Genomic DNA, 57,671 nt, shown 5'->3' on the forward strand with positions numbered 1-57,671 from the left:
GAAGCATGGATTTTGGCGGAAGCGCTTTGAACAAATTCTACAATAGCGATAACATTCCCAACAAAGGCTCTAAAAGAATGACTTCAGATGTGTTTGCTTTAGCCACTTCAGTGCTTTTTCAGAGCGGCGTGCAGCATTTTGCTTTGGCGCCTAATAATTTATATGATGCTCCAGACTGGGCCATAAAATTTATGAAGGAAGTGCCGACAGTCTGGGATGAAGTCCGCTTTTTGGAAGGATATCCAGGCAAATATGTTGTGCTGGCCAGACGAAAGGGGGCAAAGTGGTATATCGCCGGAATTAATGCGCAGAAAGAACCTTTGGAACTAAAATTAAAGCTGCCCATGATCTCGGAGGGCACCACTCTTAGATGTTATCAGGATGACGAATTATTAAATGGAAAAATTATGGACATTAAATACAGATCAAAGATTGGAGTGCCCATAAAAGTTCCCTGTAATGGCGGTGTTCTGTTAACCAATTAAAATCTTTAGGGCTCATTATGGATTTATTCAGAATTGAAGCAATAAATAGCGAATATATTTTAGCATAATCTTACTAATTAAAATAACTTAAACCAAATGAAATTTATTTATCGATTAATTTTCCCGCTGTTTTTCTGTGCGGCCGGCTACGCCCAGAAATATGAGAAAAACAATCTGGGAATCAAGACGCAAGCAGATGGAAATACAATAGAAATTCAGTTTTACACTCCTTCCATTGTAAGAGTTGTAAAATATCCAACAGCGGGAGTCTATTCCAAAGAAAGCCTTTCAGTAAACGTGAAACCGTCGGCAACTCTTTTTACAGTAAAAAGCCAAAACAGCCAATTGGTTTTAAAATCCGAAAGTTTGAATGTTACGGTGCAGTTTCCAACTGGAGAAATCTCATTTGCAAGTTCAGACCGGATTTTGCTTCGTGAGAAAAAACAGGGAACAAAATTTAAACCCGTAAAAGATACCGATACCGATTCTTATACCGTTTATCAGGCATTTGATTTGGAGAAAGAAGAACCTATATATGGTTTAGGACAGCACCAGAGGGGAGATTTAAACCAAAGAAATCAAAATTATCGTTTGGAACAGGGAAATACAGAAGATGCTGTGACTTTTTTTCAGTCGGTAAAAGGGTATGGCCTTTTTTGGGATAATTATGCTCCGACAGAATTTAAAGACAATGCCAATGGGACATCTTTTGAATCTCTTGTGGGCGATGGGGTAGATTACTACTTTATGTATGGTAAAAATGCCGATGGAGTGATCTCGCAAATGAGAAAGCTAACCGGAACAGTGCCTATGTTCCCGCTTTGGACCTATGGTTTCTGGCAGAGCAAAGAACGCTATAAGAGCCAGAATGAATTAGTAGGTGTAGTAAAAAAATACCGTGAACTGGGAGTGCCTTTGGACGGAATAATTCAAGACTGGCAGTATTGGGGGAATAATTATCTGTGGAATGCGATGGAGTTTCTTAATCCTGAATTTTCCGAGCCTCAAAAGATGGTGGATGAAATTCACGGTCTGAATGCCCATATGATTATTTCGATCTGGTCTTCATTTGGACCCAAAACAAAGCCTTATAATGAGCTGAATAGCAACGGAATGCTGTTTGATTTCCTAACTTGGCCAGAATCGGGCAGCGAAATTTTTCCACCAAAAAAAGATTATCCTTCGGGAGTGCGCGTTTATGACGCTTACAACCCAAAGGCAAGAGACATTTATTGGAAATATGCAAGTGAAGGCCTTTTTGCAAAAGGAATTGACGGCTGGTGGATGGATTCCACAGAGCCGGATCATCTTTGGGTAAAGCCGGAAGATTATGATACCAAAACATATTTTGGAACTTTCAGAAAAGTGCGAAATGCTTATCCCCTTATGGCTGTGGGCGGGGTTTACGATCATCAGCGAAAAGAGACTTCAGATAAGCGGGTTTTCATTCTAACAAGATCTGCTTTCGCTGGCCAGCAGCGTTATGGTGCCAATACATGGACAGGAGACGTAGAGTCTAGTTGGGAAAACCTACGTGCACAGATTCCGGCGGGACTTAATTTTACCCTTACAGGCATGCCACATTGGAATTCAGATATTGGAGGTTTTTTTGCTGGTGCTTATAACCAAAAAGGAGAAGTTTCAGGAGCGGATAGCCCTTTGTTTCGCGAGCTTTATGTTCGTTGGCTGCAATTTGGAGCTTTTAACCCGATGATGCGTTCTCATGGTACAGATATACCTCGCGAGATCTATAATTTTGGTCAGAAAGGCGAACCGGTATATGATGCGATTGAGAAATTTATAAATCTGCGTTATTCCCTGTTGCCTTACATTTATTCGGTATCATGGGAAGTAACCCATAAAGATTCCAGTTTTATGAGGGCATTATTTATGGATTTTGCCGCCGATTCTAAGAGTTGGGATGTTAAAGATGAGTTTATGTTCGGAAAATCTATTTTGGTTGCACCGGTGGTTCAGGCCCAATATACACCCGAAAAAATAAAAGAAAGCCAGAATCAAAAGCAGAGTATAGATTTTACAGCAGAAAAATCAAGAATCGTTTATCTTCCTGTTGGAAGCGGCTGGTACGATTTCTGGACAAATGAAAAACTGCAGGGCGGTAAGGAAATTACCAGAAAAACAAAGCTGGATATGATACCGCTGTTTGTTAAGGAAGGCGCTATTATTCCAATGGGACCTCAAGTGCAGTTTGCTGAGGAAAAAAAATGGGACAATCTTCAAATAAAAGTATATCCGGGAAAGGATGGTTTCTTTACCCTTTATGAAGATGAATTTGATAATTACAATTATGAAAAAGGTGCCTATACAGAAATTGATTTTACATATAATGATAAGCTGAAAAAATTAACGCTTTCAAATAGAAGAGGACAGTATAAAGGGATGCTATCTGAAAGGACTTTTAGCATTGTGCTGCCAGATGGCACTAAAAAAGTTTTGGTTTATAAAGGAAAAAAAATAGAATGTAAACTTTAAGCAAGGAAGATATGCAGTTAAAAAGGACATGTTATGCCTGCGATCTGATTGATGATCCGGAACTTATAGAAGAATATAAAAAGTATCATCTTGCAGAAAATGCACGCCCTGAAATCACGAAAAGCATTAAAGATGCTGGAGTAGTGTCTATGGAAATTTACCTCTTAGGCAATAGATTATTTATGATTATGGAGGTGGATGAAACTTTTACTCCCGAGAGGAAACAGCTGATGGATATTGCAAATCCTGATGTTCAGAAGTGGGAGCAGCTAATGTGGAAATTTCAGCAGGCGCCTCCTTTAGCAAAACAGGGAGAAAAGTGGCTGAAGATGGAGCAGATTTATAGCTTGCCGTAACGCTTATTTTGCTGATAAAAATTAAAATTGAGGACTTTGAGGTTCTTGTAAAACTAAACCATTCTGCATTTTAAATGCAGAGTCGTTTAGTTTTTTTGATTGTAAACCTCAAAACATTAACTTGTTTTGGAGGTTCTGTCGAATCTAAGCTAAGTTTTATCTTTGTCTTTTTAAACTCTTAAACTCATGAATACTAAGACCATTGCTATCCAAAGTCTATTATTTTGGCATGCCGTATATTTTATTATGTTTACATTAAGCTATCGGCATGTTGAAGAGATCATGAATATGCGATGAGTTCTGTTGATCATGACGTTATTCAGCGCTGGGTTTATAAATTTACGCTTTTGGTTGAGTCAGAGATGAAGAGGAGAAGGGAGAATGGGGAGAGTTGGAGATCGGAGGGAACCTATATCAATGTAAAAGGTGTTTGGTGTTAATATTATTTTTAGATTTAATATTTTTTTTGGAGCTTTTTCCGCTATATGTTCCACCCGAGCGCTAGAGAACTGGCGAAGCAATCTTTTGTGCGTAGCCTCGGCACAAAAGGATTTCCACTGCTATTGAGGTCTAGGGCTGCTTAGGAGCTCGGCTGTTAGATAAATAAATAAGCAGGATTATAAAAAAATGGCGCCAATTGTCTTCAATTGGCGCCATTTGGCAGTGTGGTGACCCTTACTGAACAATTTACAAACCATTTTATGAATGATTTAAAGAAATTGGCTTATTTTCAAGTGAATTTATAAGATAATTATTTTGTTTTTTAATTCAATAGTAGTTTGTATGTCCTGTAGAGGTTAAATGTTAAAAAGTGTTAAAACAAAGGGGGGTTTTAATTTATTTAAGCAGTAATAATTTTTATAAATTCTTGCAAAAGATAATTTAGAATTGCCTAAAGGAAACAAGTTGGTTTTTAGTAAAATTATGCAATAAATAAATCGAAGATCATTCAGATTAAAATTTGGTGAGGATATTAGAGTTTCCATTGAGGCTAAAAATTAACTTATTTATTGGTTTTGTACTTGGAAAATTTGTGAATAAGGGAAAAATCTCGCATCTTTAATTTCAAAACTCGTTTAGCGCCAGAACGTTATCTCTAATTTGAATCAACACCATCTTAAATTTAATCATTAAAAAAATATGAAAATTTTTAGCTACTTGATTTTGTTAATTTTCACCGCAAATATAACTAACGCTCAAAATCCAATTTCTTATCCCAAAGACACTGCTATTTCAAAACCGGAATTAAACTTTGAAGTGTTATGGCATACTTTCGAAGACAACTATGCCTTCTTTAAGTTAAGGAATATTGACTGGCATGCCACATATCAAAAATATAGACCACTGATAAACGCTAATACTTCTGATGATTCTTTATATACAGTTTTTTCTCAGATGCTGGCTCCTTTTAACGACAATCATATCAATGTTATCGTTCCGGGAATAAAACAATTCAAATCCGTGAAACCTTCGCAGTTCGTAAAAGAGTTCCCAACGGATAGTTTGCGTAATGAGTTTTGGCAAATGGTAAATTCTTCCTTATCGCAAAAACATTTTACAGCATTGCAATACGCAGGTCCTGAATTTAATCATGTACCTCTGTTTGCTTATTCGACTTCAAATGGTATAGGATACCTGCGTTTCAACAGATGCTTCGTTGATCAAGATTCTGATAATGTGCCTGATGCAGTAGTTGCAGGTAAACTATTGGATACACTGTTTGCAAGTTTTAAAGATGTAAAATCAATTATCGTAGATGTGAGAGATAATATTGGGGGAAATGATGAATTTGCTTATGAAGTTGCTGGCAGATTTACAGCTAATAAAGTAATTGGGATGCATAAAAAAACAAGAATAAGAAAGGGGGGATATGAAGATTTTGGGCAACTTGAAACATGGTACACTGAGCCTAAAGGTGTTTTTCAATTTACAAAACCTGTAGTAGTCCTAACGAATGACAAAACAGTAAGCGCAGGAGATTTATTTGCTTCTATAATGAGAGAACTGCCCAATGTAAAAATTGTTGGATCAAACACACGCGGCATTTACTCAAATATGTATGGTTTTACGCTTCCTAATGGTTGGCTTATTTCCCTCTCTAATGAGCGATACTACGACAACAAAATGATTTGTTATGAAGGAATCGGCGCACCTGTTGACATTCATGTTCTAAATACCCAAAATGATTTGCTAAACATGAATGACCCTGTATTAGATATGGCTATCAAAGAACTATTAAAACAGAAATAAATCAATTTTCAACCGCAATTGAACAATAATATTTAGTAAAAAAATTACGATAAACCAAAAGAGAAAAAAAATCCTATATCCTTAACGGGATTTCGAACCATCGTTCAGCTTCGATTAAATCTCTGATAGCGCCACTTTACGACTTTTTATTTCAAACAGACTAAGAATTTCCTATGGAAAAATCTAACCATAGAATGTTAAGTCGTATAGGCTTGAAAAATCTACACATTAGGGTATAAAAAAAAGAGACAACTATTAATTAGTTGTCTCTTTTTGTGACAGGGACAGGACAAATTTCAACATCTTTTTTGGATGATTTAAAGAAATTGGCTTACTATATTTGGTGTCTGTCTTTCATTGTCTTTGTAAATTTGGTTTAGATGTCCTTTCGGGTATTGATTGAAAATATATTTGATTTCCCAAATAATATTTTAATAATTATTGTTTTCAAATAAGCATTAGTTAAATAGGTAACTTTACCTGTTTTTTTATTCTTTTCAGATTTTATCAATACAATTCTGGATGTATCTACCGCCAAAAGAAATAAATCAAAGGTTTTCTTTTTTCTAATGCCGTATCCCGGAGAACTTTTCCAGCTGTCCGGGATCTAACATCAAAGGATGATAATGGAATTTTTTTTGACTCTCGTTAAGACTGCACCTGATTTGAAGTTTCAGGCAAGTCTTCTCTTTTGCCTGATGGCTTATCTGTATTTGATATTGATGCTTATTATATCAGAAGCCAGGTCATTGGATCTATTGTAATGGCCGTAGCGTATCTCCAGTGTATTCCAGTGTTTCAGTCCAAAAATACCGTCAGGCGGGGTAAATTTTAACCCCATTCCCACAAAACTGCTGTTGAATTTCGATAAGTCATAGTTGCTAGTGTAATACTCATCTGCGGCAGTATGTTCGCCGTATGGTTTGAAATACTTAGCCGCACTCTGAGAGTAATACCTGTAGAACGGGCTGAGCGAAAAAGCCTGGGTCAGTTTTACAGGAATTTCAAGATCAGCAGTATGCGCTTTTAGATTCCAGTCATCGGTATAATAGCGGTAATAGGCCCTTATGATGATGTTGTCCCCCATAAAATAGCTGGCCCTGATTCCGAGAGGAATTTTAAAACGCGTATCGGGCATTTTTTCCTGATGCACTGAGCCATCTGCAAAATAAACCCTGTGGAAGGGAAGGCTTAAATACCCATTCTGGCTGATTACATCCCCGACAAGCATTACCTGAAGCCTTTGATTGATAACCTGTGAGTAGCTCAAGGTTCCGGCAAAGGTGTTTCTGTTGGCACTGCCATAACCTTCACTGCCAGGATCTCTAAGCTCTATAGGCTCAATAAGCTTCAGCTGGTCGATAAAAGTTTGGAAGCGTGCCGTAAACTCTCCGTTCCTGTCTTTTGTTTTCTGAGAAAAACTGATGTTTCCCCCAAAGGACTGGTAGTCAAACTCAGTGGAAGAAGAAACGCCAATACCAATAGTGCGGCCTTTCTGTTCGTTCTCTCTAAGATAGGTCAGCGATGGATAAAACCTGTTATCTGATGAAGAGGCTGAAGAGTTGGCACTCAGGTCGATCATATCAGAAGAGGCAGAGGTATAGTGGTCAATTCCCGCTTCGATGTCAAAGGTATGCTTGATGCCTGTCTGCCCATATTTGATCAGTCTGACATCAATGGTGTTGGCAATATCGGTAAGCTTCTGGGTTCCGATGCCTCCAGTTACGGCGGAATGATCGCCATTCTGGCTGTAATAGCTCGATACGAGATTTACCTCTTCAACTTTAAGCTTTCTGCTTTTATAGCCTGTAGAATCAACTGGGATATCCTGCGCTCTTGACTGGAACAATGCCAGCAACGCTGCTCCTGTAAGAAATACTCTTTTCATCTTTAATAAGGCATAAAATTAATTGCATCCGCAGCCTCCGCCGCTTTTTCCTCCATTTGCCCCGGAAGCTCCTTCTCGGTAGGATTGGAAACTGAGTTCCGTTTTTTCGATTTTCCTGTTCGAAAGCACCATTTCAGAATCGTTGAGTTTTCCTTTCTGGTATTCCTTTACACTGGTACAGGAACCAAGCAGCAGGCCCGCAAGAGCGGCACTGCATAACAATGCGAGATTTTTTTGCGTTGGCTTTTTCATTTCAGATTAATGTTTTTGGATGTGTAGATCTTATTGCTCTCGTCAATTATAATACAATATAAATCAGGAATCTGATCTATTAGGAATAATCCAGCCCTGATGCCCATAACAGCTATGGGTGTAGCCATGGCATCTGCAAATTCCGCGTTTGAGGCGATAATAGTGACGCTTTTTATTCCTCTTATCGGAAGGCCTGTTTTTGGGTCAATTGTATGCGAATATTTTTTGCCGTCTATAGTTATGTACTTTTCATAGTTTCCCGAAGTGGCCACCGCTTTGTCGGATATCTCCATGTAGGAGAATGCGGCATTGGGAGAGTCCGGATCTGCCACTCCGATTGTCCACTTCCGGCCGTCGGGTTGCAGCCCCCAGACAGAAAGGTCTCCGCTGGCATTAATGATGCCGCTTTGCACGCCCCGCTTAAGCAAGACCTGTTTGGCCATTTCGGCGGCATATCCTTTTCCGATTCCTCCAAAGCCTATCCTCATCCCTTTTTCCCTTAGAAAGACTGTCGTGTTTTCCCTGTCAAGGATGATTTTTCGGTAATCGATCAGATGCACCATCTTTTTTGCAGTCTGCACATCGGGCAATTTGGTCATGGCCCTGTCAAAATTCCAAAGGCTTTTGTCTATGCTTCCATAGGAAATGTCAAAGGCGCCCTGGGTGATCTTTGAAATGCCGATGGACCTTTCGATGAGGTTGAAGACTTCCAGATCGACTTCAACTGGCCTGATTCCCGCATTCTCATTTATGAGATTGGTCTGGCTGTCTTCTTTGTAAGTAGTCAGAAGTTTTTCAATCCGCCTGATTTCTTCAATAGCCAGGCTGATATTCTCATTTCCTGTTTTCTCATTATGTGCGACAACCGTAATGGTAAAGCTGTTGCCCATGAGTTTTAGGGACTGGGAATATTTTTTATTTTCAGATATGTTATTTTCGGCTCTCACAGATCGCTTTTATTTCGGCTGTCCACTCATCAGGAGTCGTTTCCGGTTTTCCATGCCAGGTTTTGATTACCTTGCCATCTGCGTCCAGAAGAAGCGTAAGAGGAAAACTTCCTTCCTTATTATAAATTTCGGCTAAATCCTCGTTTCGCTTTACCTGCTCTGGAGTTCCAATATTTTTCTTTTTTCTTGGAAAATCAGCATTGACAAGTACTAAGTTTTCATTTGCCATAGCAGTAAAAACTGCGCTTTCTAGATAGTTCTTGCGCGTCACGATACAAGGTCCGCACCAGTCAGAACCCGAGAAATTCAAGAGGATTAATTTGTGTTTTTCTTTTGCAGTTTTTTTTGCATTATTAAAGTCAGGTTCCCAGTTTATGGAAAGCGTCATTGTCAGTGCAAGGAATATAGTTATCAGTTTCATTTTTTTTTTTTTTTTGTATATACGAAATAACGAAAAGCATGGTTTGTTATTTTTGCGGCTCGCTTAAGATTGGATTAATATTTTTAAGTGGTTACAAGCCCTGTTTTCTTGTTTCAGGCAGTCTGGACTCCAAAAATATATCCGACCAGGGCTGAGGCAGCCATAGCAAAAGTACCCCAGATGCAGATCCGAAGGACTGATTTAAGGATATTTGAGCCTCCAGCCTTAGCGGCAAGAATCCCTGAGAAAGCCAGAAAAAGAATTGAAAAGGCATATTGGCAGAAAATCATGTCTTTAATGGGGGCAAAAATTGCTACCAGCAGGGGAAGAAAACCTCCAATAATAAAAGATACCGCCGATGCAAATGCAGCTGCTAGAGGATTGGCCTGCGTGATTTCGTTGATCCCCAATTCATCCCTTGCATGTGCTTCAAGGGCGTCATGAGCCATCAATTCAGAGGCCACCTGCCTAGCCAGTTCTTCATTCAGCCCCCTTCGTATATAAATCTCCGCTAATTCTTCAAGTTCCTCTTGCGGCATATTCTGCAGTGCCAATTTTTCCCTTTCGAGATCAGCTGATTCAACATCTGATTGCGAACTGACCGATACATATTCCCCGGCAGCCATGGACAGCGCGCCTGCAACCAGTCCAGCAACTGCAGCAAGCAGAACAGGCTCTCTGGCTGTGCTTGCCGCTGCGACGCCAATCGTAAGACTGGTGGTTGAAAGTATCCCATCATTGGCTCCAAGTACTGCCGCCCGGAGCCAGCCGCTTCTGTTAATATAATGAACCTCAGATTCCATAATTTTTATTTAGCAGTTTTACCCAGTCACGGTCTTCAGAGGTTTTTTCTGTGCCTCCAAAATTGTTTTTACACTGTTTATTTTTTTATCTATGCCTGTAAGGGCTCTCTGCACATGGTCTTTATCAGCAATGCTCATTTTAGCCGGCTTGAAATTCATAATAAAATTAACTTAAATCCTTTTTGGATATGAGAATAATACCATTAGAATGATTCTAAATTTAATAGGAAATTATATTTATATTGTATATCGTTCTTTGTTAGCCCAAAATTAAAAGGAAGATTCCTACTGCCGTGTGAGATTTATGCAAAAAAAAGAATGTCTTATGAAGTGCTCTTTCAATTATACCCGGCTTGCCTTTTTTGCCTGCCTGTCTTCCTGCCTGCGTGAAAATGCTGGCTGGCACTAGATGGAACAGGATTGAGGCGCAGGATAAACATGCGGTCTGTTTTACGCAGACCGAAATGGAGCAGTTCAGGGCTTTTATGGAGATTTATCGACTAAATTTCCCTGGACTGCATTATTTTTGAAAAAGCCTGCAGATAAAATCATTTTTCAAATAATCCATCCTTTTCCATTGCTTGACTATATCTATAGTTTCCTGGGGCATTCTTGGGCCTCCTTTAGGCATCAGCACACTATTGCCGTTTTCCAGGGAAATTCGGATAATGAGGCTTCGTTTTAAAACAGCATCTTTGACTTGGGCATATGTGACAAGAGATATAGGGGCACCGTTTGTAGGAACCGCCGCATGGCAGACAATGCAGTTATTGTCAATAATTGTTTTTACATCCTTGTCATATGTTACTGATCCGGCAGGCGCGCTGGTGTTCATTGGAGCGGAGGAATCATCATTTGAGCAGCCTGCAAGGATTATGGCGGCTAATAAAACGGCACATGCTTTTTGTAGTTTCATAACGTGTTTTTTTAGTTTACAAAGCAGACTTGATTTTCATCTCAAGGAATGCTTTTCACCTATATACGTCAAAATTTATTTTACAGATTTTAAGAAGTACTTTTTTTATCCATTCAAATTCAGATTAAGACTTTTACGGGCTGTATAAAAAATAGAGCGTGAGGGATGCTGTTTTTATCGTATCTGATGCTGGGGAAAAGATTCAAACTATTTAAAATAATTCTAAACTAAAGTTTTCTTTTTACTTGTTAAAACCATCCTAAAAAAGTTTCCGTATATGACCTTAAATCTAACCGCTATAAAAATCACATATGAAAATCAACAAGTACATCAAAAAAGCACTTTGGATCGCAATGGGAATTACGGTCCTATTTTCGGCAATTCTTCTTTTCCATATCATTACTGCCAAGCCTGCGGTTTATGAAACTCCAAACCTGCAGGTGAGCCGGATTGATTTCAAGGAAGCTATCGATTCTGCGCAGGCCATACAGATTTGCGCTGATCTGAGATCCATTAAAGGGCTGACCTCAGATTCCATCATTATCAAGAGAAACGTGGTGGTTTATTTCCATAATAACAGAATCACCAATTCGAAAAAGATCTATGCGCAGCTGATGGCCAAAAGGCATTATGATGCCCAGCCTTATATACTGCCTGAAAATCTGGCTTCCAAAGAAGTTTGTCCTATGGACCAAAACAGTCTGGGCTATAAGTTGTCCCAGAAGATCAATCATTTTTTTAATTAACCCTTTAAATATAATTGTTGTGAAAAATTATTCTAAAATTGCCTTAAGCGTGTTATTCCTTTCAGCAGCTGTTTTTACATCCTGCAGCAATGATGATGAGACTCCGGCTCCTGTAAAAGCATCCATATATGAGCGATTGGGAGGCACTAAAATGGTCGCAGATCCTGATAATTCAGGACAGATGATCGAGCAGGGGCGCTTGAGCTTCCGTAAAGTGGTCAATTCAACCATCGGATTGATAGTTGCCGATATTCAGTCCAATGCATCAGGAAACCTGCAGGCTCATTTTGCACCCCTTTTGGCCGAAACCGGAACAACCCAAGCTACAAATATTGCAAAATTATCCGATAACCTGACTGATTTCTTTTCATTCAACACCGGAGGCACCAATGCAGTAAATACGTATTCGGGCCTGAGCATGGCGGCGGCGCACAACCCTGCGACAAATCCTAGAATGGGAACAAAATCCAGCAGTGCGGACTATACAAAATTCGAAGGTTATGTGGGAGCGGCGGCCAATGCGAACGGCGTTGCCTCAAACACAGAACTCTATACGGATATTGTGGCAGTTTTGGAATCATTGAGAACGCCTATCGTCCAAAAATAAGTAATCTTTCCAAAAAAACGCCGCCTTTTTCTGCGGGTGGCGTTTTTGTTTTAAACATTTTTTTATTCCAAAATGAGCATGCCTGCCTAAAGAAACCCCTTTTCAGTATAAATTTCTTTTATGCCATCTTTGGCCATATCATGATACATGGATTGAAATGATTGCCACGGGCTTTGCCTTGGAGCCGTTTATCGGCATACCTGCAAAAACATCATTGCGAATTGATGTTATAACGCAGACTTCCCTAAATTGTCGAATCTTAAATTAAAGTTATCCCATGGAAAATTTTAAGCTGTCCCAAAACACGACCTTTTACGCCTTAGGATTAAGCTATAAAAAAGCAGATGCCCTGATCAGGGGAAAATTCAGCCTGGACCCTAAAGCACAGACTGAACTGCTGGCGCAGGCTAAAGATGAAGGAATAGAGTCATTACTTGTGATTTCCACCTGCAACAGGACTGAAATCTATGGCTGGGCTTCTCATCCCTATGAATTGATAAAACTGCTTTGCAGCCATACAAAAGGCAGCGTGGAGGAATTTCAGCAGTCTGGCTACATCTATAAAAATAACGAAGCCGTGAGCCACATGTTCCGGGTAGGGACAGGCTTAGACAGCCAGATCCTGGGTGATTTTGAAATCATCAGCCAGATTAAGACTGCTTTTAACCACAGCAAAGAGAAAGGTTTGGCAAACACATTTCTGGAACGTTTGGTAAATACTGTAATCCAGGCAAGCAAAAAAGTTAAGACAGAGACAAAAATTTCTTCCGGCGCTGCATCGGTTTCTTTTGCATCGGTGCAGTATATAATCCAAAATGTCGCAGATGCCGGGAATAAAAATATTTTGCTGTTCGGAACAGGAAAAATAGGCAGGAATACCTGCGTAAATTTATTAAAGCATACTAAAAACAGACATATTGCCCTTATAAACAGAACAAAACACAAAGCTGAATTACTGGCGCGAAGACTGAATGTCATCGTAAAGGATTACTGCAATCTGAAAGAAGAACTGCAGCGGACAGATGTGCTGGTTGTGGCTACAGGAGCACAAAGCCCCACTATTGACAAGACATCGCTTGCCCTGCATAAACCCTTATTAATTCTGGACCTGTCCATTCCGTGCAATGTAGATTCCGATGTGGAAGAGATACCCGGTGTAACTTTAATACATCTGGATCATTTATCTCAAATTGCCGATGACACGCTGGAAAGAAGAAAACAGCATATTCTTGCTGCAGAAGCCATTATTGAGGATATGAAATCAGAACTGAATACATGGGTAAACGGCCGAAAAAGCGCACTGACCATCCATGCATTAAAAACCAAACTGAATGATATTGTGTCGGCTGAGTTTGCTTTTCAAAAGAAGAAAACAATCAATTTTGATGAAGTTCAGATGGATTTGATCAGTTCGAGGATTATCCAAAAATTAATAGGCCATTTTGCAAGCCATTTAAAAGACGAAAATACGTCATTGGACCAGAGCATTGAATTTATTGAAAAAGTATTCCAAATAGGGCAGTTTGCACCAGGTAAATCTTCTTCACCAATTGAAGAAAAATACAAAATCGATCTGTCATAAAAATAAACTGGAATTCAAAGGCCAGGCAGACCAGGCAGACCAGGCAGACCAGGCAGACCAGGCAGAGCCGGGCATATAGGGCATATCTATAAATGATGCGCTTCAGGTGTTTTTTTGAAGCGGAATTCTTATGCTGATTTTTTGTTTTTTTAGGTTTGTTTTTTTGGGAGCTTTTTCCCGCTATTCGCTTCAATCTTCTGCGCCGAACCCCGGCGCAAAAAGGATGTCCGCTGCTATCGGGGCCATTTTGTGCTTTATTTTAGTGAGGAATAAATCAATTTTCAGCTGTAGTCCATCAGCAATTATGTTTAATAAAAAAATGGCGCCAATTGTCTTCAATTGGCGCCATTTGGCGTTGTGACCTCGACAGGACAAATTACAACATCATTTTTGGATGATTTGAAGAAATTGGCTTACTATATTTAGTGTCTGTCTTTCATTGGCTTTGTAAATTTGGTTTAGATGTCCTGTTGGGGATTGATGAAAAAAATTATAAAACTCAATTGGTTCATGTCAGTAAACTAAAATGCAATTCTACAAATATTATGGAGGATTTGAAAAGATTGTTATGTTTAAGTCAAAATTGTCTTTCTTTGGCTGTACGAATTAAAGTCTCAGATCTAAAAAAAAATGCCAGAGTTTAATGGTTAGCTACAAGTATGTAATATTATTTACCGTAGTTTTTTATATGGGCAGGTTATTAAGTCAAAAATAGAAAATGCTTTAGAACGATTGAATATTTTATTGTAGTTAGTCAAGAGATTTGTATAACCGCTTAATCTTAAAGGCAAACAGTTTATAATATTAATTTTATATGTTTCTATTATGAGGTTTGAAGACTGTTTTTGAGATTTTAAAATTTGCATTTTAATTTTTTTCGATTGAATTTTGAATAGTGCTGAAAATTCTTTGGAGCAAACTCCTCTTATTTCCATAAAACTCCAAACTGCCTGGCATGTTGTGTGTGAAATCTATTTTCTTATTATGCGTAGTTTTCAATTTTGGATCTAGCCTGATGTCAATATAGTAAATTGTATCATGGTAGACTTTTGATTTATTTGAAATAATTCCCTTTAAATCACCATATTCCTTGAAGGGAAAATCTCGCAGCTTTATAAAAACAGTGTCATTTTTTTTTATTTTACCATAGCCATTCGCAGACATTACCCCCCTGGCGTATATATCTTCTGTTTTCGGTAGAATAATGAATAAAGGAGATTCTTTTTTTACATACTGGCTTGAATTAAGAAATGGCTGGTAATATTCAAGTTTTCCTGAAATAGGGGCGCTAACTGTAAAATTATGTTCCCAATAATCAATGGCAGTTATTAGCTCAAAGTACGTTTTTTTTACATTAAATAAAACCGAAGCGATCATTTTTTCCCTGTCTTTTTTTAGAAATGAAATTTCATCGCTTAATTCTCCGGTATTATGCGTCAATTCCTGATCATTTTTATCCAAGTATATTGCTTTTTCTTTTAAATCAAGCATCGTTAATTTTGAGTTATCCATTTTATCTCTTACAATTGCGTTTGCATCAAATAGGGACAGGTCTAGTTCGTATGATTTATTAACTATTTCTGACTTATCTGCAAATACTTTTTTAGCTTGCGTTAAAATTTCTTCCCGTTCTGAATTTCTAATTAGTTTTTTCTCGATGTTTTCAATTTTCAGTTTTGCAAGATCGATCTTTAAAGTGTTATTACACTCAATTACAGCCAGCAGGAAATTATAATAGAATTTTTCTATTTCTCCAAGCCGTAATGTCCTATCGAATTCAATATCGATGGAGCTTTCAATTGTATTGATATCAATGCTTTTTAACTGATTTTTTATTTTTATTAGATCACCATAGTCCGTTGTGCTGTTTATTAAAGCCAGAAGAGCGCCTTTTTGGACATAGCAGTTATCTTGGACGAGTAGTTTAATTTCACCACTGTTTGGGGCATAGATATTGTTGGTTTGATTTTTTGATACAATAAAGGCTCTGCCAACAACCTTTTCCGGATATTTTATCATGGCACTGATTATTACACTGATAAGAATAAACGAGATAATAAAATAGAGGACTTTTTTATAGTCACTCACATTTGATGCCAATGATATTTCTTTAAGCTCTTCCGATTGGTATTTTTCTAAGACGTTATTTTTTTTATTCATTAAGCTGCGGTTTAAAAAGATTATAGAAGTAAGCCCTTTTTTCAATTAATTCATCGTATGTTCCAGCTTCTAAAGCAATTCCCCTATCAATGAGTATAATAAAATCTGCGCATTTGACTGTTGATAATTTATGTGAAACCAAAATTATAGTCTGATTCTTCATTTCGGTTTTAAACACATCTAAAATTTTATTTTCACTACGTGAGTCGATTGCGTTTGTCACTTCATCTAGCAATAAAAATTTAGGATGTTTGTAAAAAGCTCTAGCCAGCAGCAGTCTTTGTTTCTGACCTTGGCTTAAACCTTTTCCCCCTTCACTAAGTTTTGTGTTGAGAGCCTCAGGCAGCAGGTAGAGTTCTTCTTTTAGGTTAGCCCAAGGCAATACCTTTTCAACTCTTTCCAGACTATATTCCTGTTCATCTGACAGAACAATGTTGTTTAATATAGTATCATTGTATAGTGTGCTTTCTTGGAAAACCGTTCCTGTATTCTTTCTTATGAAATCATTGTCAAATGATTTTATGTTGTTCTGTCCTATATAGATTTCTCCCGAGTATCCATCATATACTTTGGATAGTAGTTTCAATATAGTGCTTTTTCCCGATCCGCTTAAGCCTACAATGGCTGTAGTTTTATTTTCCGGAATTACAAATGTTAGATTGTGCAGAACTCCACGCGATGCACCTTTATATTTGAAGCTTACATTATTAAATGTGATGTCATTGTTTGAAGAACTGAAAGAATGAATAAGGGATTTGCTTTTAATCTGCTCTTCAGGCATATTATTGATGTCATTTACGCGCAGAAAACTGATAAAAGCGGACTGTCCCATTTTTATAAAAGTTATCAATTCTGAAACTGGAACATTCAGCTGTCCAATGATGAATTGAATAGAAATCAGGGTACCTAAGGACAGATCTCCTTGAATGACCAGATATGCCCCATAAAAGGTCAGGCCTATATCTTTCAGGCCATTAATAAAATCGGCTCCAAGCTGCTGAATGCGGTCAATATTTAGCAGTTTAATTTCGATATTATATAATGACCCTTGTATCTTTTCCCATTTCCATCTTTTGTTTAAGGCATAATTGTTTAATTTAATGTCTTCGAAATTTTTTAAAATTTCTATCCATGAACTTTGGTTTTCTCCTAGCAGCTGATAGTAGCTTAAATCCATTTTTTTTCTGATCTGATAAAAAAACATGATCCAGAAGATATATAGAACAGTCGCACATAAAAAAATCAAAAACAGATTGCCATCAAAAACAAAAAGTATAACTCCGTAAATAACAATAATAAGCATTGACATAAAAACAGATATTGCTGAATTGGAGATGAACTGCTGAATTCTTTCTTGATCCTTTGAGCGCTGCATGATGTCTCCCATTAGCATGCTGTCGATATAATTCACTGGAAGCGAGAAGACTTTAATAAGGTAATCGGTAACAATGGAAATTTTGATTCGGCTTGCAATATGCAGCGAAACGGTTGCTCTGATCCATTCTCCTATACTTCTAAAAAGCAGCAGACAGATATTGGCGATTAATACTATTGTGATGAAATTAAAATCCTGCCCTTCAATGCCCACATCGATGATTGACCGTGTAATAAAAGGAAGAGAGGCGTATATTAATGCAATTACAATCATAACGAGCAGTAGCTGCGAAAGATTTTTTTTGTACGGGCTTAAATGGCGGATCAAAAATTCAATCGCCGCTAAGTAATTCGATCTGCCGTTTTTTAATTCATGAAACTTCTCGGATACTTCCAGAACTATGATTCTTCCAGTGTTACCGGCATCTATCCAGCTGGCAGCAAATTCCTTTAAGTCATAGTCCACAAGTCCTTTTGCAGGGTCAGAGATGAAAAATCTGCCTTTTTTTACTTTGTATAAGACTGCGTAATGATTCTTTTTCCAATGGATTATAATGGGTTTGTCAAATGATTTCAGGTCATCAATAGAGACATTATACGCAGCTGAACGGAAACCAATGGTTTCTGCGGCCTTGCACAGATCATATACAGAGAAACCTTTTGATGTGAGGTTTTTATAGTAAGGAGAGATATCTATTATTTTTTTATAGTGTTTGGCAACAATCTTAATGCAGGTTAGGCCGCATGTAAGAGAGTTCTGTTGCGAATAGTGCGGAAAGGTATTAATCATTTAATTCTAATTTGTTTACAACAAAGGGGATATATGAAATAAGGCGGTTATCGATAAAAAGGATGGAAAAAGTTTTGAAAATGATTTCTCTAAAAAGGCTCCACTGCTTTCTCTGCATTTCACTTAAACCTGAGGGTGTTATGTACGCTTTATAGACAGGGATGTTCTTTATTTCAGGGAATTTGCTGATTTTTTTCAATATGGCTACGACTTCTTTTGGAATCAGGGATTCAGAATTGTAACTGCTTCGCAACTGCAGCTGCTGCCCATGAAATAATGCTTCGAATTTTTCTAAATTTATTTTTTTCTTCTCCAGCAGCACTTCTGTTTTAAAGCTGAGCCCATCATCATATGTAAAGACAAACCAGCACTCAAACAGATATTTTAGGAAAGGCGAAAACATATCTGGACAATCAGCAAACCAAGTGTTTTTGGCTTCTTTCAGCAAATGAACGGCAAATGGAATTTGATGGGACGCATTAAACATTGCTCCTTTTTTTTCTGTAATCAGTTTTGAAATGCGGTAAAATAGCGGAGCCAGTTTGTTATATGTTTTTTTTGTCGAAAAACGGTAAACTGGATCATATTGAAAAGGAAACTGCAGTCTTAAAATATTCTCTTTGCCAGTGATAAAAAAGTTAAGATGTTCTATTAGAAAATCGTTAATAAATTCTTTTTTAGTGTTTATGACCAGATAAATATTCTCTTCCGTTTTATTTTTACTTACAGGTTTGGATGAGAAAAAGTAGCAGTCAATTTCCTTATACTGCTTAATGTTTTCTATGAATTCTCTCAAGACCCTAATGGTATTTTTTAACATCTCCATATTTGAGCTGTTATCAAGTTCGACAACCAGATAATCTTCAGAAACTTTAGAAAGCGTATGAGCCTTGGAATAATAAGGCAATATGCCTCCATGCTGCTCCAAAAGCTCTTTTGTTAAGTTAATGATGTTTTCCTTGTTTTTGTTTCCATATATATCTGCCACTGCTGCAGTTAGCTTTTGGTAAAATTCGGCATCAAGGGCTTTAATGAGCTTCATCCTGTATTTGCCGTCACTGCACCAGCTGCCGTTAGCTTTTAATTTAAACTGTGTCACCAAATCAATTAGATTTATAATAGTATACAAATGCTCATCAATGTCTTCTGCCCCCATGACATCAAACAAAAGGGATGTGATTTTGACCCTTGCCATGTAATTTTCGTAATCAGATAAAGGCTTAACTCCATGTGTTTCCAGCTCCTTTGTATGTGAAATAAGAGATTTTAAAAAATCATCCTGATCGAAAATAATATGGCCTTTAGCAATCATATTTACAAAAGTTCCCTGACCTGTCAGATAATCGATCCAAAGGATTTCCTGAATGTTCTGTACAGGAATAATAATTGTTTGGAGTTTTAAATCTTTGTAAAGAACCATCTCATTGAAAACATTATTTCTGTCTTTGGTGAATATTATAGTATCAACATCTGAGAATTCATTATTGGTGCCTTCAACATAACTTCCAGTTACTAGACTTGCGTACTGGTTTGAATAATATTTCGAAAGAAACTCAATAATTTCATGAGTCGTTTTTTTGTTAATTTTCATACAGAGATACCTACAAAGGCGTTTTTTAAAATTTATGCTGGTTTGTCTTTTTTTATATGTGAATTTTTTTACTTTTGCCAAAAAATGTGCAATAATACATATATTTTGTTCAATTTAAAAAGAAAAAAAGATAGTTTTTCTTATAAATATTTTGAATTGGAAATCATGATTGGAGATTAAAATAAACATTGTAAAATATATAATTAACATAATATTAACATAAATTTAAACTGCATGAAAGACTTAAGTTTTCCAGAAATTTCTAAGGAAGTCCAACAGAGCGTTTTTGGCGCTTGGGGAGGTTCAAATTCACAAAGCCAAGATTATGATTATGATGGAGGATGGCTCGATGAGGTCGTAGTCGGAGGGGGCGGAAGTTCAGGCGGATCAGGCGGATCAGGCGGATCAGGTGGCGGGTTTGACTGGCCAGGAGGAGGTGAAGGTGGTGATCCCGGTTATGATTACGGGGGAGGCGGCGGAGGCGGCGGAGGCTACGATTATGGTGAAAACTTCGTTTCTCCTGATAGTTTTGTAAATGTCGCAGAAGGTGATGCTAGTGCTGAAGAATTTTGGGATGTTGACAGCAAACTAAGGGCAGCAGTTAATGCAGCTGGACTCGGCGCAGGATTTACCGGAACATCAATGGATGCTATAACGGCAATAACAAGAGAGGTAGGCCTAACAGCAAAAACATTTGCTAAAGTAGGTACGGGAATTGGCGCTGCAGGCGTGGTAATCGGCGGAGTTGAAACTGTTATCGCTGTAAAAGAAGTGGTAACAGGCGAGGATCCATGGACAGATACTGACACTCTGAATGCTATAGCTACAGGTTTAGGTGCAGCCGCGCTGGTACCGGGACCGCATTCCCTAGTATTTGGAGGATTATCAATCATGGTTGGCTTGGTAGGAGCAGCCTATTCTAATTAATCAATAAAAAAACATTATTGGCATTTGCTTTTTTTGCGGCAAATGCCAATAATCTAATCAATAAAATTATATTAAAGCATGAAGTCGAAATTGCTTTTTTTTTACGAAAAATTACTGAATAACTATTATTATCATCTTAAATATGATGAAGAGACTTCAAAAAGATATGCCTATGTGGCAATTAGGAATATTCTGGGCATAGCGGTCTTTATGTTTAGCATGCTGTTTTTTGTGGTTATCACCTGTCTTTTCAGCATAAATGTAAATATTAAGGGAAACAGGCTGTCAGCTTACCTTATCATGGCAATTTTACTAGTCTGGTTTATTTATTTCTGTAAAAAGACCCTCAAACCCTTGTTTGATGGCATAGAACTTAAGAGCGAAAAAACGCCAAAGGATAATTTCTTTACGATATTGCTGCTCTCGGTTGGATTATTTGCAGGGGGAATGTTTGTAATTGCCAGGCTCACTGCTATTTATTTGTGCGGATAATAATAGATTATACAACAACTGCATCATTGCAATTCAATTTTAAAAGCAGGGTTCCAGCCATATCCTGTTTTTTTACTATTTTCCTATGTTCAGAATTTTTCTTATAAGTTTGATGTGCCTTTATAGTCGCGATATCTTTTCTCAAAAAGCTCTTGAAATAAATGATTTTATAAATAATGTTGAAAGTTCGTCAGAAATTGCAAGAAGTGCAAAATACACAGAACTCAACAATAAGGAATACAGGCTGTTTAATAAAAGTTTTCTGCCTGACTTTTCATTGAATTTTTCTCTTCCCAGCTACAACAGGTCTATTTCAGAGGTGATGCAGCCAGACGGAAGTTATGCTTTTAGGGAGTCCAACTCGGCCAACTCAAAGGTCAGTTTATCCCTTACGCAAAAAATACCTTTTACGGGAGGAAAAATAACCATATCAAACTCCTTAAACAGATTGGATCTGTTTGGAGACGACCAAAGATCAACTTCATATTCTGCATCCTGGCTCGGGATAAATTTCTCTCAATCATTGACCTTTTTTAATGAAATGAAATGGGAGAATAAGATACAGCAAGCAAAATACAACTACAACAACCTAATTAACCGGCAAAAGCGGATAGATATTAAAAAAGCCGCCGTAAGACATTACTTTGAGCTGGCTAAAATAAAAAAGCAGGCGGTTCTTATCGATGCAGAATGGATTTCAGCCAGCAAATACAAAAAGATTGTAAAAGACCTTATAAGTGCCGGGAGGATAATGGCCTATGATTCCATTGATGTAGAGCTAAGGCTTTTAGATATTCAAAGGAATCAGGTTTTTCTAAAAAAAGGAGAGGCGTTAAAAATAAAGTCAATTAACAGCTTCTTTAACTCAGAAATTATCAGAGACTCAGACCAGCTGCCTGTACCTGGATTGAATTTTGAAGTTCAAAGCCCGGATGCCTACATTGAAAGCTATTTGCTTGTCCATCAGATTGTAGCCGCAAACAGTTTAACCGGGCTGGATAAAAACATCAGGCAGCTGCAAAGCATGAAGTACTACTCAGCAAACTTGTCTCTGGGGGTGGGGTTCAACAACGCTACAGATCAGTATCAGGATATTTTTAAGGATCCAAACCAGAGTCAGAATTTTTCAATCTCTTTAAGTTTGCCGCTGCTGGATTTTGGAAAAAGAAAAACAGAATTTCAAATCAGCAAGACAAAGTATGAAATAGAAGCTTTAAACTTGGAGCTTGATAAGAGAAATACCATAGAGAGGATTAATCTTACAGTGCAGGAAATAAGGGATCTTTATGAGGCGCTCAAGATTGAGAAATCAAGATCGGCGCTTTTGCAGAACAAATTAAAATTAATGGAAAAACTGCTTTTTGCGCAGAAAGTCTTATATGCCGAATATTCTGATGCCGAACGCTTAAGCTATGATGCCAATATAGAGATAATGAATATTACCGAACAGATCTACAATAAGGTAACCGATCTTGAACAGATAACTTTAACCGATATAATCAAATATGAGAATTAGACCAGCTACACATGACGATCTTCCGGCAATACTGCCATTATTTCAAGATTTGGATGCAAAACACCGTAGAAGTAGTAAAGATATCAGAGATGAAATTAAGCCAGAGAGATACGAATTGTTATTCAATAGTACCTTTAAGGAAAATAGCGACCTGATATTGAGTGTTGTTGAGAAAGAACAGGAAGTGATTGGATTTGCTCTGGCTAAAATTACTCAGGTTCAAAAAAATTTTATCCTTAAGGATTCATTGATTGGCGAGGTTCTTTACGTGGCAGTCAGCGAAAGATATAAAAGGGGAGGAATAGGAAGGGAGCTAATGAAGGATATGGAGCAGCGGCTGATTGAAAAAGGGGTAGAAAAATTTCAATTGCGTGTTTTTAGCTTTAATGATGAAACATTTCCTGAAAAAGCGGATTACAGACCTAAATATACCGTTTATGAAAAATATGTATAGGGCATTTCAATTGTATTTAATTAAATTTGTTTACCATTACTAGATGAGATTTTTTACTCCTATTAAATTTGGATTTTTAACATCTGTATTAGCATACATTTTATTGAATTCGATAATTGCTTTTAAGAATTATCAAAATAAAAAAGAACTTTCTGCTTTTGATTTAAATCAAGACGGTCTTTTTTCAAGCAATGAAATATCAGCAGAACAGAAGGCGGCGATGGATAAAGTTTCCAATGATACAGCAAGAAATTTAGCTCACTTTACGTTAATTCCTTTTGCGATAGTCTTAGGATATGGTGCTTATAAACTTAAAAAGAAAATAGATATGAATTTAGTTGCTTAAAGTTATATTTTATCATCAGTTTTCAAAAAATAAAAGGCCAGTTCTATTAAATACTACGGGTCAGGACCTGGAGGAGTTCCATGTTAATGCTTTTGAAATTCTCGAGCTCAAAGGTAATGAAGTGCAGCACATAGCGGCATTTATTGCTGAGGAGCTATTGCGGGCTACAGCGGTCACTGGCTAAACTGGATTTGTTCGGGCGAAAGCCTTGAGATGCCGGCGCAAGCTTTGCGTTTTTTTGCCTGCCGGCTCTGGGTACGCAGCCAATATTGCTTTAGTTTAATATTATTTTGGGATAATATAATTTTTAGGAGCTGTTCCCGCTATCCGCTCCAATCTTCTGCGCCGAACCACGGCCCAGAAGGATTTCTGCTGCTATCGGGTCTATGACGGTGACGGGTGTCCGTCCAGTCTTTGTAGAGCTTCATATTTAGCTTGTTGGTGAATTAATAAATCATTTGGCTAGCTGCCTTATTATAATTGTAATTTTCATGGCAACAAAGATTTTTTGTTCTAAATTTAAAGTATATCGTACCTTTAATTCGACTGAAAACTGATTTTCCGATTGTGCAAGTGATACTTGCACAATTACCTAGGGTCAAACTAATTTAGAGCAAAGCAGTATTTAGTTTTATATATTGGTGGAAAACGAAAAATATGGATAGTTCTCATTTCTAGTTATTTTCCCTTGATAAGGATCAGAGGTGTTAGAAATATGGAATGCCTTCTTTGGACTACCTAATATTTATGGTTAATTTTTGCTTCTCCACAGATTTACGAATTTATCCATTTTTATTCTTATTTTAAAGAACTAAAAATAAAAGCAAAATTGATTTACAGCTATCGTATTTAGTATAAGTAGTAAAAAAAAAGGCGCCAATCGTCTTCAATTGGCGCCATTTGGCTGTGTGGTGACGGGGACAGGACAAATTTCAACATCATTTTTGGATGATTTGAAGAGATTGGCTTTCTATATGTAATGTCTGTCTTTCATTGGCGTTAAAAAATTGGTTCGGATGTCCTGAGTAGGATTGATGCAAAAATTGTAAAAACTCAATTGATCCATCGCATTAAACTGATATATAAATTTACAAAATTTATGCAGGATTTTAAAAGATTGTTTAAGTTAAGGCAGGATTGTCTTTCTTTGGCTGTATGAATTATTTGATTGTTGTTCCACTGGAGCATTTCTATCCTAATTGGTGCTTTTAAATGAGTTTTTCGTAAAAGCAATAAGCCCGAAACAAATCGGGCTTATTGTCTTCAAATTTAATTATAATTCTAAACTTTTGGATGCATCGTAATTAAACTAGTTTTTTGCAAGTTATGCAAGACTTTCTCCTATTCGGAGATGGGTACTGAGAACAACCCTGTTCCAAAGATTGATTGTTATGACGGCCGTTATTATATCTGCTATCTGGCTTTCACTGAAATACTGTAAGGCCTTTGTATAGGTTTCATCCGTTAATCCGTTCTCATGAATTAATGTTATCTCTTCAGTTACCGCGAGCACCACTTTTTCCTCTTCTGTAAAAATGTCCCCAGCTTCTCTCCAAGCACTCAAGAGAAAAATGCGCTGGTTTGACTCGCCGTTTTTAACGGCGTCCTGAGTGTGGATGTTGATGCAGTAGGCACAGCCGTTGATCTGCGAGGCACGTATCTTTATGAGTTCTTTGGCTGTCTTGGATATGGAAATTTTTGAAAGGTAGCTTTCAAGTCCTATCATCGCTTTTAGTGCATCCGGAGCGGCCTGCTTAATGTTAAGTCGTTTTTGCATTGTATTATTCTTTTAAAATTGTTCAATGCAAAATTCAATAATAGGGAAAGGAAAAAACTTAAACTGGTTTAAGAAAGAAGCCTTTTGCGTATTTCGCTCAAGTATTCGGGCGTGAATCCTAGATAGGAAGCGATGAGGTATTGAGGAACACGCTGGATGAATTCGGGGTGGTTTCTGACTGCCTGGAAATAAAACTCTTCCTTAGAGAACGAGAAAAGAAATTTGATGCGTTTCTGTGCGGCTGCATAAGCCCTCTGGTAGACAAAACGGAAATAGCGCTCCATTACCGGAAACTCTTCCAGCAGCTTCTGCTGCTTCTCCAAAGTGATGTAAAGCAATGTTGATTTCTCTACTGCCTGAATATAAAATTCTGTCGCGAGCTGGTTCTCGTAGGCAAAGTTATCGGTAAGCCACCATGTTTCTATGGCAAATTCCGTGGTTTGTTCGGTACCTTTCTCGTTAATATAAAACTTTCTAAGCAGGCCGTCCAAAACAAAATAATGATGACGGCAGATCTGTCCCTCCTTTAGCAGGTTCTCTTTTTTACACGTTTGTTTTATGTCGAAGAATTTTTTGATTTGCTCAAAGTCATTGTCTGATACCTGTGCAAATTTGGCTATATGGTTTTTGAGTATATTGGACATCTGGAGTAAATGACATATTGGTTTTGACTGTTCGGCCAGCTTTTTTAATCGGAATGGCATCGCTGGCAGGCTCTTAAGCAAATATAGCAATAATATACTTAAATACGTTTTGAAATCAGATTTCATTATTTGTCATTAAATAGTAATTGAAAGCAATTTGGAGATTATATAGAGTCAATTTCTATAATATTCTGGGGGTTCGAATCCTGTTAAGTTATCGAATGATAACTTAACTATTTGTATTATTTTTCATCTAAATATACACGCTGAAGCAATTTTTCTATTATTTTAGAGAAAGAAAATAAAAGCAAAAATGACTCAAAGCCACCGTATTTATTAGTGTAAATGAAAAAATGGCGCCAATTGTCTTCAATTGGCGCCATCTGGCTGAGTAACCTCGACAGGACAAATTACAACATCATTTTTGGATGATTTGAAGAGATTGGCTTACTATAAGTAGGGTCTGTCTTCCATTGGCTTTGTATTTTTGGTTTAGATGTCCTGTTGAGAACTGAAAGCAAATGGACCGTAAAAAAAAGAAGTCGTTACCCCTCTTTTTATTAATATGGCCCTAGCTTTTTGTGGAAAAAAGATATCCATTCCAATTTTGTATTTGGAAGATTTGAAAATAGATATTAACTTAGTCCCGAACCCGCTTTAACAGAGTGGGAATGTTATGAATAGATCTGATTTGATACAGCATATAACAGCAGATAATCTTTTGCTCTGGCACTTCTCAAAATCAATATAAGACTTACAGCTGTCTTTTATTTTCAAAAAAATGGAGTTGGAAAACCATTTCAAAAAACAAGGCGAAACCGAAAAGCCAACGAGTAGGATAAAGAAAAAAAATATGGAAAAATTAAAATTAGCAACAGTAATACTGCTTTTTACTGCTTTTGGTATGAATAAAGTGCAGGCACAGGTAGTAGTGGGCATTGCCTACAAGCCTATGTACGGAAACTGCAGTCAGTTTAATCAGGCTGTAGGGTATACCTACGAAGCAGGCAAAGGCGGTAATGAAATGCGGGAAGAAGTAACAAGAAGATTAGAGCAAAATTACAATGTTTCGGGTTCTGCCATTATGATATTTTCATCTTATGACCAGAAAAATGCTGTTATAATCCGCTATAAAAAACAGATAAGCGGATATGACTGCACGAAGCTTGCTTATGCTGCGGGTTTTGGCAATAGCTACGACGATGCTTTCAATAATGCGGTAAAAGAAATGCGCTTGTATTATGCAGGAAGTGATTACCAACAGGAAATATGGATTCATTAATAAAGAAGGGAGGATATATGATAAAAAAACTACTTTTTATTTTCGTGCTAGCAACAAGCTTAGTACCCGCACAGGCACAAACGGTACCCGACCGAAAAACCACTGTAGAGTATATCACAAAACTTTTCAATGATGTGAAAGATTTTGAATATAAATTAAAAGACGGTACTATCTACGCAATAGACGGAAAAACCGTATCAGCCTACAGCGCCATACAATTTATAATATCGATAGGAAATGGAAACTATGAAACTAGCTTAGGTTATTGTTTTGATACAAGAGATTCGAAAAAATTATCTTTTGGCCAGCTGTATATGAAAATAGACTGGGCAAAGATGATAAAAATAGAAGACAGCGAGGCGGCGGATGATTCTGCTGTGAAATTCTTATATATTACGTTTACCCCTAACAGTGTATTGGAAAGGGGATATTATGAGGAATTTAATCCATATGGCAATATATTGCGGTCCAAACCTGATAAAGGAACAAGCAGTATTTACTTTCCCTACAAAAATGAATTAGGTGTTAAAGAAAGGCTCATTAAGGCACTTAATCATTTAAGTAATTTAGACAAAAAAGAGAAATTAAAAAACGACCCTTTTGGCAATTAAGACTTTAAAGCTCGACAGTACAGTCTATTTTTAAAATGAACATTTAGAACATATTTTTTTAGTGCTCTATTTTTTATTTAATGTGATTCTAAAAAGAAAATTAAAGTAAAAAATAGCCCAACTTACTTTATAAAAAAAATAAAAAAAAAGGCGCCAATTGTCTTCAATTGGCGCCATTTGGCTTTGTGACCTCAGCAGGACAAATTACAACATCATTTTTGGATGATTTGAAGAAATTGGTGTACTACATGTAGGGGCTGTCTTTCATTGGCTTTGTAAATTTGGTTTAGATGTCCTGTTGGGGATTGATATAAAAATTATAAGAACTAAATTGTTTTATGGCAGTAAACTAAATATACAATTCTACAATATTTTATGATTTACCAATCATTGCAGTCAGAAGAAGTGTCCCTTGTGTACTTTTTGACATATTATTCATGAATTATTATCTGTTTTCTCAATTAGTCCGCTCATAGCCAAAAAATGAATTTGTGCAAGTGCCACTTGCACAAATTACCTCTAATCATCATATTAGTTTACTCACTAAAGCATTATTTTAAAGAAAGAAAATTAAAAGCAAGAATGATTCAAAGTTATCGTAATTTAGTAGAAGTAGTAAAAAAAGTGGCGCCAATTGTCTTCCATTGGCGCCATATGCTTTTGTGAAAGGCTCAGGACAAATTTCGACATCATTTTTAGATGATTTGAAGATTTTGCCTTGCTATATGTAGTGTCTGTCTTCCATTGGCATTGTATTTTTAGTTAGATCTCCTCTTAGGTACTGATGCAAAAATCTACATGATTTCATAGATAATCTCTAATGAAATTTTTTCCGATAATTATTATTTAAATTATTAATGTTCAATATTTATGGTGAAAAATATCAAGCATAATTATGAATTGAAATGAACGGTTAAAATTGTCTTCAATTAGTCTCATTTGGCAATATTGACTTCTAGATATAAAGCCAAATAAATTTTTCGGCACTTAATTGAATTGGCTGCTTTTGAACTTATTTTCTGAGATAATTATTGTGAACGTTTAATTAAGCTAAAAAAAAAATCCTATACCAACTCATTTAATTTCCAAGACTGATCATAGAGAGTTTTGTTGGTCGTAAATATGATTTATAATCTTGCAGTTTGAAATTTTGAAAATTTGTATCATGGCCTGTTAAAATCATATCTCGATTTTTTTACCTCATTTAATTTTGTAGTTTGTTTCCTATAAATAAATATTTGATATAGCAAATGTTGTTTCAAATTATGATTTGAAACAACATTTTTCTTTTTTTTTGGATAATTTAAAGTTTAGAATCCGAACTTTAGTTTGTAAGAAAAGTAGAACTCTTTTAAACTTTAAAATCATGAAAAAATTAATTGCACAATGGCTTCCAATGAGTGTATTACTGGCGATGATGCCCTTCGGTCTAATTGCTCAGAATGGTTCAGATAAAAATAAAAAGGAAGCAAGTTCGTTTACCAAAAAAAAGCAGGAAGATCTTCTCTCTTATCTTCCCTTTAGTGACAATACATCATATGAAGATGCGAGAAAAGGATTTATTGCAACGCTGCCGGCGGGTGAAATTAAAGATGAAAAAGGAAATGTTGTATACAGCATGAAGCAGTATGATTTTATCAAGGGAAAAGCTCCTGCAACTACTAATCCAAGTTTATGGAGACAGAGTGAAATAAACAGTATACACGGTCTTTTTAAAGTTACAGACGGAATATATCAGATTCGCGGTTTTGATCTGGCCAATATGACACTAATCGAAGGTAAGACCGGCTGGATTATAATAGATCCTCTATTATCGCCTCCTACAGCTAAAGCAGGGCTTGATCTCGCAAATGAGAAACTTGGGAAAAGAAAGGTGTCGGCGGTGATTCATACTCACAGCCATATTGATCATTTTGGTGGTATCCGAGGCGTTGTGGATGAAGCTGATGTGAAAAGTGGAAAAGTGCCCATATATGTGCCGGAAGGATATTTTGATGAAGCAATCAGCGAGAATGTAATGGGAGGAAACACCATGGGAAGAAGAGCTTCATATATGTATGGAAACTTATTGCCGAAAGACGCAAAAGGAACTTTGGGGACAGGACTAGGACAAACCACTTCAACCGGGTTGGCTGGAATTTTGGAAGGCACTGAAATAATTAAGAAATTGGATGGAGAGAAAAAAATAATAGACGGAATAACGGTTGAATTCATTTATACCCCTGAATCTGAAGCACCAGCTGAAATGATGTTTTACTTTCCAGAATTTAAATCTTTCTGCCAAGCGGAAGATATCAGCCACACTCTTCACAATTTATATACCTTGAGAGGTGCAAAGGTAAGAAATGGACAGAAATGGAGCGAGTATATCGATCTGTCTTTACAGAAATGGGGAAAAGATGTCCAGTCAACCTTTGGATCACATCACTGGCCTACATGGGGAAATGAAACTATAAACAAATACTGGAAAAGCCAGAGAGACCTATACAGATTTATCCATGACCAGACTTTAAGATTGGCAAATGAAGGTTATACTCCAGTAGAAATAGCCAATATGCTAAAACTTCCTGAAAGCTTGGATAAACAGTTCTACAACAGAGGATATTATGGGTCTGTCAGCCATAACATAAAGGCGCAGTACGACCTATATTTCGGATGGTTTGACGGCAATCCTGCCAATCTAGACAAGCTGCCGCCTGCGGAGGAGGGCAAAAAATATGTCGAGTTCATGGGAGGGGCGGCATCAGTTTTAACAAAAGCCAAACAGACATTTGATAAAGGCGAGTACCGATGGACAGCGACCGTATTGAGCAATCTTGTATTTGCAGATCCTAAGAACCAGAGTGCAAGAAATCTGCTTGCAGACACTTACGAGCAGCTGGGATATCAGGCTGAGTCGGGGCCATGGAGAAATTTTTATCTTTCAGGGGCAAAAGAGCTGCGAGACGGGGTTAAAGTGCTTCCATCGCCAAATACGGCTGGTCCAGACATGGTTCGCGGAATGTCTACAAGCTTGTTTTTTAATTTCCTTGCAATGAAGTTTAAAGGTACAGATCCAGATGCCGCGGCAATGAAGTACAATTTTAATATCACGATGCCAGATGTTAATGAAAAAGTCGCACTCCTTATAGAAAATGGCGCTGTTAATCCGCGCATAGGAAGCAATGTTTCTGAGGATGTTACCGCAAGCCTGACAATTAACAGAAAGGATCTGGACCGCATTAGTCTTGGCGAGACTTCTTTTAAAGATCTTGTTGATAACGGGACTATTAAAATTTCAGGAGATAAAAACGCATTTACAAGCTTTTTAAGTAAAATAGACACTTTTAATTTCTGGTTTAATATAGTTGAACCTTAATACTAAATAGCAATGGATGAGAATCAGGGTATCGGTTGAAGTGAATAAACATTTGGAAATCGAAAGAGAGCATTTCAATGAGATATCCTGATTTTTTTTGTTTCAGTACGGCTTTAATGGGTTGAAAATAAATAGTTTGTAAATAGCAGTTTGAAAGGTTATTTTAAACATTATTCTATGCAATTAAATCGCACATTGACAAAAAGATCTATTAGAGTGTAGCTTCACGATTAATTTACCTATGAGATTTGCCGATTTTAATTTTCGCCATTACAAATAACGAGAATTTTGTAATAGAATACTTTTAGCTTTTCAATAGCTTGATAATTAATTTAAATGCTTATGCGCTTTAAATTTAAATATGTTTTAACTGTATTATTACTTGTGAATGTGCATTCAAGTTGGGGGCAGAAAGAAGTACTGAATCAATTCTGGAACGAATATGCCTTTACGCATAACATTAGTGAAAACTGGGTAGCAGAAGTTGATGCTGGATTGACAAGTAGCGGAGTGCCAGATGAAAACAATATTTTTTACGGTTTAACACAATTCAGCGCTCGAGCATGGATACATTATTATCCGGGCGACCGTTGGAAGCTTTCTTTTTTTTATGCTTACTATTACAATAAGAATGTGCCGGAACTTAATCAAAATCAAGCGCCCGAATTTCGGTTTGCTTTGCAGGCAACTTATAATCTAGCTAGGCATGGAAGAATAAATATTAACCTTAGAGCAAGATTTGAGGATCGAAATATTGAGAACGAAGCAGGGATTTTCGAAGCTGTTGAGCGTTTTAGATTTCAAGGCAGAGCGGTATACCCCATAAACCGACCAAAAATAAAAGAAAAGACGGTATATGGATTTTTATCTGATGAAGTGTACTTTAAAACTAAAAGTGAAATAAGCGGCAGTGAGTTTTTTGACAGAAACCGCGCCACGATAGGGTTAGGTTACAAAGCATCAAAAAAATTTCAGATCGAAATTTCGTATGCAAATGAATATTTGCCTCGTATGGCGACAGATAAAGTTTATAATGCCCTTCAGCTAAATCTCACTTTTGAAAATATTTTTTCTGATATCTCAAAGACCGTTGTCCGCAAAGAGAAAGCAGTGGATGATGGAGCGCCAAGCGGTGGAGGTGGATAAAAGTATTAATTTAATGTATCTTATATCTATGAAGGACGCTCTTAGCAAAGACGTTATCATAGCAATTCAATGTTTATCTGCATCTAAAAGCATTTGCTAAGATTGGCAATATCTGAAATCTCTGACAGGGAATATTTTTGTCCCAATTTGTTGATAATGTATTGTGTAGGTGTGTTTTTTAAGGTTTTATTTAATAAATTTAATTAAATTTGAGTGTAACATTTAAAAAGAAAAAATATGAGAAAGAGTACTCTATCGATTTTTACATTATTATGTTTCGCAAGTGTATTTGCGCAGGCCAGAAAAGAGATAAATTTTGGACTTATAGGCATTAATTATGAAATACCGGTCCACAGGGACATAACCATAGCTCCTGGAGTAGGGACAACTTTGGATCTTGATTGGCTCAATGCAGGAGTCAAGGGAAATTATTATTTCGATCATGTATTTGGCATTACTGATGATGCCTGGGACGTATATGGCGGAGCTAACGTAGGCTATTCTTTCGATTTGAGAGACGACCATGACAATAACGGCCATGATGGAAGCGATTTTAATGTAGGACTGCAGATAGGAGGAAGATGGTTTTGGAATGATAAGTGGGGAGTTTATGTAGAAATCGGAGGCGGGAATGTTTCAGGATTTTCTCCTGGGATAGGACTGACACTGAAACTGTAAATGCGTAAGCTTTTAATATTTATGAATTAGTTTTACTTGAACGGAATTTTAAGGTTTGGCTTTTTTTGAACATAGTAATAGCATAACAGATTAAAACACGCCTTCGGACTGTTTATAAACTGCACTTTAATTAATATCGGCCGATTAAATTACTTTCTTTGTTTGATAATTAAGGTTTTGAATGAATTTTGTGCAAATCAGGAAAAACAATAGATCTTAATTTGGCAGTCCACGCTATTGCGCTTCTAATGATTGGCCTTAGCTGCTGTAGTACATATGTTCAAACAACCTCTTCCGAGAAAGTGTCTCCAAGGCAGGCTAAAAAATGACTGGTAAAAAAAGCACGAAAACTTATGTTACGGGACACCAAAAAAGAACTAGCAATGGGGATTTCTCACGGCGGCAGTTTGGCAGCTGTGTTCTTATTAATACTTGTCCTTTATTGGCATTTTTAATTATTTTTTATATTAAAAAATGCTGGGTTTTTATAATTAGTCGAATGAAGAAATAATTTGGAAGGGAGTTTTTAATGCAAGTTTTATGGAGAACACTTGAAGTAAAAGCAAATAAACGACTTTGAATTCCCTCAACAGATTATTTATAAAATAAAAAAAGTTCTATGAAGATAATCATTAAAGCATTTTTTGACGGCAAGTTTGTTAGCAAAGAGGAAGCCGCATCCAAATATTCCAAACAGTTTCCCGATACTTTGGAAGTTTCAAAAACTGTCAATGACCTGAAACGTAATAAAGTGAGCAATTGGGGATACATCGTCCTGATAAGCGAACAAGGAATCTCTACAAGCGCAATCACAGTCGATGAGCTGAATATAGAATATTAGTCCATGCAAGGGAATATGGCAATTTCAAAAGCCTGATATCAAACAGGAATTAAGAACAGTTTGAAATATGCATACTTATAATTTAATTTATATTTTTAGCGCTGGAATCCTGTTTAATTATCGATTTATAAACTTAGATATATTAAGATGTTTTTATGGAGTTGTTTTCTTTGTTTTAAAGTTACTAAAAATGCCTGAATGATATAAATTTATTGTATTTGATTATATTATTTGAAAAAAAATGGCGCCAATTGTCTTCAATTGGCGCCATTTGGCACTGTGGTGACCTCGACAGGATTCAAACCTGTAACCTTCTGAGCCGTAATCAGATGCGCTATTCAGTTGCGCCACGAGGCCTTTTTGTTATCAATTAGCTATTTTTTTGTAGCTTTGTTGATTGCTTATTGCGGGTGCAAAGATAGACATAAAAGTGAGATATACAAGCGAAAAATAACAGAAAAATAAAAAAAAATGAAGATTGAAAATTATATACGTGATATTCAGGGATTTCCAAAAGAAGGAATTTTGTTTAAAGATATAACTCCTTTGCTAATTGACCCTGAAGCGCGAACAAATTGCTTAAGAATTTTGGTGAACTCTTTAGAAAATCAAAAAATAGACAAGGTTGTTGGTGCAGAATCACGTGGTTTCTTCTTCGGAATGCTGCTTGCTCAAGAATTAACTGCTGGATTTGTTCCCGTAAGGAAACCCAAAAAACTTCCGTTTGATACCATTTCAGCTTCTTATGAATTAGAATATGGAACTGACAGTCTTGAAATGCATACCGATGCCATAAAAAAAGGCGACCGAGTTTTAATACATGACGATGTATTGGCAACTGGAGGAACCGCAAAAGCAGTTTGCGAATTAGTTGAAAAACTAGGAGGCGAAATCGTGCAATGCAATTTCTTGATGGAACTGACTTTTCTTAACGGAAGAGAAAAAATTGCGGCATACCCTGTTTTTGCAGCTTTGACATATTAAACAAAAACAATTTTATGCTTAATAGCATAAAGCACTAGTCCGATTCGGGTTTTTATTTCCAATTTATCAAAAAGCGATTCTCTATAGCCGTCAATGGTTTTGGGGCTTAGACACATTTCTGATGCGATTTCTTTATACGTCATTTCGGTACACGCGTGTTTGATAAAAACAATCTCTTTTTCTTTTAAACAGATCTTTTTGTTATCACTGTTGACTTTATTAATCAGCATTCCAGAAACAAGCTCGGTAAAATAGAAACCCTTTTCGATGACACATTCGATTGCTTCTTTAAAAATTTCAGGCGAAGTATCTTTCAGCAGATAACCTTTTGCTCCGTTTGTAATCATCTTAATAATAATTTCTTCGTCATCATTAACAGACAAAGCAATTACTTTTAGATCAGGTCTATTGTCTTTAAGCCATTGCATTGTACTTAATCCATCGAGAACAGGCATATTTACATCCAATAAAATAAGATCAATTTCAGTAGAATTATTTTGTTCCAGATAGTCTATAAAAACCTTTCCGTTTTCAAAACGTTCTATAACTTCATAATCGCCAAAACTTTTAATCAGCAGTTCGAGCGACTGGGAAAAAAGCAAATGATCGTCTACAATTATTATTTTTCTTTTAGAGTTAGTCTTCATGGTTTTGGGTTAAAGGATATTCGATAGTAACACTGGTTCCGGTGCTGTCTGAATTTAAAATTAATTCGGCGCCAATAAGTTTGGCTCTTAATTTCATATTATTTAGTCCGATTCCTGAATTTGACTTTTCTAGATCATAACCAATTCCAAAGTCTTTTAATTTTAATATAAAAAGAGAATCAGTGGTTTCGATATGAAAGTCAAATAAATCGCTTCTAGAATGTTTTAAGCTGTTGTGAAGCGCTTCTTGGAAAATTCGGTAAATAATGAGTTCGTGCTCTTTATTTATTGTAGGAACTGCTCCAATTTGGTTAAAATTGAATTTAATTTTTTTGAGCTTTTTAATCCTTTCTAAATCCTGCTGAATAGCTTCGAGAAAGTTGTTTTGAAGTAAATTGTCTTTATTGATAATTCTTGAAAGAATTCGTAATTCGTCTAAAGATTTTGCTAGAAGAGTTTTTAAATCTTTAAGTTCGTTCATTTGGACATCCTTGCTGCTAATGCAGATATTAAGCTGCATAATAGCAACCGAAATAATTTGTCCAATATTATCATGCAGTTCCTTGCTGATTTCTGATAAAGTCTGGTCTTTTATTTCAATTCTTGTTTTCACCAATTCAGATTGGAAATACAAATCAGCTTCCATTTTTTCTACTAAAAACTTATTTTTTTTCTTTAAAAAATAGAAGAAAATTACAAGCAAAATAACGATTAGGGTAAAGAAAACAATACCCAGGGAAATAACTAATAGTTGTATTTCTTTTCGCTCCATATAAATCCAATAATAAAACAGCTATGCGCCAGAAAATTTAGAATAAACAAGACCAAACTAAAGATAGAATCGTCCTGCTTGATTAGAAACCAATTGATAGCCAGCATAAAGGGTGTAAAAGGAACATGAAAAACAAGTATGCCGAGTATATACCAGAAAAAAACCGATTTTTTAAAATTCAATATTTTTTCTGAATTGAATATCTCGATCAGGTACAGACAGGATAATATTAAAACTACTAATACACCAATTGCAAAACTATAGGTATAAGAACGGTTTATGTCTTCTTTGAAATATAAAATATTTAAAAAGAAAGAAACAATAAACAGAATTAAAAAAAGAATAGCCGAAATTCTATGATCTTTTTTAGTCAATAAGGCTCTTAGAAGTAAAATATAGGCAGAAAGGCTGGCGAGCATGTAGAAATTATAAACGTAAAAATTCAGCAAACCCGTCCATTCGGTGAAATAATAGCCTATAATTTCGATTACGATAGAAAACCAGATTAAAAGTACTAAAAATTTAGCTTTATTGCTAGGAAGTTTTGGCAGTGCAAACAAACCAATCGTTCCTGACAATAAAGCCATATAAATGATATAAGATCTTAAAAATTCGAACATTTTTTTTTAGTAAATTAAGCTTGGCGGTCTTCCGATGTTTCCGTAATTCATTGGATCTAGGCTTTCTATGTCTGAAGAAGCAGCTTCTCTCATTAAAGCAAAACTTTGAGCTTCTGTATTCTTTTCTGCTTTTTTGCCTGTAGGAACTAAAAATAAGGTAGTTAAACCTGCTTTTTCTCCATGCTTTTCATCATCTGGATAAACTCCAAAATAAAAACGGATTCCGTCAACATTGTAGCCGTCTTTTGCGCCGTTAGTTTTTATATAATGTATATAGTTTTCCAATTCTTCTAAAGAATACCAAATAGCATTGGCATCTTCTTTTTCTTCTTTCCCAGCAACAAGAGAAGCTCTTTTATTGTTGTAATTTGAATTTAATTGTCTAGCAAATTCTTTTGTAATTAATTGGCTAGGCTTTGCGGGTGGATTTTTCATAGTTTTTTATTGTTAATTGGTTTAAATGTTTAGTTAACAGATTTTTGAGTTGTTTACAAGGTAAAATTATCTGAAACAGAAAATTCCGGCAAGGGGAAATATACCCTTTTTTGTTTAGGTAAAATTATTTAAAAAATCGGGTTAAAGTGCTGTTGTTTAGTATTTTGTAAAAATATAATTTTACATCGCCAGTTTTGAGATAAAACAGGCATTCAAAAATGTTGGCTGTTAGTGCTTATTTTTTGAGAACATATTGCAACCGATATTAGTTCTGAGTTTAGTTGGCTGTTTTGCAATCTATATCTCAATTCTCGACCCTTATATTGTTCAATTTCCATAAAAGTATCACGAACAATACTGCTCTTATTTTACAGTACGTCAATTGTAAAAAGATGTTTTTATTTCTTCAAGCATCAATTATCACCAAAAACAAACCTAATGAGAACTATTAAAGCAGGAACAAAATCTCCCGAAGTTTATTACTTAAATGAGCTTTTGGCTAAATTAAAATACAGTGTAATTGTTTCCGATTATTTCGGAAAGGAAACAGATAAAGCAATCAAAGATTTTCAGTTAAAAAACAATCTTGTGGTTGATGGAGTAGTGGGACTTAAAACGTGGTCGACACTTTTAGAGAAAAGTAAGAATGGTTTTCAGGCAAACAATAAATTATTGTCTGAGCAGGATTTAATTGATTTTTCGAATCAGTTTAAATTAGAACTTGCTGTTGTAAAAGCTGTAAACGAAGTAGAAAGCAACGGAAAAGGCTTTTTAATTGACGGACGTCCGAAGATTTTATTTGAAGGACATATTTTTTGGAATGAATTGAAGAAAAGAAATATCGATCCGAAAACGTATGTGAATGCCAATACACAGGACATTTTATTCGAAAAATATACTAAGAAGTATTATGTTGGTGGCACAGCAGAATATGTACGCTTAGAAAAGGCAAAAAAGCTCGGCTCAGACAAAAAAATTGCCGATGCGGCAAATTGTTCAGCTTCTTGGGGACTTTTTCAAATTATGGGCTTTAATGCGGTCTCTATCGGATATAGCAGTATTGATGAATTTGTAGATAAAATGAATCTTAACGAAGGAGAACATCTAAAAGCCTTCGGACGATTTCTTGAGAAAAATAATCTGATTGGATTGCTGCGAAGCAAGAATTGGGCATCGTTTGCTTTAAAATACAACGGACCAGCCTATAAAACCAATAAATATGATGAAAAGCTGATGAAAGCGTATCATAAATATGCGTGAGAATTAAAAATTGAGAATTTAGCCTTTTGCGAAACTTTGCGTAAATCTTAGCGCTCTCTGCGGTAAAACTATACTCAAAGTATATCAACTTGAAACCTGAAACCTAAAGCAAAAAACAAAACCCGACTAGTTCTTTCAAAAACAAGTCGGGTTTGTATATTAATATAACGAGATTTTATCTTAAACTCGCTCCAAGCTCAGTTTCAAATGTCTGTTGTAATTTAGACATGATTTTGTCGATTTGAGCGTCAGTTAATGTTTTAGTATTGTCTTGAATAGTAAAACTCAAAGCGTACGATTTTTTTCCTTCTGGCAATTTGTCTCCTTGATAAACATCAAATAAATTAATGTCTTTTAAAAGCGCTTTCTCAGTTTGTTTTGCTAAGTTGAAAATGCTTTCGTAAGTAGTGTTTTGGTCAATTAATAAAGCTAAATCTCTACGGACTTCTGGATATTTAGGAATTTCAGAATACTTAATTTTTCCTGTAATTATTTTTAGAACTAAATCCCAGTTAAAATCAGCATAATAAACATCTTGTTTAATGCCGAAATGCTTCAAAATAGGCTTTTTAATAACACCCATTTCAACTAAAATATCATTGTTGTAAGTAATCGCTGTTCCTTCAGAATAAACATCTGACTGAACAGGCGCATTCGAAATTTTTTCAATTCCCAAACGAGATAAAATCGCTTTTACATATCCTTTCAGCAAGAAGAAATCTGTTGTTTTCTGCGGATTTGTCCAGCTTTCTTTGTTTCTGTTTCCAGAAATCAATAAAGAAAGGTGTTTATGCTCTTCGTATCCGTTTAAATACTTATGATAGGTTTTTCCGAATTCAAATAATTTTAAATCCGAATTTTTTCTATTAATGTTGTATGAAACCGCTTCTAAGCCAGAAAACAATAAAGACTGGCGAAGTGTTGCTAAGTCACTGCTCAACGGATTCAACATCGATACATTGTGTTCTTCTTTTAAAGAAGCAGATAATTTCGCGTAAGCTGCAGTTGTCAATGAATTGGCCATCATTTCGTGGAAGCTTTGTGAATTCAATTGAGAAGCAATTACATTCTGAACTTTGTAATCTTCTGTTCTTGGCGAATTTGCTACCGTAGCATTAAATTTCTTAGAGAAATTAATGTTGTTATAACCATAAACTCTCAGAATTTCTTCTATTACGTCAATTTCACGTTGAACATCAACGCGATATGCTGGAATTGTTAAACCTAAACCGGTATCAGAAACGCTGTTTACTTTAATGTCTAAAGAAACCAAGATTTTTTTGATGGTATCTTTTGGAATTTCTTGTCCGATGATTTTAGAAACATGGCTAAAATTCAATAAAACAGAGAAATCTTCCACTTTTTTAGGATACACTTCCACAACATCAGAAGTGATTTTTCCGCCAGCTACTTCTTGAATTAAAAGTGCTGCACGTTTCAATGCATATTCTGTGATAGTTGGGTCAATTCCTCTTTCAAATCTGAAAGAAGCATCTGTGCTCAATTGATGTCTTTTTGCTGTTTTACGAATGCTTACTGGATCAAAATAAGCACTTTCTAAGAAGATAGATGTTGTCCCTTCAGAAACTCCAGATTTTTTACCTCCAAAAACTCCAGCAATGCATAGCGGACCTTTTTCGTCGCAAATCATTAAATCTTCTTTGTGAAGCGTTCTCTCAACATCATCAAGAGTTACAAATTTAGTTCCTTCTTCAACTGTTTTTACAATGATTTTTCCGTTGATTTTCGCAGCATCAAAAGCGTGTAAAGGCTGTCCTAATTCGTGTAAAACATAATTAGTAACGTCAACAATATTATTTTTTGGCGTTAATCCGATAGCTTTTAAACGGTCTTGTAACCAGCTTGGAGATTCGTGAACAGAAATTCCAGAGATAGTTACACCGCAATATCTTGGAGCTAAATGATTGTCCTCAACGTTTACGTCGATTTTTAGCGTACGCATGTCCACTCTAAAATTGCTTACAGAAGGCGTAATCAATTCTACGTTTACACCGCGTTGCAGCATTCCCGCTCTTAAATCACGAGCAGTTCCAAAATGGCTCATTGCATCGGCACGGTTTGGCGTCAATCCGATTTCAAAAACTTCATCATTTGCAATTTGGAAAACTTCAGATGCAGGAGTTCCTGGAACTAAATCTTCTGCCAAAACCATAATTCCGTCATGGCTGGTTCCTAAACCTAATTCATCTTCAGCACAGATCATTCCGTGACTTTCCTGTCCACGGATTTTTCCTTTTTTAATGGTAAATTCTGCACCTTCTTTATCGTATAAAACGGTTCCAATGGTAGCAACTGGCACTTTTTGTCCTTCAGCCACATTTGCAGCGCCGCATACAATTTGTACAGGAGCTTCTAAACCAATATTAACTGTAGTAACTTTCAATCTATCAGCATCAGGATGTTTTTCGCAAGTCAAAACGTGTCCAACAACAACGCCTGCCAAGCCTCCTTTAATAGATTCATATTTTTCGACAACTTCAACTTCTAAACCTAAATCTGTTAGTAATTCAGAAGTCTGCTCAGATGTCCAATCTGTTTTAATAAATTGTTTTAACCAGTTGTAAGATATTTTCATTGTAGTTCTTTAATTCTTTGTATGAGGTTACAAATATAAGGATTGCGCGTTGGAGTAGGAAAAAATTGAGTAGTTTTTTCTAGTTGTTTTTAATTGACCGAAAAATGCTGCTTACTAATTATTTAGCAATTTATCGACTAAAATTTTGCTAAATGATTATTATAAAAGTCTAAAAAAATCGAATGTGTAATTTTTGTGCTACAAGATGAATGAAAAGTGCTATTCTGTTTCTTTTTATGAAACTAAATTTGGAGTAAATCAAAAAAAGAATATTATGAGTACCGCAGTAAAAAGACCTGAATTTAAGGCAAAATACGATAACTATATTGGTGGAAAATTTACCGCACCAATTACAGGAGAATACTTTGATGTAGTTTCTCCTATTGATGGAAAAGTATTTACAAAAGCAGCGCATTCTGGAAAAGAAGATCTAGAATTGGCTGTAGATACTGCTTATGAAGCATTTAAGACTTGGGGAAAAACTTCTGTAACGGAAAGAAGTATTCTATTGAATAAGATTGCACAGAAAATTGAAGACAATTTAGAATATATTGCAGCAGTTGAAACGGTAGATAATGGAAAACCAATCCGTGAAACTCTTGCTGCTGATATTCCGTTGGCAATTGACCATTTTAGATATTTTGCAGGTGTAATTCGTGCAGAAGAAAGTGCTATTTCAGAACTAGATTCGCAAACGGTTTCTATTGCGTTAAGCGAACCTATTGGAGTTGTAGCGCAGATTATTCCGTGGAACTTTCCAATTTTAATGGCAGTCTGGAAAATTGCTCCAGCTCTTGCGGCTGGAAATACAATCGTCTTAAAACCAGCTGAAAGCACGCCGATTTCTATTATGGTTTTAATGGAATTAATTGGCGACATTCTTCCTCCTGGAGTTTTAAATATTGTAAACGGATTTGGAGCCGAATTAGGACGTCCGTTAGTAACCAATAAAAAAGTATCAAAAGCTGCATTTACAGGTTCTACTACTACAGGACGTTTGGTGATGCAGTATGCAACAGAAAATATTATTCCGGTAACTTTAGAATTAGGCGGAAAATCACCAAATATTTTCTTCCCTTCTGTAGCAGATCATGACGATGATTTCTTTGATAAAGCCGTAGAAGGTGCTGTATTGTTTGCTTTAAATCAAGGAGAAATCTGTACTTGTCCTTCCAGATTATTAATTCACGAAGATATTTACGACAAGTTCATCAAAAAAGTAATTGAAAGAACTGAAGCCATTATAGCTGGAAATCCGTTGGACAAATCAACTATGATTGGTGCTCAGACTTCGATTGTTCAGAAAGAAAAAATCATGTCCTATATCAAATTAGGAAAAGAAGAAGGTGCAGAATTATTGACTGGAGGTGACGAAAATAAATTGGGTGGAGATTTAGAAGGCGGTTATTACATTAAACCGACTTTGTTTAAAGGTCACAACAAAATGAGAATTTTCCAAGAAGAGATTTTCGGACCTGTTTTAGCGGTTACCACTTTCAAAACTACTGAAGAAGCTATTGAAATTGCCAATGATACCATGTACGGATTAGGTGCAGGAGTTTGGACACGTGATGCGCACGAAATTTATCAGGTTCCGAGAGCAATTCAGTCTGGTCGTGTTTGGATTAATCAATATCATTCTTATCCTGCTGGCGCTCCGTTTGGAGGTTACAAGCAATCTGGAATTGGTCGTGAAAACCATAAAATGATGCTAAGCCAATATCGCCAAACCAAAAACATGCTGATTTCTTACGATAAAAAGAAATTAGGATTCTTCTAAAGAGAATATAAACTTGAGAATAGAAAGCTCAATAAGTTTTCTATTCTCTTAAAACCATAGAATTATGCTTCCAAAAACAATGAAAGCTGCGGTCGTGAGAGAATTTGGTTCACTTCTAAAAATTGAAGAAGTCGAAGTAAAACGCCCAGGTAGAAATGAAATTCTTGTAAAAGTAATTGCAAGCGGAGTGTGCCACACCGATTTACATGCTGTAGAAGGCGATTGGCCAGTTAAACCTAAAATGCCTTTAATTCCAGGACACGAAGCTGTTGGTTATGTTGCAGCAGTTGGGCCAGATGTAAAAAACGTAAAAGAAGGTGATGCTGTTGGTGTGCCTTGGCTATATAGCGCCTGCGGAGGCTGCGATCACTGCATTACAGGCTGGGAAACTTTATGCGAAAGCCAGCAGAATGGCGGTTACAGCGTAGATGGCGGATTTGCAGAATTTGTTATTGCAGATGCCAGATATGTTGGAATTTTGCCTTCTAATGTGAATTTTATCGAAATGGCTCCGATTTTATGCGCTGGTGTTACAGTTTACAAAGGATTGAAAGAAACTGAGGTGAAACCTGGCGAATGGGTAGCAATTTCAGGAATTGGAGGTTTAGGACACGTTGCTGTGCAATATGCAAAAGCTATGGGAATGAATGTGGTGGCTATTGATATTGGAGACGATAAATTGGAACTGGCAAAAAAATTAGGCGCCGATTTGGTGGTCAATGCTAAAAATCAAAATCCTGGAGAATTCTTAAAGAAAGAAGTCGGTGGAATGCATGGGGCGTTGGTTACCGCAGTTTCTCCAATTGCTTTCAAACAAGGGCTTGAAACATTGAGAAGAAAAGGTACAATGGCATTAAACGGACTTCCTCCAGGTAATTTTGATTTGTCAATTTTTGATACTGTTTTAAATAGAATCACTATTAGAGGTTCGATAGTTGGAACCAGAAAAGATATGAAAGAAGCGATTGAATTTGCCGTTGACGGTAAAGTCAAAGCTACTGTAACACCTACAAGATTGGAAGACATTAACAATGTTTTTGACAAAATGAAAAAAGGTGAAATAGAAGGTAGAGTTGTGCTTGATATAGCACAATCATAAATAGTTAGTTTATGTTGAAGCAGTAAATTCTTAATTGAATTTGCTGCTTTTTTTAATTTTGAAAGTGATGATTAAACGAATTGATGCTACAGAAAAAGCCATTGAACTGATTAAAGTTCTGAAAGAAAAACACGGTGACCTGATGTTTTATCAGGCAGGCGGATGCTGTGAAGGCACGCAACCACAGTGTTTTGAAAAAGGCGGTTATTATCAGCGAACAGGCGATGTTTGCATTGGTATAATTGAAGACACAGAATTTTGGGTAGACAAAGATTTATTCGAATACTGGAAACATGCGCATTTTACTCTAACTGTAATTGATGCATTTGGAGTTGGTGGTTTTTCTTTGGAAACTCCTTTAAAGAAAACATTTCAAATAGAATATAGAATTTTCGCCCCAGAAGAAGAGTTGAATCTAGAGCCGGTTACAAGGATTGAGTAGAAGTTTTTAGTCTCAGTCACAGTTTTCAGTCTCCGATAAAAAAAACTTAGAATCTTAGAGCCTTAGGATCTTAGCATCTTAATTAATATAAAGTAACTGATACTGTTTTGGAGTAATTCCCTCGTATTTTTTAAACAATCTAATAAAATAATTGGCATCTTCAAAGCCAGCTAAATAACAGACTTCGTTAATTTGAAGAGTTGGATTCTTCAAAAGATTTTTGGCGCATTTTATTTTCTCATTCAAAATATATTCAATCGGACTCATTCCAAGTTCGCGTTTAAAGAAACGGTAGAAAGAAGTGGTGCTCATACAGGCTTTTTCACTAAGTGATTTTAAGTTCATATTTTCTTTCAGATTCTGTTTGATATATTCTGTAACTTCTTTTATGGGATTGTTTGCGTCCAAAAATTTCCCTTCGTCTATAGATTTTACCGTTTGAGTTTGAATAATTCTAATCAATAATTCTTTTAAGGTTAAATCTGCAAAAATATCTTTGGCTACAGAAGTGCTCATGCATTCTTTTATGAGTTTATTAATTGTAGCAGCCATTTCTACATTATTGTAAAAGAAATAGTTTTGATAATTTAATTGCCAGTACATATTAGTTCCTTCTTTCGGATATTGTTCATTTAAGAAGTTTAATATTTCAACAATTTTATCCTGATCAATTGCTAATGCTAGGCATTGTGTGGGATTGTTTTTTGAAGCTTCAGGAAAATCAATTTTCATTTCTACATTTGAAGGAACAATAACCGTTTCACCTGGAAGATAAACAAATTCAGGATCGTCAAAAAGATGCATGATTTTCTTGCCTCTCAACATACTAGTTACCACTAAATCATTAAATTTTAAAGGAACTTTTTGAGTTGATTCGTAGGTTTCAAATAAATTTAATTCACAATTATTAAGGTTGTAGATCGTTCTGTTTTCTACAAGAGTTTTTAATGATTTCTCTTGCGATAATTGAAGCGGATTAACTAAATATCGTTGACTGTTCATTAAATTTAAGTTTTTGGTGGAGACTTTAAATTTAATGAAAATATGTATACAGAATGAATATTTAAGCCTTTTTTATGACTTGTATAAGGTTGTGTTTAAAAAAAGAAAGAAGATGTTTTATAATAAAAAAGAGAGAATTAAAATCCTCTCTTTTCACTTATTTCTATTTCTAATTCAATTTAATCGGTGGTACACACTGCTGCATGAATAATTATCCAGAAGCTTCCGTCTCCACTGTATGTTAGATCATAACTATCTGTTGTGGAATTGTTTAAAGTATGCTGATTGCCATATAGACCTGGTGCAGCAGTAGCAGGCCTATCATCAGACAAATAAACATGAGTTTCTGTAAATACTGTTCCGGGATGAGTAGCGTTGATCGTTACTTTTACACTGCTGCCTTGAATTACAATTGTAACCGTTCCTGCTAAATAGCCATTATTAATATTGTTTTGTCCAGCACCTGCATATAAGTTGTAGTTATAAGTGCCGTCTGCAACATTATCATAATAAGTAGCCCATCCCCATTTTTCAGAAATTTCTAAGCCAATGAATGTGTTGTTTCCGAACATATAAGCTGTATCGCAGTTGGTAACTGGTGGAGGAGTTTCGCAGTTTCTTAAGCAGTACTTAAAGTAAGTTGCCCAGTTTTTTCCAGGGAATTTTATATCGCCTGCCCAGCCAGTTTCTGTTCTTACGACATTTCCGTTTACAATATTTTTCATGCTTGAATGAGCAGCAATAAATAAACATCTATTGTCATCTAGAATTATTGAAGAAAGGGGAATAGTAAAAGTATAACTTTGAATTAATGGATTAAAAGATTTGTTATATGGAAATTGTCCAGGAATTGGATTTCCATTTTTTATCGGTACATTGGCATATGGCCCTACAAACAAATGAAGTTCACTAAAATACCAATTTGTAAGCGCAGAATAGGTTACGTAGAGATTTGTAGCGTCATTTTCAACTAAAATTTTTCCAGCGTTAGTAAACTGGCCAGCCATAATGTTAATTGATATTGGATCGCATTCTGAATAAGTTCCTTTTGCAGTAGCAGAAGTTGAACTATTCGATTGTTTAGCCTCAGTTTGAATGTCTGTACTTAGAGGCTCGTTGGTACAATTGACAATCAGAAAAGCAAAAACCACAAGTGTAATAATTTTTTTCATCGTAATAAGGAGTTAAAAATTAGTAACAATTAAAGGGTAGCTTTAAATAAGGGGGTTTAAATTGCTATTACAAATTTTATGACTTATTTATTAGATTTCAAAAAATATCCGTTCAACGAGTTATTTAGTCGCTTAACTGCATGTTTTTCAGTGTTTTGTAGTGTTTTTTAATTTTATATCAATTCTTCTACGTGTTTTTTGATATTTTCGGATATTTTTCGCGTAGGAAGGTCGTTTTCGTCATTTCCAAACGGATCTTCAATTTCTTCAGCAATAAGCTCTAAACTGGCCAAAACATAAAAGATAAAAACGACAACAGGCGCAACTAAATATCCTAAACTAACAGAATATCCAAACGGGAGCGTCATCGTATAAAAGAAGATAAATTTCTTTATAAAAGCGCTGTAAGAGTAGGGAATAGGCGTGTTTTTGATACGCTCGCAAGCTCCACAGATATCTGTAAAAGCAACTAATTCGTCATTTATAGTAATTAATTGTTCTCCAGTTATTTTTCCAGCTTCATACAAATCATTGATTTTATGATACATGATTCTTTTCAGCTGATTTGGCTTGTGCTTATGATGGTCAATTTCCAAGTCAACATCTTCAAAAAGCTGTTTGCTGGTGTCTTCATCTTTCAAATGCTGATGAAGAATATCAGCATACATGGGAATATATTTTCTGAAAAACTTTCTGTCATTTTCATCTTTTAAAATGGCTGAGAGTTTTATGGCAAAATTACGGCTGTTATTTACAAGTCCGCCCCAGAGTTTTCGGCCTTCCCACCATCTGTCATAAGCGGTATTAGTTCTAAAAACAAGCAAAAGAGAAATTACAAATCCTAGCATTCCGTGCATAATTGGAATATTATGAATATAATCGTTTTTGGTTACTTTAAAATAATGAAGTTCAAGATAACATATTATTGCAGCATATATTCCAATTGCAATCATAATCGTAAACAGTTTTCGAACAGTATCCGATTTATGAAAATGAAAAATAAATGTAAACCAATCTTTGGTATTGTATGTAATCATTGAAATGTGTTTTGAACAAATTTAAATTAAAAATCGCCTATTAAACGCAAAACGGAAGAAAATATTTTAGCTCATTTAGGCATTCTAATTTCATTTAAAATAGACATAGACATTTACTCATGTACTTATGCAAAAGATAGTCTTTTAGAAATTCGAGATTCTTGGTAATTAAAAAAAATCTGCTGAATTTGCTAAATCTGCGAGCTATTTTTCTCACGCAGATTTAGCAGATCCAGCAGATAATATGTGGTTTTTTAATTAGAAAAGCTAAAAATTAATATTTCCTGCTAATTCTTTTAAGGCAATTTCAGATAATTTTGCTTCATATTGTGCATTGCTGTAACGAACTTTAGCATTCACATAATTCAGCTGAGCAGTTCTAAAATCAAGCGTTGTAATAGTTCCGATTTTAAATTTATCTAATGTAATTTCTAAATTCTGTCTAGCAATAGTTTCATTGTTTTCTTCTAGATCAATTAGTTCTAAATTGGTTAAATATGTTTGAAAAGCAGTGCTCAATTGTGTATTTAAAATGGTGTTTTGCTGTTCGATAGCAATCTGTGAGTTTTCAATCTGTAATTTGGCCACCTTTTCATTACGATGCTGATTGAAACCGTCAAAGATGTTCATTGAAGCATTAAAGCCATAATTTAAACCTTTTGAAGACGTTTCGCTGGTAAAACCTAAACTCGATTGGCTTTCAGAGAAATTATAGCCTGTTGTTAAACGTAAAGTAGGATAGCGATCAGCTTTTACTTGTTTCAATTGCAATTCGGCAATGCGTTTATTGATTATTTGCGTTTCTAAACCAGGGTTTTGTTTTTGCGCCAATTCCATTAAATCAGCCAAAACTAATTTATTGTCCACTTTTACCTCGTCTGTAACTTTGAAGTCAATTTTTGGGTCACGAGCCAAGTATTGGTTCAATAAAATTTTAGCATTCGCATAAGATTCTTTTTGTCTTAATAAAGCAACCTGATCAGAATTTAAATCAACTTGTGCGTTTAAAACTTCTAGTTTTGAAGCTTTTCCAATGCTGAAACGATTTTTTGCTAAAGTTAAACGCTGATTAGAAATTACAATTGTAGTATCTAATGCGGCCAATTGCTGCTGTTGCTGTACCAAATCATAATAAGACGAATTTACCTGAGCTATTTTAAGCAAAATAGTTCTTTTAAGTTCAGCATCGCCCAATTTTTGAAGCTCTTTTAGCTGATCTAATTTGGCAAACATTTTCATTCCGTCAAAAACAGTCCATCCTAAACTAACACCATAAGACAAACTGTTATTTTTTGCATTATTTAATGTAGTGGAAGTGCCATCCTGACGAACTTGTGTTGAATTGGTAAGACTATTATTGTCTGTAATATTTGCCGTTGCTGTTGGCAGCATTCCTGCATTTCCAATTGTTACGTTTGTTTCGTTTATTTTGGAATTGTTTTTAGCAATTTTAATCTCAAAATTATTTTCCAAAGCTATAGTCATAGCTTGTTCAATAGTAAGAACTTCCTGTGCCTTTGCCTGAATGATGCAGAGGAAGAGGATTAGTACTGTACAATATGTTTTTTTGATATTCATATTTATTTTCTTTAACCAAAAATGATATTCTGGTTTCTATTTAATGCTTTCTCTTTCGTATTCGTCAATATGGTCAAATTCTGGATAATGTTTTCTAGCTCTTGACCACATGTAATAAATTGCAGGAATTACAAAAAGCGTTAAAGCCAATGAAAAGATTGTTCCTCCCACAATTACAACTCCCATACCAATTCTGCTGGTTGACGCTGCACCAAGTGACAATGCGATAGGAAGCGCCCCTAAAGCGATGGCTAAACTGGTCATTAAAATTGGACGTAAACGTGCTTCAGAAGCCTCTAAAATAGCTTCTAATTTTGGCTTGCCTTGCTCTCGCAACTGATTAGCAAATTCTACAATCAAAATACCATTTTTGGTTACCAGACCAATCAGCATTACCGTACCAATCTGACTGAAAATATTCCATGTCTGGTTGAATAGCCATAGTGAAAATAAAGCTCCAGCCACCGCCATTGGAACCGTTAAAATGATGATAAACGGATCTATAAAACTTTCAAACTGTGCAGCAAGAATCAAGAAAATAAGCAACAATGCCAATCCGAAAGCAAAAGAAGTATTAGAGCTACTTTCTACGAAATCTCGCGATTCTCCAGCTAAATCGGTAGTAAAACTTTCATCCAAAACTTTGGCTTTAATTCGGTTCATTTCCTCGATACCTTCTCCCATACTTTTTCCTGGCGCTAAACCAGCTGAAACAGTTGCAGACATGTATCTATTATTGTGATATAATTGCGGCGGATTGCTTTGTTCATAAACTTTCACAACATTATCCATTTGAATTAATTGTCCGTTTTTGTTTTTCACAAAGATAGATGTCAAATCCAAAGGTTTAGATCTGTCTTTTTGGTCAAACTGGCCAATTACCTGATATTGTTTTCCGTTTTTAATAAAATAGCCAAAACGCTGTCCGCTTAAGGAAAGCTGTAAAGTCTGGGCAATATCAAGAATAGAGATTCCTAAACTTTCTGCCTTTGCTCGATCAATAGAAACGTTTATTTCAGGTTTGTTAAATTTCAAGTTGACATCCGTTGTCGAAAACACATCACTTTTGTTTACCTCATTCATAAAAAGAGGAATTTTTTCTCGAAGTTTATCAAAATTTGGAGCCTGAATTATGTATTGTATTGGCAATCCTCCACGTCTGTTAACTGCAATTGTAGGCTGCTGTATTACTGCGGTTTTAGCATCAGGATATTGTTTGGTCCATTTGGTTAATTTGTCGGCAATATCTTTTTGAGAAACAGTTCTTTCATCTGGTTCTTTTAATGAGAGCCTAATAAAACCTGTATTGGTGGCAGATGCTCCAAAACCAGGTGCTGTAATAACTAAGCTTACTTTCTTTTCAGGAATAGAATCGTCAACTAATTTTGAAATTTCCTGCATAAAACGGTCTGTATACTCGTATGATGAACCCTCAGGCATGGTCATACGCATTGTTACAGAACTTCTATCATCATAAGGTGCTGTTTCTTTTGGAAGAATGGTAAAGAATAAATAAATTAACCCGAAACAAGCAATTAGTATTGGGAAACTAATCCATTTTCTATCCATGAATTTAGTCAGCGCTTCAGCATAACTGCTATTCATTTTTTCGAAAAAAGGCTCAGTTTTAATATAAAATTTTGACTTTTTCTGTTCGCCGCCTTTCATTAAATAAGCATTCAACATTGGCGTTAATGTCAATGATACAAAGGCAGAAATTAATACTGCGGCACCAATTACAACTCCAAATTCCCTAAAAAGTCTTCCAACGAAACCTTCTAAGAAGATTACAGGTAAAAATACCGCTGCCAGTGTTACAGAAATCGAAATTACAGCATAAAAAATTTCGTTAGAACCTTTAATCGCTGCTTCAATTGGCGACATTCCTTCTTCGACTTTTTTGAAGATATTTTCGGTTACCACAATACCATCATCCACAACCAGACCTGTCGCCAAAACAATTGCTAATAAAGTTAATACGTTAATTGAGAATCCAAATAACCACATTATGAAGAATGTAGCAATTAACGAAACCGGAATATCAATTAAAGGTCTAAAAGCGATCGCCCAGTCTCTAAAGAAAAGATAAATAATGATGATTACCAATATCACTGAAATTCCTAATGTTTCAGCAACTTCAAGTACTGATTTCTTTACGAAAATAGTATTGTCAAGAGCAATATTTAATTTAATATCTTTTGGGAGATCTTTTTTTAAGGCCTCATATTTTTTATAAAATTCTTTCGATATATCTAGGTAATTTGCTCCAGGCATTGGCACGATGGCCAAACCAATCATTGGCAGACCAGACTGGCTTAATTTGGTTTCGATATTTTCTGGACCTAGCTCAGCACCTCCGACATCACTCAAACGAACAATTTTATCTCCGTCTGTTCTAATAATGATGTTATTGAATTCTTCTGCTTTAGAAAGATTTCCAATAGTTTTTACTGTAAGTTCGGTGTTGTTACCAGTCAGTTTTCCTGATGGAAGCTCAACATTTTGTGCATTCAAAGCTGTACGCACATCGGCTACTGTACAGCCATAAGCAGTAAGTTTTGCAGGATCAATCCATAAACGCATCGCGTAACGTTTTTGTCCCCAAATCTGTACTCCGCTGACTCCTGGAATGGTTTCTAAACGTTGAGATATAACATTTTCTGCATAATCGCTTAATTCTAGAGAATTTCTTGAATCGCTCTGAACGGTCATCGAAATAATAGCATCACTATCCGCATCTGCTTTTGATACCACTGGCGGCGCATCGATATCCTGAGGAAGATTTCTAATGGCTTGCGAAACTTTGTCTCGAACATCATTTGCTGCTTCTTCTAAATCTTTATCAAGATTAAATTCAATTGTGATATTGCTGCTTCCTTGGTTACTTGAGGACGTAATATTTCTAATTCCGTCAATTGCATTTACTGCTTTTTCAAGAGGTTCTGTAATTTGCGATTCAATAATGTCGGCATTGGCACCAGTATAATTGGTACGAATAGATACTTGCGCAGGGTCAATAGAAGGGAATTCTCGAACACCTAAAAAAGTATAACCAATAAAACCGAATAATATAATTAATAAATTCAGTACTATGGTTAAAACAGGTCTTCTTATACTTGTAGTTGATAAACTCATTTGTAATTTTAGATTTTAAAGTTCAGATTTTAGAATAATAAGTTTTAAAAACTCATAACTCATAATCCAAAACTCATAACTTTGAATTATTTTACTTTAACTTTAATTGGAGCTTCGTCTTTTAATGACATAACACCGCTTGTGATCAAAGTATCTCCAGGTTTTAATCCTGCTAAAATTAAAATTGAAGAATCTGTTCTTGTTGTTGCATCAACCATTACTTCTTTAGCTTGGCCATTATTAGCGATATATACTTTTTTACCGTCTTGAATAGGTACGATTGCTTGAGAAGGAACAACTATGGCATCTTTAATGATATTTAAAGGCAATTTGATATCTGCAAAAGTTCCAGGAAAAAGTTTTCCGTCAATATTGTCGGCAAGGGCACGAATTTGAAGTGTACGCGTTGCTACAGCTACTTCTGGTTCAATAGCATAAATTTTTGCATTGTAAGTTTTGTCAGAACCAGAAACCTTAAAATCGATTACAGATCCTGATCTTACTTCTGAAGCGTATTTTTCTGGAATTGAAAAAGTGATTTTTAATTTGCTTGTATTCACCAGTTTCGCCACTAAAACAGTTGGAGTAATATAAGTTCCAGGTGAGATATTACGCAAACCTATTTTTCCCGAAAAAGGAGCTCTCACAGAAGTTTTAGAAATTTGAGCTCTAATTAATTGGCTTTGAGCTTGGGCAGAAGCAAGGTCGGCTTTTGCAACATCTGCCTCTTCTTGGCTGATTGCCTCTTTTTGCAACAGTAATTTGGCTCTTCTAGCATTTTCAGCAGCCAAATCTTCTTTGGTTAAAGCTTGTCTTAATTGCGCTTTTAGTTCAATATCATTTACCTTAAGAAGAACTTGTCCTTTTGTAACATTGGCACCTTCGTTAAAAAATATTCCTTCAACAATTCCTGACACCTCACTATGAATTTCTACTTGTTCATTTGCTTCAATAGATCCTGATAATGCTAAATTATTGTCAAAAGTGGCAGTTTTTATTACGATTCCATTAACAGTTGTTGGAGATTTTTTGTCGTTAAACTTTTTAGAGTCATCGTTTTTGCCCTTATTAGATATAATTCTGTAGGTAATAAATCCTCCAATTGTAATAATTAAAAGGGTGTAAATGAGGTGTTTTACTTTCATAAAATTGAGGTGAATATAGATTTTAGGTTTTTGTCTTTTAGCAAGCTTACAAATTTAACTTTTTGATGTGAAATCGGAAGCCGTTAGCTTTTATTTAACATTTGTATGTACAAAGGTTTGCATTTAGACTGTATGTGAACAAAAAGGTTTAATTAAAAGTTAATTTTTTTAGCGGAAATAAATAAAACTTTAGTAAAAGTGTGTTTTGTTATATTCTCTAAAGGCAGGCTGTTTCTGCAATGCAAGAATTTTTACACAATTTGTCTGATTTTTTTTGCACTTTATCGATTTTATTTGTAACATTGATATGTTAAACAAAATGAAAAAGTTTGAGATAAAAGCTAACGGTTGCGTTTGGTTTTTATGTTAAAATACGTATGTAGAAGTTGTTTTTTTTGGTTTTTGATTATATATAATGAATAATTATATTAACAAGTGTTTATTCTTTGTTGTTGAATAATGTTAAAAAAAATAATTTATGAAGAAAAAATTACTTCTCAGTTTATGGTTTACATTTTTACTTCTTGCAATTGGTTATCTGTTTTGGCAGAATGAGTTTAAATACAGTCTTCCAACTCCCATACCAAAGAACTATCATGCAATAGCAATGGGATCTAAAGTAGAACTTGGTCCATGTTGTGCTTTTGATAATAAGCCCATCTTCATACATTTTTTTAATCCCGAATGTCCATGTTCGCGATTCAATGTGCCACATGTAAAAAGTTTGATAAAAAAATACGGAGATCAGATCAATTTTAAAATCGTGGTGTTAAACAAAAAGAAGAGTTTTACCATAGATGAAATTCAAGAAAAATTTGATGCTCAAATTCCTGTTTATTTTGATGAATCGATTGCTAAAAATTGTGGCGTAATTTCGACACCTCAGGCAGTTTTGTTAGACCAGTCGCATAATTTGTATTACAGGGGCAATTACAATAAAACCAGATATTGCACCGATTCGCAGAGCAATTATGCTCAAATGGCGATAGATTCTCTTTTAAGCCGAAAAGACAATCCGTCTTTTAACGCTTTGGCTCTCAGAGCTTACGGATGTTCATTACCAAAATGTACTAAATAACTATTTTTCCAAAAACCCAAAAACTAAAACCTATGAAAACAAAAGCTAGCTTAAACGAACAAGATTATCTGCACAGTTTTATGTCTACAATGACACAAAAATCAGATACGATTATTAATTATGTACTTGCAGTATATTTTCTTCTGGGTATCGGACTGTCTTTTAAATACGATACTTTTGAAATTGGCGTTGGTGTTGGAACGCTAAATCTTTTGTTGTACTACTCGGCAAAATTTTTTATGAAAAACTCTAAATTTTACCAGTACGTTTTATCAGTTGTCTTAGCTATTTTTATGGCACAATACATCTATCAGATGCATGGCATGTTCGAAATGCATTTTACTGTATTTATAGCGAGTACAATCTTGATTATTTATCAGAACTGGAAACTTCAAATTCCGCTTACTTTACTTGTTGTTCTACATCATGCTGGATTAGCTTATCTTCAAAACTATATTTATAATGATGCCAACGGATTTCAGGTTTACTTTTCTCAGGTAAATTTTGATCTTGAAACCCTAATTATTCACACTATTTTGGCTGCTGTAGTATTTTTTATGAACGGCTATTGGGCATATTATTTTAAAGAACACAGCGAAAATCATATCTCAAAAATTTCAGATGAATATGAATTGGAAAACATGAAACTGGCTTCTGCAAAATACAGTTCAATGTCAGCTACAAAAGATTATAATGATTTTATTCATAGAACAACTTTAGATTTAAAACTGCCTGTAAATTCTGTTTTAAAACTAATTGATGTTTCAAAAGGGCATACAGACAACGACAAATTGCTTAGTTATCTTGAAATGATGAGAGAAAGTGCAAAGAAAATTGATGATTTAGTCAATGACATACATGTAAAATCTACAAATAGCAGAAATTAAAATTTTATCTTCCGATTAAAATTGGAATCAATTTTTCCCCAAAAAAATAAGATAATATTAATTTTTAAACCTGCTATATGTTTAAGCATGATTTGCCTACAGCAGTACCTACGCTGCACAATCTTAAAAAAATTATTGATGATTTTTTAAACGAAAGTATCACATTAAATTCAATTGAAAAAATTGGCGCTCAGTCTGAGTTTGAAATGGAAGTCAGAGAAATTTTCAAAGACTATCGAAATAATTCTAATGTGTACGATCTTGATTTTCAGTATAAAAAGCTTATTCAGATCGTGAATGATATTCGTAATCTGAATCTTGCTGTCAATAATCAGATTCCAGAATGGCTGGAAAATGAGCTAGAAGCAGTTTTTCTTAAAATCAGGAATATTCTGCTTGTCTTGGAGATCGAGTCAAATTGAAGGTTTAAGGATTCATTTTATACGCTTATTGAATTGTAAATTAATTTAAATGTAAAATTTATGGATACCAGATTACACCGTCCTACACCTTCTGATAGAGAAGTGGACTGGAATAAAAATAAAGTACTGCTAAGTAAAACTGATAAAAAGGGAACCATTTTATACGCGAATGAAGACTTTATAGATGTTTCTGGTTATGATGAATTTGAACTTGTGGGTCAGCCGCATAACATAATTCGCCATCCAGATATGCCTAAGGTTATTTTTAAATTCTTGTGGGATAGCATTAAGTCTAGCGAAAATATCCATGTCATCATAAAGAACATGGCTAAAACAGGCCGTTATTACTGGGTTGTAACCGATTTTAAAATTGTAGCAGATACCGATGGTGAGATTGTAGGTTTCTTTTGTACGCGAAAATCGGTTCCGAACGATATCATTGTAAAATTTATAGAGCCTTTGTACAAGAAACTTTTGCAGATTGAAGAAACCAGTGGTATGCACGCTTCAGAAGAGTATTTGGTAGGTTTTCTAGAAGAAAGAAAGAAAACTTACATGGAGTATATCGATCATTTAATCGCAACAGGTAAAGACGATAAAAACAAAATAAGCAAAGGTTTGTTCAGCGGGCTTTTTGAAAAAAAGAATGATGTAAAAAAGAAATAATCAACTATATACTTCATTGTTTCTAAAAAAAATATTCGACCCCAACTAAAATTTGTCCCCCAGCAAAACTAAATCACATGAATATTAGAATTCAATGAAGTATTTTTTTAGGCTCAAAGTCCCAAAGTAGCAAAGGCTCAAAGGTTTTTCTTTTAGATTAAACCTTTGAGCCTTTGCATCTATGTGCCTTTGCACCTTAACTAATATAATTCCAAATATTTTTTTTCTTAGTTAATTCGATAAAGATATTTCTTAAAACAGCATGCTCAGGTTTTTGAAGAGCTGAATCTTCTCTTAAGATTTTCATGGCATAATTTCTTGCCAATGAAAGAATTTCCCTGTCTTTTACAATATCTGCAATTTGGAGGTTTAATACACCACTTTGCTGTGTACCCATCATGTCTCCTGGACCTCGGAGTTTTAAATCTACTTCGGCAATTTCAAAACCGTCATTGGTTTGTACCATGGTTTCCATTCTGGTTTTACTATCAGAACTTAATTTATGGCCAGTCATTAAGATGCAATAACTTTGCTCCGCACCACGACCGACACGACCGCGCAGCTGGTGCAATTGCGAAAGCCCAAATCTTTCGGCACTTTCTATAATCATTACACTGGCGTTTGGCACGTTTACACCAACTTCAATTACGGTTGTAGCAACCATGATATTGGTTTTTCCTTCAGAGAAACGCTTCATTTCTGCATCTTTATCTACAGGTTTCATTTTTCCGTGAAGTATCGAAATAGAATATTGAGGCAATGGAAAATCACGAGAAATGCTTTCGTAACCATCCATCAAATCCTTATAATCCATTTTTTCAGATTCCTGAATCAGCGGATATACAATATAAATCTGTCTTCCTTTTGCAATTTCGTCACGAAGAAATTTCCAAACTTTCAAGCGATTTGTGTCATAGCGATGTACAGTTTGAATCGGTTTCCTTCCTGGCGGTAATTCGTCAATAACCGAAATATCCAAATCACCATATAAACTCATTGCCAAAGTCCTCGGAATAGGAGTGGCGGTCATAACCAAAACGTGTGGCGGAATATCATTTTTTTTCCACAACTTCGATCTTTGCTCCACACCAAAACGATGCTGCTCATCAATCACAGCCAAACCTAGGTTCTGAAATTGCACTTTATCTTCCAATAAAGCATGAGTTCCAATAAGAATTTTA

Annotated in this window: 50 protein-coding genes and 1 tRNA gene (1 of these 51 running past the window's edge); 27 read left to right on the plus strand and 24 right to left on the minus strand. The window is 35.6% G+C overall.

Annotated elements, in window-relative coordinates:
- The 4 genes from NU08_RS19645 to NU08_RS19660 form a co-directional block, all read left to right on the plus strand.
- The coding region (locus NU08_RS19645) for a glycoside hydrolase family 97 C-terminal domain-containing protein (protein ID WP_207214083.1) at positions 1 to 485 on the plus strand (485 nt) is incomplete at its 5' end.
- 96 nt (positions 486 to 581) lie between these two features.
- Positions 582 to 2,978 (plus strand): TIM-barrel domain-containing protein, encoded by a 2,397-nt coding sequence (locus tag NU08_RS19650; protein ID WP_129748770.1) that lies wholly within the window; start codon positions 582 to 584, stop codon positions 2,976 to 2,978.
- 11 nt (positions 2,979 to 2,989) lie between these two features.
- A complete protein-coding gene (locus tag NU08_RS19655; RefSeq protein ID WP_129748771.1) occupies positions 2,990 to 3,334 on the plus strand; it encodes an L-rhamnose mutarotase in 345 nt (114 codons plus the stop codon).
- A gap of 1,140 nt (positions 3,335 to 4,474) precedes the next feature.
- The gene (locus tag NU08_RS19660; protein WP_129748772.1) at positions 4,475 to 5,584 is read left to right on the plus strand and encodes a S41 family peptidase; all 1,110 of its coding nucleotides are present in this window, start codon (positions 4,475 to 4,477) and stop codon (positions 5,582 to 5,584) included.
- 703 nt (positions 5,585 to 6,287) lie between these two features.
- Here NU08_RS19660 and NU08_RS19665 read toward each other — a convergent pair.
- The 6 genes from NU08_RS19665 to NU08_RS19690 all read right to left on the minus strand — a co-directional run bounded on the left by NU08_RS19665 (position 6,288) and on the right by NU08_RS19690 (position 10,811).
- A complete protein-coding gene (locus tag NU08_RS19665; RefSeq protein WP_129748773.1) occupies positions 6,288 to 7,472 on the minus strand; it encodes a DUF3570 domain-containing protein in 1,185 nt (394 codons plus the stop codon).
- A gap of 18 nt (positions 7,473 to 7,490) precedes the next feature.
- Positions 7,491 to 7,724, minus strand: a complete 234-nt coding sequence (locus tag NU08_RS19670) for a DUF4266 domain-containing protein (RefSeq protein ID WP_129748774.1) — start codon at positions 7,722 to 7,724, stop codon at positions 7,491 to 7,493.
- Positions 7,721 to 8,671: an FAD:protein FMN transferase gene (locus NU08_RS19675; protein ID WP_242502606.1), complete on the minus strand. Its 951-nt coding sequence runs from the start codon at positions 8,669 to 8,671 to the stop codon at positions 7,721 to 7,723. Before NU08_RS19675 ends, NU08_RS19670 begins: the two co-directional genes overlap by 4 nt.
- Positions 8,655 to 9,092 carry a thioredoxin family protein gene (locus NU08_RS19680; RefSeq protein WP_129748775.1) on the minus strand — a complete coding sequence of 146 codons (438 nt, stop codon included), beginning with the start codon at positions 9,090 to 9,092 and terminating at the stop codon, positions 8,655 to 8,657. Before NU08_RS19680 ends, NU08_RS19675 begins: the two co-directional genes overlap by 17 nt.
- A gap of 113 nt (positions 9,093 to 9,205) precedes the next feature.
- The gene (locus NU08_RS19685) at positions 9,206 to 9,895 is read right to left on the minus strand and encodes a VIT family protein (RefSeq protein ID WP_129748776.1); all 690 of its coding nucleotides are present in this window, start codon (positions 9,893 to 9,895) and stop codon (positions 9,206 to 9,208) included.
- A 520-nt stretch (positions 9,896 to 10,415) separates the two neighbouring features.
- Entirely contained in the window at positions 10,416 to 10,811 is a 396-nt protein-coding gene (locus tag NU08_RS19690) for a hypothetical protein (protein ID WP_129748777.1), read from the minus strand.
- Positions 10,812 to 11,122: 311 nt separating this feature from the next.
- On the opposite strand from NU08_RS19690, the gene NU08_RS19695 reads away from it, so the two are divergent.
- The 3 genes from NU08_RS19695 to hemA all read left to right on the plus strand — a co-directional run bounded on the left by NU08_RS19695 (position 11,123) and on the right by hemA (position 13,746).
- Positions 11,123 to 11,557: a hypothetical protein gene (locus NU08_RS19695; protein WP_129748778.1), complete on the plus strand. Its 435-nt coding sequence runs from the start codon at positions 11,123 to 11,125 to the stop codon at positions 11,555 to 11,557.
- Between the two features lie 19 nt (positions 11,558 to 11,576).
- The gene (locus tag NU08_RS19700; RefSeq protein WP_066034731.1) at positions 11,577 to 12,164 is read left to right on the plus strand and encodes a hypothetical protein; all 588 of its coding nucleotides are present in this window, start codon (positions 11,577 to 11,579) and stop codon (positions 12,162 to 12,164) included.
- A 277-nt stretch (positions 12,165 to 12,441) separates the two neighbouring features.
- A complete protein-coding gene (gene hemA / locus NU08_RS19705) occupies positions 12,442 to 13,746 on the plus strand; it encodes a glutamyl-tRNA reductase (protein ID WP_129748779.1) in 1,305 nt (434 codons plus the stop codon).
- An 867-nt stretch (positions 13,747 to 14,613) separates the two neighbouring features.
- Here the strand turns inward: hemA and NU08_RS19710 are convergent.
- From NU08_RS19710 to NU08_RS19720, 3 genes are read right to left on the minus strand one after another with little or no spacing between them, the layout of a single operon-like run.
- Positions 14,614 to 15,906, minus strand: coding sequence for a hypothetical protein (locus tag NU08_RS19710; RefSeq protein WP_129748780.1), 1,293 nt, complete (start codon positions 15,904 to 15,906; stop codon positions 14,614 to 14,616).
- Positions 15,899 to 18,070 carry a peptidase domain-containing ABC transporter gene (locus NU08_RS19715; RefSeq protein ID WP_129748781.1) on the minus strand — a complete coding sequence of 724 codons (2,172 nt, stop codon included), beginning with the start codon at positions 18,068 to 18,070 and terminating at the stop codon, positions 15,899 to 15,901. The genes NU08_RS19710 and NU08_RS19715 overlap by 8 nt, the downstream gene beginning before the upstream one ends.
- Entirely contained in the window at positions 18,063 to 19,661 is a 1,599-nt protein-coding gene (locus NU08_RS19720) for a nucleotidyltransferase domain-containing protein (RefSeq protein WP_129748782.1), read from the minus strand. Before NU08_RS19720 ends, NU08_RS19715 begins: the two co-directional genes overlap by 8 nt.
- Positions 19,662 to 19,895: 234 nt before the next feature.
- On the opposite strand from NU08_RS19720, the gene NU08_RS19725 reads away from it, so the two are divergent.
- The 5 genes from NU08_RS19725 to NU08_RS19745 all read left to right on the plus strand — a co-directional run bounded on the left by NU08_RS19725 (position 19,896) and on the right by NU08_RS19745 (position 23,396).
- On the plus strand, positions 19,896 to 20,588 hold the full coding sequence (locus tag NU08_RS19725) for a hypothetical protein (RefSeq protein WP_129748783.1): 693 nt from the start codon (positions 19,896 to 19,898) through the stop codon (positions 20,586 to 20,588).
- Between the two features lie 78 nt (positions 20,589 to 20,666).
- Positions 20,667 to 21,080 carry a hypothetical protein gene (locus NU08_RS19730; protein WP_129748784.1) on the plus strand — a complete coding sequence of 138 codons (414 nt, stop codon included), beginning with the start codon at positions 20,667 to 20,669 and terminating at the stop codon, positions 21,078 to 21,080.
- An 85-nt stretch (positions 21,081 to 21,165) separates the two neighbouring features.
- The gene (locus NU08_RS19735; protein WP_129748785.1) at positions 21,166 to 22,596 is read left to right on the plus strand and encodes a TolC family protein; all 1,431 of its coding nucleotides are present in this window, start codon (positions 21,166 to 21,168) and stop codon (positions 22,594 to 22,596) included.
- Positions 22,586 to 23,050 (plus strand): GNAT family N-acetyltransferase, encoded by a 465-nt coding sequence (locus NU08_RS19740; protein ID WP_129748786.1) that lies wholly within the window; start codon positions 22,586 to 22,588, stop codon positions 23,048 to 23,050. Before NU08_RS19735 ends, NU08_RS19740 begins: the two co-directional genes overlap by 11 nt.
- Positions 23,051 to 23,093: 43 nt before the next feature.
- Positions 23,094 to 23,396, plus strand: a complete 303-nt coding sequence (locus tag NU08_RS19745; protein WP_129748787.1) for a hypothetical protein — start codon at positions 23,094 to 23,096, stop codon at positions 23,394 to 23,396.
- A 1,324-nt stretch (positions 23,397 to 24,720) separates the two neighbouring features.
- Here NU08_RS19745 and NU08_RS19750 read toward each other — a convergent pair.
- Both NU08_RS19750 and NU08_RS19755 read right to left on the minus strand, forming a co-directional pair.
- Positions 24,721 to 25,173, minus strand: coding sequence for a carboxymuconolactone decarboxylase family protein (locus NU08_RS19750; RefSeq protein ID WP_066034741.1), 453 nt, complete (start codon positions 25,171 to 25,173; stop codon positions 24,721 to 24,723).
- A gap of 68 nt (positions 25,174 to 25,241) precedes the next feature.
- A complete protein-coding gene (locus NU08_RS19755; protein ID WP_026729722.1) occupies positions 25,242 to 25,817 on the minus strand; it encodes a Crp/Fnr family transcriptional regulator in 576 nt (191 codons plus the stop codon).
- Positions 25,818 to 26,670: 853 nt separating this feature from the next.
- On the opposite strand from NU08_RS19755, the gene NU08_RS19760 reads away from it, so the two are divergent.
- The 6 genes from NU08_RS19760 (at position 26,671) to NU08_RS19785 (ending at position 33,733) form a co-directional block, all read left to right on the plus strand.
- The gene (locus tag NU08_RS19760) at positions 26,671 to 27,099 is read left to right on the plus strand and encodes a hypothetical protein (protein WP_129748788.1); all 429 of its coding nucleotides are present in this window, start codon (positions 26,671 to 26,673) and stop codon (positions 27,097 to 27,099) included.
- Complete coding sequence (locus NU08_RS19765) at positions 27,087 to 27,710, plus strand: hypothetical protein (protein WP_129748789.1); 624 nt, start codon at positions 27,087 to 27,089, stop codon at positions 27,708 to 27,710. The genes NU08_RS19760 and NU08_RS19765 overlap by 13 nt, the downstream gene beginning before the upstream one ends.
- A 1,294-nt stretch (positions 27,711 to 29,004) precedes the next feature.
- Positions 29,005 to 31,068, plus strand: coding sequence for an alkyl/aryl-sulfatase (locus tag NU08_RS19770; protein ID WP_207214084.1), 2,064 nt, complete (start codon positions 29,005 to 29,007; stop codon positions 31,066 to 31,068).
- A 342-nt stretch (positions 31,069 to 31,410) separates the two neighbouring features.
- On the plus strand, positions 31,411 to 32,214 hold the full coding sequence (locus NU08_RS19775; RefSeq protein ID WP_165352490.1) for a DUF2490 domain-containing protein: 804 nt from the start codon (positions 31,411 to 31,413) through the stop codon (positions 32,212 to 32,214).
- A 237-nt stretch (positions 32,215 to 32,451) separates the two neighbouring features.
- Complete coding sequence (locus NU08_RS19780; protein WP_207214085.1) at positions 32,452 to 32,892, plus strand: hypothetical protein; 441 nt, start codon at positions 32,452 to 32,454, stop codon at positions 32,890 to 32,892.
- Positions 32,893 to 33,511: 619 nt separating this feature from the next.
- On the plus strand, positions 33,512 to 33,733 hold the full coding sequence (locus tag NU08_RS19785; RefSeq protein ID WP_129748792.1) for a hypothetical protein: 222 nt from the start codon (positions 33,512 to 33,514) through the stop codon (positions 33,731 to 33,733).
- 280 nt (positions 33,734 to 34,013) lie between these two features.
- Here NU08_RS19785 and NU08_RS19790 read toward each other — a convergent pair.
- Positions 34,014 to 34,090 (minus strand) — tRNA-Arg (locus NU08_RS19790).
- A gap of 114 nt (positions 34,091 to 34,204) precedes the next feature.
- Between NU08_RS19790 and NU08_RS19795 the strand changes: the two genes are divergently transcribed.
- Positions 34,205 to 34,717: an adenine phosphoribosyltransferase gene (locus tag NU08_RS19795; protein ID WP_129748793.1), complete on the plus strand. Its 513-nt coding sequence runs from the start codon at positions 34,205 to 34,207 to the stop codon at positions 34,715 to 34,717.
- Here NU08_RS19795 and NU08_RS19800 read toward each other — a convergent pair.
- The 4 genes from NU08_RS19800 to NU08_RS19815 form a co-directional block, all read right to left on the minus strand.
- Positions 34,714 to 35,364 carry a response regulator transcription factor gene (locus tag NU08_RS19800; protein ID WP_129748794.1) on the minus strand — a complete coding sequence of 217 codons (651 nt, stop codon included), beginning with the start codon at positions 35,362 to 35,364 and terminating at the stop codon, positions 34,714 to 34,716. The genes NU08_RS19795 and NU08_RS19800 overlap by 4 nt on opposite strands.
- The gene (locus NU08_RS19805; RefSeq protein WP_242502607.1) at positions 35,354 to 36,010 is read right to left on the minus strand and encodes a sensor histidine kinase; all 657 of its coding nucleotides are present in this window, start codon (positions 36,008 to 36,010) and stop codon (positions 35,354 to 35,356) included. Before NU08_RS19805 ends, NU08_RS19800 begins: the two co-directional genes overlap by 11 nt.
- 98 nt (positions 36,011 to 36,108) lie before the next feature.
- On the minus strand, positions 36,109 to 36,756 hold the full coding sequence (locus NU08_RS19810) for a hypothetical protein (protein WP_066034705.1): 648 nt from the start codon (positions 36,754 to 36,756) through the stop codon (positions 36,109 to 36,111).
- A gap of 6 nt (positions 36,757 to 36,762) precedes the next feature.
- Positions 36,763 to 37,191 (minus strand): hypothetical protein, encoded by a 429-nt coding sequence (locus NU08_RS19815; protein ID WP_119790865.1) that lies wholly within the window; start codon positions 37,189 to 37,191, stop codon positions 36,763 to 36,765.
- A 438-nt stretch (positions 37,192 to 37,629) separates the two neighbouring features.
- On the opposite strand from NU08_RS19815, the gene NU08_RS19820 reads away from it, so the two are divergent.
- Positions 37,630 to 38,451 (plus strand): N-acetylmuramidase domain-containing protein, encoded by an 822-nt coding sequence (locus NU08_RS19820; protein WP_129748796.1) that lies wholly within the window; start codon positions 37,630 to 37,632, stop codon positions 38,449 to 38,451.
- A 175-nt stretch (positions 38,452 to 38,626) separates the two neighbouring features.
- Here NU08_RS19820 and pheT read toward each other — a convergent pair whose 3' ends face one another.
- A complete protein-coding gene (pheT, locus tag NU08_RS19825; protein ID WP_129748797.1) occupies positions 38,627 to 41,047 on the minus strand; it encodes a phenylalanine--tRNA ligase subunit beta in 2,421 nt (806 codons plus the stop codon).
- 274 nt (positions 41,048 to 41,321) lie between these two features.
- On the opposite strand from pheT, the gene NU08_RS19830 reads away from it, so the two are divergent.
- The 3 genes from NU08_RS19830 (at position 41,322) to NU08_RS19840 (ending at position 44,368) form a co-directional block, all read left to right on the plus strand.
- On the plus strand, positions 41,322 to 42,827 hold the full coding sequence (locus NU08_RS19830; RefSeq protein WP_129748798.1) for an aldehyde dehydrogenase family protein: 1,506 nt from the start codon (positions 41,322 to 41,324) through the stop codon (positions 42,825 to 42,827).
- Positions 42,828 to 42,891: 64 nt separating this feature from the next.
- Positions 42,892 to 43,926 carry an alcohol dehydrogenase AdhP gene (adhP, locus tag NU08_RS19835; protein WP_129748799.1) on the plus strand — a complete coding sequence of 345 codons (1,035 nt, stop codon included), beginning with the start codon at positions 42,892 to 42,894 and terminating at the stop codon, positions 43,924 to 43,926.
- Between the two features lie 67 nt (positions 43,927 to 43,993).
- Positions 43,994 to 44,368 carry a DUF779 domain-containing protein gene (locus NU08_RS19840; protein WP_129748800.1) on the plus strand — a complete coding sequence of 125 codons (375 nt, stop codon included), beginning with the start codon at positions 43,994 to 43,996 and terminating at the stop codon, positions 44,366 to 44,368.
- Positions 44,369 to 44,446: 78 nt separating this feature from the next.
- On the opposite strand, the gene NU08_RS19845 is transcribed toward NU08_RS19840, so the two are convergent.
- From NU08_RS19845 to NU08_RS19870, 6 genes are all read right to left on the minus strand, one after another.
- Entirely contained in the window at positions 44,447 to 45,370 is a 924-nt protein-coding gene (locus NU08_RS19845) for an AraC family transcriptional regulator (RefSeq protein WP_129748801.1), read from the minus strand.
- 179 nt (positions 45,371 to 45,549) lie between these two features.
- Entirely contained in the window at positions 45,550 to 46,542 is a 993-nt protein-coding gene (locus NU08_RS19850; RefSeq protein WP_129748802.1) for a hypothetical protein, read from the minus strand.
- A gap of 173 nt (positions 46,543 to 46,715) precedes the next feature.
- Entirely contained in the window at positions 46,716 to 47,579 is an 864-nt protein-coding gene (locus tag NU08_RS19855) for a bestrophin family protein (RefSeq protein WP_129748803.1), read from the minus strand.
- 267 nt (positions 47,580 to 47,846) lie between these two features.
- A complete protein-coding gene (locus tag NU08_RS19860; protein ID WP_129748804.1) occupies positions 47,847 to 49,157 on the minus strand; it encodes a TolC family protein in 1,311 nt (436 codons plus the stop codon).
- A gap of 36 nt (positions 49,158 to 49,193) precedes the next feature.
- On the minus strand, positions 49,194 to 52,292 hold the full coding sequence (locus NU08_RS19865) for an efflux RND transporter permease subunit (protein WP_129748805.1): 3,099 nt from the start codon (positions 52,290 to 52,292) through the stop codon (positions 49,194 to 49,196).
- An 86-nt stretch (positions 52,293 to 52,378) separates the two neighbouring features.
- Positions 52,379 to 53,437 (minus strand): efflux RND transporter periplasmic adaptor subunit, encoded by a 1,059-nt coding sequence (locus NU08_RS19870; protein ID WP_129748806.1) that lies wholly within the window; start codon positions 53,435 to 53,437, stop codon positions 52,379 to 52,381.
- A gap of 478 nt (positions 53,438 to 53,915) precedes the next feature.
- Here NU08_RS19870 and NU08_RS19875 point away from each other — a divergent pair, with 478 nt between their 5' ends.
- From NU08_RS19875 to NU08_RS19890, 4 genes are all read left to right on the plus strand, one after another.
- The gene (locus tag NU08_RS19875; RefSeq protein WP_129748807.1) at positions 53,916 to 54,515 is read left to right on the plus strand and encodes an AhpC/TSA family protein; all 600 of its coding nucleotides are present in this window, start codon (positions 53,916 to 53,918) and stop codon (positions 54,513 to 54,515) included.
- Between the two features lie 32 nt (positions 54,516 to 54,547).
- Entirely contained in the window at positions 54,548 to 55,402 is an 855-nt protein-coding gene (locus tag NU08_RS19880; protein ID WP_129748808.1) for a hypothetical protein, read from the plus strand.
- A gap of 77 nt (positions 55,403 to 55,479) precedes the next feature.
- Positions 55,480 to 55,824: a hypothetical protein gene (locus NU08_RS19885; protein WP_129748809.1), complete on the plus strand. Its 345-nt coding sequence runs from the start codon at positions 55,480 to 55,482 to the stop codon at positions 55,822 to 55,824.
- A gap of 60 nt (positions 55,825 to 55,884) precedes the next feature.
- Positions 55,885 to 56,490, plus strand: coding sequence for a PAS domain-containing protein (locus NU08_RS19890; protein WP_129748810.1), 606 nt, complete (start codon positions 55,885 to 55,887; stop codon positions 56,488 to 56,490).
- A gap of 196 nt (positions 56,491 to 56,686) precedes the next feature.
- Here the strand turns inward: NU08_RS19890 and recG are convergent, their stop codons facing one another.
- A protein-coding gene (gene recG / locus NU08_RS19895; protein WP_129748811.1) for an ATP-dependent DNA helicase RecG crosses the window boundary here: on the minus strand, positions 56,687 to 57,671 show its end. The gene runs 1,124 nt beyond the window's last position; the window shows 985 of its 2,109 coding nt (coding positions 1,125–2,109); its start codon lies beyond the right edge, outside the window; the stop codon is at positions 56,687 to 56,689.

Source organism: Flavobacterium anhuiense, from assembly GCF_004151235.1.
Lineage (GTDB): Bacteria > Bacteroidota > Bacteroidia > Flavobacteriales > Flavobacteriaceae > Flavobacterium > Flavobacterium anhuiense_A.

Excerpts from the sequence above, each read along its gene's own strand:
- NU08_RS19735 (WP_129748785.1), top strand. The coding sequence starts at position 21,166 with ATGTTCAGAATTTTTCTTATAAGTTTGATGTGCCTTTATAGTCGCGAT.
- NU08_RS19745 (WP_129748787.1), top strand. The coding sequence starts at position 23,094 with ATGAGATTTTTTACTCCTATTAAATTTGGATTTTTAACATCTGTATTA.
- NU08_RS19685 (WP_129748776.1), bottom strand. The coding sequence starts at position 9,895 with ATGGAATCTGAGGTTCATTATATTAACAGAAGCGGCTGGCTCCGGGCG.
- pheT (WP_129748797.1), bottom strand. The coding sequence starts at position 41,047 with ATGAAAATATCTTACAACTGGTTAAAACAATTTATTAAAACAGATTGG.
- NU08_RS19885 (WP_129748809.1), top strand. The coding sequence starts at position 55,480 with ATGTTTAAGCATGATTTGCCTACAGCAGTACCTACGCTGCACAATCTT.
- NU08_RS19845 (WP_129748801.1), bottom strand. The coding sequence starts at position 45,370 with ATGAACAGTCAACGATATTTAGTTAATCCGCTTCAATTATCGCAAGAG.
- NU08_RS19690 (WP_129748777.1), bottom strand. The coding sequence starts at position 10,811 with ATGAAACTACAAAAAGCATGTGCCGTTTTATTAGCCGCCATAATCCTT.
- NU08_RS19695 (WP_129748778.1), top strand. The coding sequence starts at position 11,123 with ATGAAAATCAACAAGTACATCAAAAAAGCACTTTGGATCGCAATGGGA.
- NU08_RS19890 (WP_129748810.1), top strand. The coding sequence starts at position 55,885 with ATGGATACCAGATTACACCGTCCTACACCTTCTGATAGAGAAGTGGAC.
- NU08_RS19730 (WP_129748784.1), top strand. The coding sequence starts at position 20,667 with ATGAAGTCGAAATTGCTTTTTTTTTACGAAAAATTACTGAATAACTAT.
- NU08_RS19680 (WP_129748775.1), bottom strand. The coding sequence starts at position 9,092 with ATGAAACTGATAACTATATTCCTTGCACTGACAATGACGCTTTCCATA.
- NU08_RS19860 (WP_129748804.1), bottom strand. The coding sequence starts at position 49,157 with ATGAATATCAAAAAAACATATTGTACAGTACTAATCCTCTTCCTCTGC.
- NU08_RS19805 (WP_242502607.1), bottom strand. The coding sequence starts at position 36,010 with ATGGAAGCTGATTTGTATTTCCAATCTGAATTGGTGAAAACAAGAATT.
- NU08_RS19795 (WP_129748793.1), top strand. The coding sequence starts at position 34,205 with ATGAAGATTGAAAATTATATACGTGATATTCAGGGATTTCCAAAAGAA.
- NU08_RS19750 (WP_066034741.1), bottom strand. The coding sequence starts at position 25,173 with ATGCAAAAACGACTTAACATTAAGCAGGCCGCTCCGGATGCACTAAAA.
- NU08_RS19725 (WP_129748783.1), top strand. The coding sequence starts at position 19,896 with ATGAAAGACTTAAGTTTTCCAGAAATTTCTAAGGAAGTCCAACAGAGC.
- NU08_RS19665 (WP_129748773.1), bottom strand. The coding sequence starts at position 7,472 with ATGAAAAGAGTATTTCTTACAGGAGCAGCGTTGCTGGCATTGTTCCAG.
- NU08_RS19780 (WP_207214085.1), top strand. The coding sequence starts at position 32,452 with ATGAGAAAGAGTACTCTATCGATTTTTACATTATTATGTTTCGCAAGT.
- NU08_RS19765 (WP_129748789.1), top strand. The coding sequence starts at position 27,087 with ATGGATTCATTAATAAAGAAGGGAGGATATATGATAAAAAAACTACTT.
- NU08_RS19785 (WP_129748792.1), top strand. The coding sequence starts at position 33,512 with ATGAAGATAATCATTAAAGCATTTTTTGACGGCAAGTTTGTTAGCAAA.
- NU08_RS19800 (WP_129748794.1), bottom strand. The coding sequence starts at position 35,364 with ATGAAGACTAACTCTAAAAGAAAAATAATAATTGTAGACGATCATTTG.
- NU08_RS19830 (WP_129748798.1), top strand. The coding sequence starts at position 41,322 with ATGAGTACCGCAGTAAAAAGACCTGAATTTAAGGCAAAATACGATAAC.
- NU08_RS19660 (WP_129748772.1), top strand. The coding sequence starts at position 4,475 with ATGAAAATTTTTAGCTACTTGATTTTGTTAATTTTCACCGCAAATATA.
- NU08_RS19875 (WP_129748807.1), top strand. The coding sequence starts at position 53,916 with ATGAAGAAAAAATTACTTCTCAGTTTATGGTTTACATTTTTACTTCTT.
- NU08_RS19850 (WP_129748802.1), bottom strand. The coding sequence starts at position 46,542 with ATGAAAAAAATTATTACACTTGTGGTTTTTGCTTTTCTGATTGTCAAT.
- NU08_RS19880 (WP_129748808.1), top strand. The coding sequence starts at position 54,548 with ATGAAAACAAAAGCTAGCTTAAACGAACAAGATTATCTGCACAGTTTT.
- NU08_RS19815 (WP_119790865.1), bottom strand. The coding sequence starts at position 37,191 with ATGAAAAATCCACCCGCAAAGCCTAGCCAATTAATTACAAAAGAATTT.
- NU08_RS19820 (WP_129748796.1), top strand. The coding sequence starts at position 37,630 with ATGAGAACTATTAAAGCAGGAACAAAATCTCCCGAAGTTTATTACTTA.
- NU08_RS19715 (WP_129748781.1), bottom strand. The coding sequence starts at position 18,070 with ATGATTAATACCTTTCCGCACTATTCGCAACAGAACTCTCTTACATGC.
- hemA (WP_129748779.1), top strand. The coding sequence starts at position 12,442 with ATGGAAAATTTTAAGCTGTCCCAAAACACGACCTTTTACGCCTTAGGA.
- NU08_RS19775 (WP_165352490.1), top strand. The coding sequence starts at position 31,411 with ATGCGCTTTAAATTTAAATATGTTTTAACTGTATTATTACTTGTGAAT.
- NU08_RS19855 (WP_129748803.1), bottom strand. The coding sequence starts at position 47,579 with ATGATTACATACAATACCAAAGATTGGTTTACATTTATTTTTCATTTT.
- NU08_RS19740 (WP_129748786.1), top strand. The coding sequence starts at position 22,586 with ATGAGAATTAGACCAGCTACACATGACGATCTTCCGGCAATACTGCCA.
- NU08_RS19670 (WP_129748774.1), bottom strand. The coding sequence starts at position 7,724 with ATGAAAAAGCCAACGCAAAAAAATCTCGCATTGTTATGCAGTGCCGCT.
- NU08_RS19840 (WP_129748800.1), top strand. The coding sequence starts at position 43,994 with ATGATTAAACGAATTGATGCTACAGAAAAAGCCATTGAACTGATTAAA.
- NU08_RS19865 (WP_129748805.1), bottom strand. The coding sequence starts at position 52,292 with ATGAGTTTATCAACTACAAGTATAAGAAGACCTGTTTTAACCATAGTA.
- NU08_RS19760 (WP_129748788.1), top strand. The coding sequence starts at position 26,671 with ATGGAAAAATTAAAATTAGCAACAGTAATACTGCTTTTTACTGCTTTT.
- NU08_RS19810 (WP_066034705.1), bottom strand. The coding sequence starts at position 36,756 with ATGTTCGAATTTTTAAGATCTTATATCATTTATATGGCTTTATTGTCA.
- NU08_RS19720 (WP_129748782.1), bottom strand. The coding sequence starts at position 19,661 with ATGAAAATTAACAAAAAAACGACTCATGAAATTATTGAGTTTCTTTCG.
- NU08_RS19870 (WP_129748806.1), bottom strand. The coding sequence starts at position 53,437 with ATGAAAGTAAAACACCTCATTTACACCCTTTTAATTATTACAATTGGA.
- NU08_RS19655 (WP_129748771.1), top strand. The coding sequence starts at position 2,990 with ATGCAGTTAAAAAGGACATGTTATGCCTGCGATCTGATTGATGATCCG.
- adhP (WP_129748799.1), top strand. The coding sequence starts at position 42,892 with ATGCTTCCAAAAACAATGAAAGCTGCGGTCGTGAGAGAATTTGGTTCA.
- NU08_RS19710 (WP_129748780.1), bottom strand. The coding sequence starts at position 15,906 with ATGAATAAAAAAAATAACGTCTTAGAAAAATACCAATCGGAAGAGCTT.
- NU08_RS19755 (WP_026729722.1), bottom strand. The coding sequence starts at position 25,817 with ATGTCCAATATACTCAAAAACCATATAGCCAAATTTGCACAGGTATCA.
- NU08_RS19650 (WP_129748770.1), top strand. The coding sequence starts at position 582 with ATGAAATTTATTTATCGATTAATTTTCCCGCTGTTTTTCTGTGCGGCC.